Genomic DNA, 57,671 nt, shown 5'->3' on the forward strand with positions numbered 1-57,671 from the left:
ATCTGCTGGTTATTCAGTTGGGACATTTACTTCACCATACATAGAATGCTTTGAAGAGCGAATATCTTTAAATGGTCATCCTATTTCAGAAGAGCACTTAGTACAATCCGCTCAACTGATTCGTCCGCTTGTCGAGGAGCTTGCACAAACAGAGCTAGGATCACCAACTGAATTTGAAGTGATTACAGCGATTGCCTTTAACTATTTTGCTGAAATGAAGCCTGATATTGTTTTAATGGAAGTAGGATTAGGCGGAAGGCTGGATTCAACTAATGTATTGACTCCTATTGCATCGGTTATAACCTCTATTGGCCATGATCATATGCATATTTTAGGTGATACTTTAGAAAAAATTGCCTTTGAAAAGGCGGGAATTATAAAGCAGGATATACCGGTTATTTCTGGAGTGAAACAAAAGCAAGCACAAGAGATAATCAGAAAAGTGAGTAAGCAAAAAAATGCCGCACTCTTTCAAATAGAAGAGGATTACGATTACAAAAAAACAAAATGGAATGAACAAGAGCAACATTTTAAATTTCAGTCTCAATTCTTAACAGTAGATGATGCGGTCCTGCAAATGAAAGGAGAACATCAAATCCATAATGCTAGCGTAGCATTAATGGTATTAAGCCTTTTACATGACAAGCAACTTATAAAGCTAGAAAAAAGTCATTATACTGTAGGGATAAGAAAAACAAGCTGGATTGGAAGGTTTGAGGTACTTCATTCCTCGGCTCCATTCATTGTCATTGATGGAGCTCATAATGAAGAAGGCTTGTTGGCACTGAAGGAAACACTAGTAAATCAATATCCTACTAGAAAATACCGCTTCGTTTTTGCTGTAACAAAGGAGAAGGATGTGAATCGGTTACTGGCTCCTTTTAGTAGCATCGATTTGAACATTTTGTTTACAGGCTTTAACTTTTTTCGAGCCGCTGATCCAGAAGAGCTTTATAAAAAATCGGATATGACTAAAAAGTCATGGGAAGCAGATTGGCATAAAGCGATATCATCAGTAATAAAAGAATTGCATGCAGACGAAATGCTCGTCATAACGGGTTCTCTTTATTTTATATCAGATGTAAGAAAAGCATTTAAAAATGGAGAGCTTTCATTCAAAGAGAATAAACACTATATGTGAGTGGATTTCATCATTGCTCTATAAACAAATAAAACCGAACGTTTCTTATAAAATATGATTTAAACGTTTGCGAATGAACTTCATGATTGAAACGGTAGGTAGTGACTCCCAACGCAGTCTGAAGATCCACTCTGGCGAAGCTCTGCGTAGTCAGAGTTAGCTGAAGACAAGCCCTTGGGAAAGCATCTACCTAAAGTGAAAATCAAAAACCAAATCGTTCGGTTTTGATTAAAAGATATGAATGATGAAATTGATTCATGTAAAAAGAAACGAGTCCGATTCATTAATGGGACTCGTTTTTTTGCAGTACGTAGAAGGAATAATATATTAGCGTAAGCTCCTATGCTTGATTAGTTTTTGTCCGATTCTTCTTTTTCTAGCTTTCATTTATGAGAGGTATTTCATTCTGCACTTTTAATATTTAAATAGGTATTTAAGGGATGCTGTGAAAATAAGAAGATAAGTTTAGCTCCGTATAAGGTTTTCGGGAGGCTGTTTTTATAAGTGAATTTGAGCGGTCATTAACAATGTTTACATAGTGTAAGGTACCTCCGATATTGAAAGCAGTGCTCTGACTCCAGCTGCTATTAAATGTTACGTCTGAATTGATATAAGCATCACCACCAACTGTTGCCACTACATTTTCTGTAATTTGTAACCCACTGTCCGCAAATAAATGATTCGTAACAGTAAAAGAAGAATCTTGAACAGTCGTAATTCGCCCTTTAGTCAGTAAATCACCTTCAATTTGAAACATAATGTTAGAGGATAAATCAATGCTTCCTTCTGTCTGTAAATAGTTATGAACGTTTAAATGATGAGCTTGTGCAATCGTAAGCTTTCCACCGACGAACATACGATCCTCTGCCGTAATACTACTACCATGTGCAGTCAAAACGTCACCTTGAATGATAAGAGGACCTCCAGAAGTGATTTTTGCAGAGTTACCAACGTTCAATTCACCACGAACGTTTAACTGATTTTGACTATTCACTTGACCACTTTGCTTAATATATAGGGATTTCGTGTTAATATCATTAGCTTGTATTTTGGCATTTGAATTTTCTAATACGATATCATTTTCAACGAGCAAATTCCCGGGGATATCTAAACTGATTCCTGAATGTAAAAGGATAGATTGAGCTTGAATATTTTTAGTATGAATCGTACTATTACTTGATTTGATTATGAGATTTCCGTTAGCGATAACCGACTCTTCAACCAGCATCTTACTATTTGAATTTAAGGTGACATGAGTCGTAAAGAGTCTTTTTGCTGTCAAAGCTGAGTTCGAAGCGTCTAGCTGAACATCACGAGAAATGACTAAATCATTCATCACAGTAAGTTCACTTTGAGAACCGATTACTAAGGAATCAGACTCAAGATGAGTAGCTGCTATTTTTGAAGCGGCTGGTTTAAGTAATAACTGATTCGTTATTTTCATTGGACCATTTATAGTAGCTTCAGAGGCAGAGCTTAAGGTTAAGTTATTCGAATAAAGCTTTCCAGCTATTAAAAAAGAAGGGGAAGGCTTAAGGGTAATATCTTTTTCTGAATAAAGGTAATGAGCAACATTCAAAGTGGCTTGATGAGAAATATCTATAGCTGCATTGGTTAGTAAAGACCCGTTTGTTAAATGAAGAGTCGTTTCATTACCAATGATAAATTGATGGGTATTCACTTTAATAGAGCCTAGAGCTAGAGGAATATACGTTCTTTGTTTAGTAGAAAGAACGCCATTTGTTTGATTGCAGGTAATATCATTTCGAATGACTGCTTCTTCAAAGTCAGTATCCTTTGGATAAGAAAATTCACCTACTAAACAAGTGATTTCATAATCATAGTTAGGCTTGCTCCAATCATATTCATCCGGAGAATCATCTTCTGTTTCTTCCTCAAAGGGAACATTTACGGTTAAATATCTTTTATTCATTGAAATAACGTCTTGCTGTCCTTCAATTGAAAGCTGCACTAAGCTTGAATCCATTAATATTAATGAATTGGCATCCTCTAATAAGGTTTTGGCTACACCTGCTTTTGTTTGTACTAATTCTCCCGCTTGATTAATTTCGTAAAAGACGATTTCATTTCCAACTTGAACAGCTAAATGATTTTTCTCGATTTCACTTAGGTAAGAGGATTGTTCGATATGATGTTTCATTTCTGAAACGAGCGTTTGTACATTAATTCGTTCATGGGAGGATTGAATGACTAATTCTTGTGCTTTAAATTGATGTTGATAGATGTACATAGCCCCAGTAAAAATAAGAGCTAGTAAACTAATCGCTGCTAAAAGCTCAATGATAGAGAGTCCTTTCTCATTCAGATATTTCATCATATTAGCTCTCCTCCAAACGCGTAGTTTGCCAATCTATAATCTCAAGACTAGATATTTGATTACTAGATTTATAAATCTTGATTAAAGCCTCGGTTTGGCGATGGTAAAGGTTGTTTCCTTCTTTATTCTTTGCTGTACTTGTAATCTTTATAGAATCAGCAAGATAAACGCAGCTCACGTCTATTTGATAATCATTGACCTCTGCTAAAAAAGAATTTTGACAAAAGGACTCAGCTTGAGCTGGGTGCTGATAAATGAGGCTAATCATTTGTTCAATTCCTGATTCAGCCGCAAAGCTAGCCTTAATTTGCTCTGAACGAATCGAATGCCCTTTATACTCGGTTGACAAAATGTTAAATAAAAGAGCTAGAGCTAATAAAGTAACGGTTATAACAACTAATAATAATGGCAAAGCTACTCCTCTTTGATTGAAAAGGATCTTCATATTATGATTCCTCCTCCTCAACAAATAACATCGTTTTGAGAGTAATTGGATCACGAGCTAAAGGACTATTTGTTCTAGTACTCGTGACGCTAACCGTAATCTCAATAAGTGAGGGTTGTATGTTTTTCATTTCAATCGATAGCTGAAATAAGCCATCAGAAGAATGGATGATTTCATTTTTTAACTGGAAAAAGTCATCGTCTGATTTCAAGGATGAATCTCTTGCAAAACGAAGAGCCTCAAGCTCACTTTGAGCGAGCAATGTTGCGGATAGCCTTTCCTCGTTTAACTTATTAGCAGAAACACTATTACCTATTAGTCCAGCGAATACTAATGTGAAGGTAGTCAGTAATGCTAAAGAGACAATAACCTCAAGTAATGTAAATCCTTTTGAGTGATTTTTTCTGGTATGAATCATCTTATTTAGAACCTCCCATTCTGAGGGTATGAAAAAAGTAATAGTTTTTTCTTTCCAAAATTAGGACTTTATTATACAATAAACGAAAAAGAACTAGATATAAAGTCTTTATTTTATGTAAAATAATTTCTTTTTATAGGTCTTTATTTCAGAAGTTGCTCTCCTGCCTATAAATTAGAACAAGGAGGAAAGAAATGGCTCTGACGCAAAGGAAACGGCTCGGTGATTTATTAGTAGATGCTCAAAAGATTACAGAGCAGCAGCTGCAGCAGGCTCTTTCTACTAAGAAGCCAGAACAAAAGCTTGGTCATTATTTGATGAATGAAAAATGGATAACTGAGGATGAGCTTCTAGAGGTATTAGAAATTCAACTTGGGTTAAGTCGAGTTCATTTAAATCGATATCCTTTTGAGCCTCATCTATTTCGTTTAGTTTCAAAAGACTTTGCCAAAAAGCATGAATTAATCCCTCTAAAACAATCAGGAAACCAATTATTAGTGGCAATGGCCGATCCAATGGACTTCTTTGCGATCGAAGATTTACGAATGCTAACATCCTTTCAGATTGAACCGTGTTTAGCAAAACGAGAGGAAATCATAAGAGCTATTGAGCGTTTCTATCAATTAGATAGTAATGTCATAACAGAACTATCACAAGAAGCTGAGGTTCAAGGCTCTCAGGTCGAAGAAGCAGACTCTGATGAAGCGGCTCCGATGATTCAGTTAGTTAATCAAATTTTATATTCTGCCTATCAGCAACGTGCTAGCGATATTCATATAGAGCCATTTGAAACGAGGGTATATATTCGATACAGAATTGATGGGACATTAAGGACAGTTCGTACGTTTCCAAAAGCCGTACATCCTGCTTTGACGGCAAGGATTAAAATAATGGCTCAATTAAATATAACGGATTATCGTCTACCTTCTGATGGACGGACAAAATTTTCATTAGAAGGAGAAGAACTCGATTTAAGAATTTCAACGCTACCTACTATATTTGGAGAAAAGATTGTCGTTCGGTTATTAAATTCAAAACAACTTATTCTGAATCTAGCAGATTTAAATTTTTCTACTGATAACGAAAAAATTTTTCGCCAATTAATAGAAAAACCTTCTGGATTAATTTTAATAACAGGACCAACTGGCTCTGGAAAGACATCAACTTTGTATACAGCTATTCATCATTTAAACAAGGAAGAAAGTAATATTGTGACGATTGAAGATCCGGTGGAATATCAGTTAGAAGGCATTAATCAAGTTCAAGTAAATCATCAATTTGGCTTAACCTTTGCTAAAGGTCTTCGTTCGATTTTAAGACAGGATCCAAACATTATTATGATAGGGGAAATTCGTGATAAAGAAACGGCAGAAAATGCGATAAGAGCCTCATTAACTGGTCATCTCGTTTTTAGTACATTACATACAAATGATGCGATAGCTTCAATACCAAGGCTTATAGATATGGGGATGGAACCCTATTTAGTAGTATCAGCTTTAACAGGAGTGTTAACACAGAGATTAGTGAGAAGTGTGTGTACAGAGTGTAAGGTTTCTTATGAACCGACTGAAATGGAAAAGGAATTATTAAGAAAATATCAAATAGAAGCAACGACTTTATATAAAGGAGTTGGCTGTCCTGCTTGTGATGATAGTGGCTATTTTGGAAGAATCGTCATTCATGAGCTGCTACAATTAAATGCCAAATTAAGAGATATGTTAATGAATCAAGAATCATTGACTGTTCTAAAAGACGAAGCGATAAAAGAGGGGATGAATATTTTAATAAAGGATGGGTTAGAAAAAGCGGTAAAAGGTATCACAACGATTGAAGAAGTATTAAAAGTAGCATTGGAGCATTAAGAAAGATGGAGGTTGAGCATGAAGAAAAAAGCGGAATCACTATTAACGGAAGCTTTTAATCGAGGTGCGTCAGATATTCACATTACAGTAGGTATCCCTCCTATGTTTCGAATTAACGGAGAGCTTATGAATGCTAGAGAGAGTCTTGTAAAACCAGATGAAACGAAAGAGTTAGCAAAGGCATTAATTCCCTCTTATTTATGGGAGGAATTTAAGAAGAAAAAGGATATTGATTTTTCTTATGGAATTTCGAATGTCTCTAGATATCGAGTGAATGCTTATTTTCAAAGAGGTTGTGTCTGTTTGGCAATTCGGGTCATTCCCACTTCTATTCCTAGCTTAGAAGAATTAAAGATGCCAGAGATAGTAAAGGAATTAGCACAAAAGCCACATGGATTAGTATTAGTGACGGGTCCTACGGGCAGTGGTAAATCAACAACTCTCGCATCTATGATCGATTATATTAATCGTCATTATAATCGTCATATTATAACTTTAGAAGATCCGATTGAGTACTTACATAAGCACAATAAAAGCATCATTAACCAACGTGAAATCGGTTCTGATACTCATCATTTTGCTAATGGCTTAAAAAGCTGTCTTCGTCAAGATCCCGATATTATTTTAGTAGGGGAAATGCGTGATAATGAGACGATAGCTACAGCGATTACGGCAGCCGAAACAGGACATTTAGTATTAGGAACCTTACATACGACTGATGCTGCCTCGACGATTGATCGAGTGATTGATGTATTTCCACATGAACAGCAAGCACAAATTCGAATCCAGCTAGCTTCTGTACTAAACGGAGTGATTACCCAAAGGTTATTTAAACAAAAGAACTTTCAAGGAAGAGTGGCTGCTACTGAGGTTTTAATTAACAATGGAGCCATTCGAAACTTAATCCGTAACGAAAAAATCTATCAAATTCGCAGTGTCATGCAAACGAGCAAAGCTCAAGGTATGCATACGTTAGATATGTCTCTTCACCAATTAATTCAGCAAAATCAGGTGAGTAGAGAAACCGTTCTGCCATATTTAACTGAAGGAGTCGTATGATGGCTCTTTATTCATATGAAGGAAAACAAGTAGATGGAAAAAAAGTATTAGGGAAAATTCAAGCGGCTTCGGCTTTTGAAGCAAGAGATTCCTTACAAAAACGGGGAATCATCGTGCTCCAGGTCTATCCGTTAAATGAATGGCTTAATAAAGAACTGAATCTGGGTGTAAGGACGGTTAAAAATCAAGAGTTTGTATTATTTTTGAGACAATTTTCGACTTTACTAAAGGCAGGAATTCCGATTGTTAGCGCTATCCAAGTATCTGCTGAACAAACTGTTAGTAAACCACTTAAAGGAGCGTTACATCAAGTAAAAGAAGAGGTGAATAGTGGTATCTCTCTATCTGAGGCTGCCAAAAAGCATCCGACTATTTTCCCTGAGCTCTTTGTTAATATGATATTTGCTGGAGAGGTTGGTGGTAACTTAGATGAAATCGTGGATAGGCTTGCTACCAGCTATGAAAAACAGCATCGAACGAAGCAAAAAGTAATAGCTACCTTGACCTATCCATTAGTTGTAGGCTTCTTTGCCCTACTTGTTGTTACGTTTTTATTAACCTTTGTTGTGCCGATGTTTGTTAGTATGTTTGCCAATATGGATCAGGAGCTACCTTTCTTAACCATTTGGGTGATGAATGTTGGTGAGTTTATGACATCCTTCTGGTGGATTCTATTAGTAGTCGTTTTTTTAATCCTTCTATTTATTTTGTATGTGAAAGAAGATCAAAGGCTATTGTATTATACCGATTACCTGTTATTGAAAATTCCCTTTGTTGGAAAGCTTCTACAAAAAGCGGTGCTAGCTCGTATGACTAGAATGATGAGCTCATTATTTGCTAGCTCCGTCCCCATTTTAGATGCAGTAACTATTGTGGAGAGAATTATAAAAAATCAGGTGGTTAATTCTGTATTAAAAGATGCTCGTTCGCACTTAGAGAGAGGTGAATCTATGACCACTCCTATGAAAGAACATTGGGTTTTCCCTCCATTAGTAACTCAGCTCATTTCGGTAGGTGAAGCAACAGGAACTTTAGATTCTATGCTGGAGCAAGTAGCGAGCTATTACGAAGAAGAGGTAGATGCAGGAACCGAACAGCTAAAAGCCTTTATTGAACCAGTTATGATTGTAGCTATTGCATTACTTGTAGGAATAATCGTGCTAGCGATTATGATGCCGATGTTTTCCCTTTTTGAAAATATCAGTTAAAAAGAACTAGACAATAAGTCTCTATTTGTATAAAATTTCATTATATAGAAATTATTTCAATTAAAGAGAGTATTTCCTTGCTTTATAAAATTGGATGCGTTGAATGGTTATCTTTATGTGGGCACTTGGATAATCAGGAGCAAGTAGTGCAACCGGCCAAGTTTGTAAATAAATCAGCTTAGACTGAAGCATTAAAAACTTAGCTCTAATGAGGAAACCAATATTTATGAGGAGGAAGAAACATGAAGAAAATGGTAAAGCGCCTAAAGAATGAACGAGGTTTAACTTTGGTAGAACTGCTAGCCGTTGTAGTGATTTTAGGTATCATTGCAGCCATTGCTGTCCCAAGTATCGGAATGATTATCGAAAATAGTAAAAAGGATGCCGCGGTTTCGAACGCCCAACAAATCCTCAATGCAGCTCAGCTTTATAAAGCAGGAACAAGTAGCGTAGATGGGGATCTTGGACACGATCAGCTAAAAGAGTATTTAGAAGGTGATGGAATAATTAATCCGTGGGACGCTAGTACTCCAATAACGGAATATTCCGTAACCTTAAATTCTAGTGGATCAAATGAAGTAGACATTACTTTTCCGGGGAAATGTACAATTAGCGGTACTTCCCAACAATTAACAAGTAAAGGTAGAGATGCTTGTGGTAGTTAGGTGTAAAAACGAAGAAAGCCTATCTCAAGGATAGGCTTTCAATATCTAACATAGAGGGGTGAGTGAATGGTAGAGTGGATTCTTTATAGCTATATTGCTTTAGTCGGTTTGTGCTTAGGTTCTTTTTATAATGTAGTTGGATTGAGACTACCGATAGGTACGCTTTGGGACAAAGCTCGCTCGTATACTCCGTGCTGTCAAAGAAAGCTCTCCACCAAAGAGTTAATTCCTCTATTTTCCTATTTATTTTTACATGGAAAATGCCTTACATGTAAAACTCGAATATCTCCCATTTATCCCAGTATTGAATTCTTAACAGCGCTTTTATTTATATTTGCTTTTTGGAAAATTGGGTTTCAAGTACAACTGATTGAAGCTTTTTTATTGATTTCTCTTTCATTAATTTTAATCGTTTCTGATATGCGCTATATGTTGATTCCAAATAAACTTCTTTTATTTTTTACGGCTCTATTCATAGGATGGAAGCTTTTATTTGTTCCATTAGATATGTGGGGAGATTTTATATTAGGGGCTATGATAGGATTTATCGTCTTGTTGGTTGTCGCGATTGTTAGTAAAGGTGGAATGGGTGGAGGAGATATAAAATTATTTGCATTGTTAGGTTTTGTTCTTGGCTATAAGCTAGTGATTTTAACCTTTATGCTTTCTTGCTTTTTAGGAGCACTCATTGGAGGTTGTTTAATGTTAATGGGAGTTGTTAAACGAAAGCAGCCTATTCCGTTTGCTCCTTTTATAGTAGTAGCAGCCTTAGTTAGTTATTTTTATGGAAATCAAATGATTGACTGGTATTTCGCCATTAGTAACTTATAGAAAAAACAAATCGGAGTGAGAGTGATGAGTCTATTTTCTTTATCGGCAAAAAAGCGTCATTCCATCATATGGAAAGACCATGTTATTCGTTTCCTGGCAAGCAAAAGTCCTTCTCATGATCAAATTACAACGGCTAAAGAGGTTTTTTTACCTCCAGGGTTCATCCAAGATGGTCTTATTAAAAAAGAGGAGGAACTAATCGAATTCCTGATCCCGATATTCGAGGAATGGGGCTTGAAAAATGTGAATATACAAATGACGATTCCAGACAGTCAATTAATTATTCGTCAGCACCAAGTGAAAAAAGGTAAAAATAGAGAAGAAATACTCGGACAGCTTTATTTTGATTTAGGAGATTCCTTTTTGCTTCCTTGGAGTGATCCACTTTTTGATTTTCAAATCATAAAAAAAGGTGAGGTATTAGACGATATCTTAGTATTTGCCGTTCAAGAGAAGGTAGTTGAACAATATAAAAGTTTAGTAGAAAAATTATCTCTTTCTTTAAATGCCATTGATGTTCGTCCGCTTTGCTGTTATCGTCTTTTTTCTGAAAGATTATCGTTAGAAAAAAATAAAGAACAAGTATTAGTAATGGCGGATCAACAAACCTTAACATTTGCTGTATTTGAGAATAGCTTCCCGCTTTTTTATCGTTATTTGCCTTTGAATCCTATTGATAGCCAATATTTAACTGAAAATGATTCTAAGAATTCATGGAAGGAACAAATCTTTCAAGAGCTTGAAAGAGTACTCCATTTTTATCGTTATAATGTCAAGGTTGGAAAAGGTCAATTTTCACACTTGTTACTTTGTGGTGACCATTCAAATAGTAAGGAAATTCAGACGTTCATAGCAGAACAAACAGACATACCTGTTATGACCTATAGTCACTCTATCGAGGATCAAACGATGCACCATTTTTATGATTTATTTGGATTAATATTGAAAAAGAAGGTGCGTTCATGAATGAGATTAATTTGCTTCCGGAAAAACGTAAACGTGATATCACACCTTTTGTTATTTTAATCTTTCTTTGCGGCTATCTTCTTCTAATACTCGTGTTAACAAATTGGCAAAGTAAAAAGGCTGAAGCAGAATACATAGAGAATGAACAATTATTAAATGATGTGGTCTTGGAATCAGAGGACATTCACTCTTTAGATATTCAAGCATCAATTTCGATTGATCAAAACTGGGAGGTAATGACTAACTATTTTGAACAGGAGCTTCCATATTTACCTGATTTGTTAGAGGAAGTAACGAATGCTCTTCCAAAGGGGGGGAATTTCCTTGAATTGAAATGGTCATCACCAGCAGGACTCGAAATTTTCGCTAAATTCACGGAACGTTTAGATGTTATGAGCTTTCAATATCAATTGAATCAATTATCCATTACGAAAGTCGTATGGATAGAAAGCCTTGAAAGAGACAATGGCGAAGAGAATTATAAAGCGATTATAACTCTCGAGTTAATGCCTGAGCATCTTCAAAAAATGGGTGAGAGTCGATGAAAATTTATTGGTCAAAAAAAAGAATCATCTATTTACTATTTTTTTTCAGCCTCCTTGTCTTATTTCATTTTTTTGTTTATCAAACGAGCGTGTCATCTAAAAGAGAACAGGTCAAGATATTAGCCGAGCAAATTTCTGTTGAGAAAGAAGCTATTGCGGTTATATCGAAAGAATTAGAGAATATGGAAGGTGAAAAAGCTCATAATCTTCAAGAAATGGCCAATAGAATTCCGGTGCAGCCTGAGCAAGAACATTTATCGATGGAGATTAATGAGTTAATGGAGTTATTGGATGTCGACATTTCCTCCGTTGTATTGCAAAGTAATGAGCTCAATTTTAATGCGGGGTTTTCTACTGAATTAAATAGTGACAATGGAGAAAATGATGAAACTATTTCAACTAGTTTAGAGGGCCTTCAATCGTATCAGCTCGAAATGACCGTTTTTTTACCAGATTATCAAAATTTTATCGATTTAATAGAGGGAATACAGCGTTTAGAAAGAATAACTAGCATAGAGAATATTACGTTAGAATCTATTGAAAGTGCAAATGATTCTTTGAAATGCACATTACTGCTTTCAACGTATTATTATCCCGCTGCAGAGCTAGTGTATCCTCATAACACGGAACAGAATTACCCTTTTTTAGAGGGAGCTCATTCAAGTAATCCTTTTTAAGCATTGGTTAAATTTAAATGAATCCTCTTTCAAAAATAAAATTATTTTTGAATTTTTCACAAATCTAGTTCTATCAAAAGTATAAGTTTAATAGAATAGAATTATAACAATGACGTGAATGGGGTGTACTTTTCATGGCAGGTGAAGATAAGAAGAGGACCATTTCAATTAAATTAAATCAGGATAGCCAATTGGGTAACAATGGAGAAAAGAAACAGATAAAAAAGAAAGAAAATCATGACTATACTTCTATAGAAGATAGAATAGAAGTTCAACCTGTTCAATCAAAAAGGATTATATCAAGTCCTGGAATAAAAAGAGTAGATGAACCTGTGAATAGCAAAGAGCATGGAATTTATATTGTTAAAAAAGAGGAAAGTAAGTCAACCGCATTACCTGAAGAAAAAGATTCAGCTTTGCATTCTTTGAATGATAAACCTTTATCAGATATAAAGGTAGAAAAGCAAACGTTTCAAGAGGTTAACAAGAAAGAGCAAAGCCAAGATATTCAGCCACCCCTTCCAGAGAAGATTATTTCCTTTGAGCAGAGGCTGCAGGAAAGAAAGAAAAATGAAGAACCATTTTGTGATGATGGAAACAGAGAGCATGCACCAAGTCTACCTTACAAAAGAAAAAAGAAAAAAAATCGGGATATAAATAAAGTACCCTTAATGGCAATCATTGCCGTATTTTCAGCGATAATTGTTGGAATAAGCTTTGGTGTTGTTGTAAAAATGATGTTTACTGGTGATTCTCATGCTGCAATAGATGTTTCGGAGCCGGAGCTTGTCAGCTCAGAAAGCCAAGAAGTAATGGCACCAATTTCTACCGAACCGACCTGGCCGATTTTTCAACTGGAAGTTGTACAAGCTGGAGCGTTTCATTCCTTAGAGAAGGGGGATGAAATGGCTAATCAAATAACGGAAGAAGGTTTTCCAGCTGTCCTAATTCCTCACTCTGACCAATTCTTTTTATTGATTGGAAGCTCTAGTGAACGAGAAAATGCTGATACTTTAAGTGGGATTTTCTCTGAACATCATATTGATACGTATGTAAAAAGCTTTCAAGTAGGAGGGAATCATTCGTCATTATCAGAAGAGAGTCTCGGATGGTTTCAAGAGGCAGGGAAGCTTCTCCAAAAAATAGCCATACTATCTTCAACAGGATTGGTTGAGAATGTTGATTTACCTGAAACTAATTTGGAAGAGATAAAATCAAGTGCAGAAATCCTTTCAGAGAATCGTGATTCTGCATTCGAAAATTTGCCAGAAGAACAAGTAGAGCAAGCTCTTCAATTAGCTGACCAAATTCAAATGGCTTTAGTGGAATTCAGTAGCTATCAAGATAATAATGAGCACGTTCATTTATGGAATGTTCAGCAGACTCTTTTAACGATTTTAAAGCAGTATCAAGCTATTACTCTCGAGTAACAACAAATGATCAAATATTCTGATTTTAATTGTTAATTACGATTACATTTGGTATTATGAAGATAACCTTGTACAATAAGAGAAAATTCTTATTAGTGAGGTGCCCTTCATGATACCTTTTATTTTGGCCTCAAGTTCCCCTAGACGTAAACAATTATTAGAGCAAATGAGAGTCTCCTTCGAAACCTTAGTTAGCGATGTAGAAGAAGAGCTAGCACGCCCATTACCACCTGATGAATTAGTCCTTGAATTAGCCAGTCAAAAAGCAACAGCCGTTTTAAATAAAAGGCCGGATTCTATTGTTCTTGGAGCCGATACCATCGTTTCCTATGAGCAAGAAGTTTTAGGAAAGCCTCGAAATAAAAAAGAAGCTATCCAAATGCTTAAGTTGTTGTCGGGTCAGTCGCACGATGTTTTTACAGGTGTCTCTATACGATCTAAACATAAACAAATCACTTTTTTTCAAAAAACCACTGTTACTTTTTATCCACTAACTGATGATGAAATTGAGAATTACGTAAAAAGCGGAGAACCCTTTGATAAAGCGGGGTCCTATGCCATCCAAGGTCTAGGTGCTTATTTCGTCAAGGAAATAAGAGGAGATTATTTTACTATTGTTGGTCTTCCAGTTGCAAAAACGATAAGAGCATTAGCCGAATTTCAAGTTTATCCGAAACAGCATTAAATTAAATGATGGGTAGGTGTTAATAAGAGTTGAAGCATCAGCCATTCCTCATTCGAGATGTCCCCGTAAACGAACGTCCCCGAGAACGTATGCTTAAGGACGGAGTTCGAGCATTATCCAACCAAGAAGTATTAGCCATCCTTTTAAGAACCGGAACAAAAAACGAATCAGTTCTTCAGATTGCCCATCAACTGCTAAAGGCTTTTGATGGTTTAACGCTTTTGAAGGATGCAACAATAGAAGAGCTCTGTCATTTAAAAGGGATCGGAATTGCCAAAGCTGTCGAATTAAGTGCGGCCGTTGAGCTCGGAAGAAGAATTCATAACATGATGCCACAAGAGCGCTATGTGATTCGTTCTCCTGAAGATGTCTCAAATTATGTTATGGAAGATTTACGCTTTCTAAAGCAAGAGCATTTTATCGCTCTCTACCTTAATACGAAGAACCAAGTGATACACAGGCAAACCTTATTTATCGGTAGCTTAAACGCAAGCATTGTTCATCCGAGAGAAGTTTTTAAAGAGGCTTTAAAAAGATCGAGCGCTTCGATTATATGTCTTCATAACCATCCATCAGGGGATCCTACTCCAAGCAGAGAAGATATTGAAGTAACGGTTCGTCTTAGTCAAGCTGGACAGTTGTTAGGCATTGAGCTGCTAGACCACGTTATTATAGGTGATAGACAATACATTAGTTTAAAAGAACAAGGGCATATTAAATAAAGGATATCGTTGGAAGACAAGCTGGCTATGAAAAGAGTCATGATTTTCACATGTAAATACATGAAATCGTGTAAAATGATTTTTGGGGAACTTAAGGCTATTTTTTTCTAAGTTTATTCGATATAATAAAGGGTATGATTTCGGATCATTTGAAGGGAGATACATATAGATGTTTGGTGGTTTTGCTAAAGATATAGGAATTGATTTGGGGACGGCGAATACGCTTGTCTATGTAAAAGGTAAAGGAATCGTGGTGCGTGAACCATCTGTCGTGGCACTACGTACAGATACAGGATCTATAGAAGCGGTTGGAAATGATGCAAAAAATATGATTGGGCGAACACCTGGAAATATTGTAGCGGTTAGACCCATGAAAGATGGTGTCATTGCAGATTTTGATACGACGGCAACGATGCTTAAATATTTTATTCGACAAGCAGCCAAAAGCCGTTCGCTTTTTTCGCGAAGACCGAACGTAATGGTTTGTGTTCCAACAGGAATTACAGCTGTCGAAAAAAGAGCAGTAGAGGATGCAACAAAACAAGCAGGAGCTAAAGAGGCCTATACTCTTGAAGAGCCTTTTGCAGCTGCAATCGGAGCTGAGCTACCGGTTTGGGAGCCTACTGGTAGTATGGTAGTAGATATTGGTGGAGGTACAACCGAGGTCGCTATTATCTCATTAGGTGGAATTGTAACGAGTCAATCGATTCGTGTAGCTGGTGACGAAATGGATGAGGCCATCATTCAATATGTTAAAAGAAAATACAATTTGATGATTGGTGAACGAACAGCCGAAACGTTAAAGCTTGAAATTGGTTCTGCTGGTGCACCGGATGGTGTCGATGATATGGATATTCGTGGTCGAGATTTGCTAACAGGTTTACCTAAAACCATTTCAGTTACAGCAGATGAGATTGCAGGTGCATTATCGGATACGGTAACGACAATCATCGAAGCAGTTAAAAATACGTTAGAGCAATCACCCCCAGAATTAGCAGCGGACATTATGGATAGAGGTATCGTGTTAACTGGTGGTGGAGCATATTTACGAAACTTAGATCAAGTCTTGAGTGATGAAACAAATATGCCTGTTATAGTGGCAGAAAACCCATTGGATTGTGTGGCAATTGGGACAGGTAAAGCATTAGAGAATTTACATCTCTTCCGTTCAAAAGCCGGTATTACTTCACGATCTGAAAGAAAATCATAAGTAGGTGTATTTTAAATGCCCTCCTTTTTCTCCAATAAAAAGTTAATTGTACTATTAGTATGTATTATTATATTGGTGGCTTTGATCGGCTATAGCTTAAATGATAGAGAACGAATAAGTGGCCCAGAGCAATTTATGCGTGACACAGTTGGGTGGGTTCAATCTATTTTCTCAAAGCCTGCTCATGCTGTAGCGGGCTTCTTTGAGAATGCCGCTGATATAAAAAATATTTACGAAGAAAACCAAGTCTTAAAATCTAGGTTAGAGGAATATGCTAAAATCACGGTGGAACGTAATTTGCTTGAAAATGAAAACGAAACGTTAAGAAATATGATTGATTTAGAAGAAAGCTTGCATGATTACTTGCTTCGTCCAGCAGTTGTCATTCATCGTTATCCAGATAGATGGCAGGAGCATATAGGATTAAACCGTGGAGAGCAACATGATGTTTATCGCGACATGGCGGTTATTGATTCAAATGGAGGATTAATTGGTAAAGTTAAAAGAGTAGGAAAGTTTAGTTCTTATGTTCAACTATTAACGGACGATGATCCTACTAATCGAGTGTCTGCAAGAATTTTATCTGACGACCCTGAAACAGGGTTTATTGAAAGCTATGATGAAGATTTAGGTTTAATCATTATGAGAAAAATAGATATTGATGCAGAAATAGAATTAGATACAATGGTTGCAACTTCTGGTCTTGGGGATGTTTATCCAGCTGGGCTAGAAATTGGTAAAGTCGTTGGGGCAGAGCCAGATGAGTATGGCCTTACACAAAATGTATTTATAGAACCGACTGCTGATTTCTCCGCCTTAGATTATGTTTATATTGTAGAGAGAACGTCTGCTACATTAGAGCAAGGTTTATTAGAGGAGGACGACTGATGAGCAGAGCCTACCTCTCTTTACTTTTATTTGGCTTTTTTGTGATAGAGGGGACGATATTCCAATACATTACTCATTCTATTGAAAATGAGTATATGGTCGTTGCCCGTTTTGTAGTCGTCTTGCTTGTTTTTATTGGAACCTTTATGGGACGTTCTGCTAGTATTTTTTATGGTATCAGTTTCGGATTATTATACGATGTTGTTTATTCAGATTTGCTAGGAGTCTATTTATTTGGTTTTGGTTTGATTGGTTATTTGTTTTCAATGCCTTATAAAAGAATTCAGGATAGCTTAATCTACCCAATCTTACTTTCGGTTGGAGCCGTTTTATTTATAGAATTTTATCAGTATGGGCTATTTTTACTTATTGACTATACAAGTATGCCTATTAATCAATTCTTAAATGAACGATTATGGCCAACGTTAGTAGGAAATGTTTGCTTCGCCATTTTATTAATTTATCCAGCAAAAAGATTGATTACATATGTACTTCAACAATCTAAGTTAAGAGAACGATAATTAAAGGTTACATGAGCAGGAAAAAGTAGTCTGGTCGCGAGTATTTGTATCACTCCCTATTCCAAGTCCATTCTGATTTATGTGAAATAGTTGAATTTTCTCTTTTACGAGCAGGGTTTTTGTAAGGGAATGTTGAATTAAATTAGTTAAGATTATGCTATGAGTCATTTTTGTATGGATCACGGAGAAGGGGCGTGTATGTCTGAGGTGAGTGTAATGACACAAAAAAAACAACATGTCACGATAAAAGGAACAAAGGATGGTCTTATTTTTATTTTAGATGATCTTTGTGAATATACGTTTTTACGAGATGAGCTAATAGAAAAGCTATCTTCTAAGCATTACCAAAATAACGAAGGACCCGAAGTAAAAGTTAGGGTTCACGCAGGTTATCGATACTTGTCCAAAGAGCAGAGGATTGAGCTTACTGAAATCATCACCAATGATAAAAATTTGTCCATTGAGAAAATTGAATCCTATGTTATTACGTTAGAAGAAGCAGAAGAAATGAAGCAACAATCAGAACTACTAACTTTAACAAGGGTTGTGCGTTCTGGACAAGTGTTAAGAGTGAAGGGTGACTTGCTTTTAATTGGGGATGTAAATCCTGGTGGTACGATTATGGCAACGGGTAACATTTATGTTATGGGAGCTCTTAAGGGTATTGCCCATGCAGGCTTTGAAGGAAATGAAGAGGCTGTTATTACATCCTCTTATTTAGTGCCAACACAAATGCGGATTGCAGATGTAATATATGAAGCTGACAAGGTTCAATCAAATCAAGTGATGGAAGCTGCTTTTATAAATCAGGAAACAGAAGAAATAACGATACAAAAAGTACAGCAATTGATTCGTTATCGACCTCATTTGCAAAAAAATTTGCATCAAATCATTGATTGAAACTCATGTAGGATAGAAAGGGGTAATGAGCGTGGGAGAGGCAATAGTGGTAACAAGTGGTAAAGGTGGGGTAGGAAAAACAACTACTTCAGCTAACATCGGAACAGCTCTTTCGCTTGCAGGGAAAAAAGTGTGCCTGGTTGATACAGATATTGGCTTAAGAAATCTTGATGTTGTAATGGGTCTAGAAAATCGAATCATCTATGATTTAGTCGATGTCGTAGAAGGGCGCTGTAAATTACGGCAAGCGCTTATTAAGGATAAACGCTTTGATCATTTATATTTACTTCCGGCGGCTCAAACAAAGGATAAGTCCGCTGTTGAACCGGAGCAAATGAAGGTGATTGTTGATGAATTAAAGCAAGAATATGACTATATTGTCATAGATTGCCCTGCTGGAATCGAACAAGGCTTTAAGAATGCGATTGCTGGAGCAGACCAAGCCATTGTCGTGACCACACCTGAAGTTTCGGCTGTAAGAGATGCTGATCGAATTATTGGTCTATTAGAGCAACAAGAAAATATTTCTTCTCCTAGATTAGTAGTGAACAGAATTCGTGGTCATATGATGAAAAATGGAGAAATGCTTGATGTTGATGAAATTGTTTCTATTTTAGCCATTGATTTGTTAGGAATTGTTGTGGATGATGAGGATGTTATTAAATATTCTAATAAAGGCGAGCCCATTGCCTTACACAATGCGAGTAAAGCATCAATTGCTTATAGAAATATATCTCGCCGAATTTTAGGTGAGACTGTTCCATTAATGTCTCTTAACGAAGATAAAGGGATGTTTGCGAAAATAAAACAATTATTTGGTGTTAGATAATATTAAAACCCAACAGTCTTTACATACAAGTAAAGTCTCTGTTGGGTTTTTTTGAACGGACATTTGTTTTTATCATATGTATAAATTCATTAATGGTAACGGCTATTTCATGGTGAAAACGCCTTTTTTATGTTTAGGTTTATCAGAATAACTCGAATCTAAATAAGTTAGGCAATAATAAAACGATGTTTAATGAAAAAGTAAGCTGGGTATTTTAATTATAAGCCAAGTTAAGGAGTGATTAAGATGGCAAAAGTAGCCGTAGTTGTAACAGATTTATTTGAGGACTCTGAATATACTGAGCCAGTCAATGCCTTAAAAGAGGCTGGACATGAAGTTGTTAATATTGAGAATAAGGCAGGAAATGTAGTAGAAGGAAAGAGTGAGAAAGCTAAAGTAACGATTGACAAAGGAATTGATGACGTATCAGCCTCTGATTTTGATGCATTATTAATCCCAGGAGGTTTTTCTCCAGACATATTAAGAGCGGATGATCGGTTTGTTTCATTTTCTAAGAAATTTATGGATGACGATAAACCAGTAATGGCAATTTGCCATGGCCCCCAGCTCTTAATAACAGCTGAAGCGCTTAATGGTAGAGATGTAACGGGATATAAAAGCATTCATGTTGATTTAAAAAATGCAGGAGCAAAACTTCATGATGAAGAGGTTATTGTATGTGGAGGACAATTGGTAACGAGTAGAACTCCAGATGATATTCCTGCTTTTATAAAAGAGTCACTAAACGTTTTGGCAAAATGAAAAATGGATTAAACCTTTCTATTAGATCTTCTATCAAAAAGTCGAGAAGCATTTTTGCTTCTCGACTTTTTTAGAAAGATAAAATCATGAAAAATAATTTTACCTTCCAATAACCCATATATGTTTTGCTCTTTATAAAATTCGATTTTGAACGATTACATTAGCTGTTAAACATAATGTATTTCTAAAAGTAAAGGTTCGACAGAGTCACGAAACTCTCTTAAAGAGAATGGTTTATGAATATACGAGATTTGATGTTTATCAGATTGATAGGGTTTCAAGTGATTTGTGGTCATAATAATAATTCTTTTTGTTTCTGGTAGGCTCTCTAACTCATTTAAGGCTTCATGTATTGATAAATCATCGAGTTGATCACTAATCATGAAAATGTCCGTATGTAAATTTTTATAAATATCAATAAAGTGTTTTCCAGACTCAAAAAGTTGAACGTTAGCTCCCATTTTTTCTATATGATAGGTAATGAGCATGGCGTGTGCCGGCTCGCTCTCAACCAAAGCTACTGAAAACTTGCTCATGGTATTCCTCCGCTTCTTTAACAAATGAATCAATATTTATATCTTAAAGTTTGTTTTAAAACTTTTCAACCCTAATTTATTAAAGCGTTAAAATCAAACTTAGTCTATTCGTTCGTAGTCTCCATTAATTCCACCTGTTTTTTTAGCAAGAAAGGTCGGACCCATCACCATATCTTTATCGATTGCTTTACACATATCATATACCGTTAGAGCAGTAGCACTGGCTGCCGTTAAAGCTTCCATTTCAACCCCAGTTTTTCCCTCGGTTTTCACCTCTACCTGTATAATTAGATGGGCATGCTCTTCATGCTTCTCCCATTTAAAATGGATATCGACACTATTCAAGGAAAGAGGATGACACATAGGAATCCACTGTGAAGTATTTTTAGCTGCCATAATACCGGCTATTTGAGCAACAGACAATACATCTCCTTTTCCTATTTCTCTCTTTTCTATTTTTTGATAAATTTCATTTGAAACAGTCACTTTAGAATGGGCAATAGCTGTCCTAATAGTCGAGTTTTTAAGTGAAATATCGACCATTTTTGCTCGACCTTGTTCGTTAAAATGCGTAAGCTTTTTCATTTCATCACCTCTTATTTAATCATATATTACCACATTTATAGGTATCGTTTAATATGATATTATAATAGCAACCCAACTGTTCTTTTAGAAAGGGAGGAAATAATGTCCACTAAACATTTAGAAAATCGACCTTTACATTGCTCAGTTCTAACTATTTCAGATACGAGAACGACTGATAACGATTCAGGTGGAAAGCTTATTATAGATATGCTAAAACATGCTGGTCATATAATAGAGGATTATGAAATTATAAAAGACGAGAAATTATGGATTGAAGAAAAAGTTAAAAGTATCGCAACAAAGAAGGGGCTAGATGTTATTTTATTAACAGGGGGGACCGGCATAGCAAATCGTGATGTCACGATTGAAGCTGTAAAGCCTCTGTTAGATAAAGAGATCCCTGGATTTGGAGAATTGTTTCGTTATTTGAGCTTTACTGAGGATATTGGAACACCCGCCATGCTAACACGTGCTATTGCAGGAACTTATGATCATAAAGCCATTTTTGCTTTACCTGGTTCTAAGGGGGCCATAACACTTGCTTTAAAAAAATTGATTATACCGGAGCTTGCTCATGTCGTGTATGAGATACAAAAGGATATTCATAATGGTATGTGAAGGAGTGAAGTCTATTTATGATAGAGTTGAGAACACCTATTCAAGTTAAAGAGGCTGTAAAAAAAGTACTTGCTTTAAAGAAAAAAGAACAATCTGAATTTGTATTGATTTCTGATTGTGACAATCGTTATTTAGCAGAAGATATACTAGCTGACCATGATGTTCCTCCATTTACTCGATCTAAAGTAGATGGCTTTGCAGTTCGTTCTATTGATACTCAAGATGCAGCGAAAGAAATTCCTTCGAACTTTTCTGTTATAGAAGAAATAGGCGCTGGAACAGTTGCTAAGAATCACCCTCAAAAAGGAGAGGCTATCCGAATTATGACAGGAGCCCAGCTTCCTATCGGAACAGACTGCGTTGTCATGTTAGAGCATGTATTACAATATAAAAAGAAAGGCTCACATTATTTTCAGCTAGAACAAGAATTAAATCCAGGTATGAATGTTTCTTATCAAGGTGAGGATCTTCAAAAGGGTTCTTCTTTAATAAAAAAAGGAAGAAGAATTACACCAGGGATTATGTCCTTGCTTGCTACATTTGGCTACAATAAGGTAAGTGTTTATAAAAAACCTAAAATAGGGATTATCGCAACAGGCACTGAGTTATTAGAAGTAGAGCAGCCCTTACAACCAGGAAAAATTCGTAATAGTAACTCTTATATGGTTGCTTCTCAAATAAGAAAAATGGGAGCAGAGCCTATATTATTAGGACAGCTAGTGGATGATTTAGAGCTAAGCTATCAATACATACTTGAACAGCTAAAGAATATTGATTATTTAATTACAACTGGAGGAGTTTCAGTTGGAGACTATGATTTGTTGCCTGAAATCTATCAGAAATTAGGGGCGAATGTATTATTTAATAAAGTTCAGATGAGACCAGGTAGTGTAACGACGGTCGCTGAATGGAATGGAAAGGCTTTGTTCGGGTTATCGGGGAATCCATCAGCCTGTTATGTTGGATTAGAGTTCTTTGTTCGACCGCTTATATTGGAGAGCTTTTCAAATCCATATCCTCACCTTGAAAAGGTACAAGCTATTTTATTAAAGGATGAATTACAAACCAATGTATTTACTAGGTTTATAAGAGGCTTCTATCATGAAAGAGATGGAAAGTTATTCGTTCAACCTATCGGTTTAGATCAATCACATGCTATTAGCTCATTAGCCGAAGCCAATAGTTTAATTATCGTTCCTGCTAATCAAACAATGAAAAAAAATGACATAGTAGAAGTACTTCTTTTAGAAGGAAGAGGAAGCGAATGGCCATGGAGGTGACAAAGTTGAATGATAGAGACTTTCAAATAACGAAAGAGGCGATAAAAGTTGAAGAGGTCATGAACAAGGTAATGGACCGAAATGCCGGTGCAGTAAATTGCTTTATTGGAACTGTGAGAGAAATGACGAACGGAAAAAAAACATTGTATCTTGCCTATGAAGCCTATGTTCCAATGGCCGAAAAAAAGCTTGCAGAAATAGGCGAAGAAATCAACCAGCGTTGGAATGGAGCAAGAGTAGCTATTACTCATAGAATTGGTTCATTAGATATTAGTGCAATAGCAGTAGTTATTGCTGTTTCAACCCCTCATCGTCATGATGCTTTTGAGGCAAGTCGTTATGCTATAGAACGTATAAAAGAAATCGTCCCTATATGGAAAAAAGAACATTGGGAAAATGGAGAGCAGTGGATAGGCGATCAACTTGAAAAAAATTCTTATGCTGAAAAGCCCATTAAGGAAGAGGGAGAATCATGATAAATGTATTACTTTTTGCTGAGCTAAGGGAACAAGCCGGAGTTAGTAGCATTGAAATAGATGGACATGGAAAAAAGCTATCGCAAATTATAAATATTCTCAAAAAAAATTATCCAGAGCTAATCATTAACTCTGATACGATGCTGGCTGTAAATGAAGAATATGCTGATGAAGATCGGATGGTTTTTAAAGGCGATCAAGTAGCCCTAATTCCTCCGGTAAGTGGTGGGTAAAAAAGATAAATAAAAAGTTAATTTTGTCTATTGAATTTATCCGTAATGAGCCAAATTTTAAGTTTAAGGAGATTCTTAATTTAGTGAATAGAACAAGTAAATCCTTACTATTAAATATCTTTGATTCTGGTATTTTTATATTAATCTTATGGATTATTTTTGGAATGATTTCATCGATCATCAATTGGGAACAACTAGAATTAAGTGGATTTTCCTTTGCAGCTGTTGATTATAATCGTGATTTAATCATTTTTCACCCTCTCATTATGCTTATATTTCTGATAGTAGGTGCTTATATTATTCATTCTGCTAGTATAGGCTTACTTTATATAAAGAAACTAGACATGCCGAAAAGAAAGCTTTTTCTATTATTTTTAGCAATGGGATTAATTCTAATCTTAGTTAGTCTTCTTATAAAGTCGATTTATCTTCAGCTTTTAAATGGTTTTTATTTTTCATCGATTTCATCGATCATTTTAATGATATATATCTTTTTTCAATATTGGTTTCATTATCATCATTCTTTAAAGAAGGTTCTAAGAGGGAGAAAAAGCTTAACTCGCTCTTAAAGAATAAAATGTATGAAGCATGGAGTCTCCGTGACTTTGTTTTCGATCCGTTAGGTTTAAGTATTTCTGGGGCATAACCTGTATTTAAATCACTCAGATAGGGAAAATTGAAATGATGTGGAATCGATGCAAACACAAAAAAACCTCCTTCTTTTTGGGGTCAGCCCATTTGAAAGAAAGGAGGTTTTTTTTGAACGGTTAGATTCCCTATGAAAGACGAAATCTAGCGGAATATCTTCGTGCAGTGAACAGCCAGGAACCTAACATGTGTGAAGTTCTTCCCAGCCTCACGTCATTTTAATAAGTTCATCTATTCTTCCCGATATCATTAACAACCATGTAAAGACCATAAAATTTTAGTAACGATGTGATTCGTATCGCTCTTGCTTTGTTATATCTTTTAGCTTTTCAGTAATAGTAGGTGATAACATAACCTGTGATGCTTCAATATTTTCAATTAATTGATTCATACTGCTCGCTCCGGTTACGACTGAAGCTACAGTAGGGTAAGAGAGACAATAATTTAGTGCAAGCTCATTGGTTTTATGGTGCTGTTTGAGCTCATTTAATGTTACTTTGAGCTCTCTAATGTCTTCACTAGAATAGTTAAGGTAGCCATCAGTTTTAATTTTTTCTGCTAATAGCTCATATTCCTTTTCCGTTAAAATGCCTTTTCCGACAGGACCACGAGCAACCACACTTATATGATGCTCATCTAAAAAGGGAAAGATTTCTTCTGGTCGTCTATCTAGTAAACTGAATTGCATCATCACACTAACGATCGATGAACGTTTTGCGTATTCATGAATGACATTTGGACGAATGGAAGAAATGCCATATTCTCGAATGATGCCTTCTTCCTTTAACCGCTCAAAAGCTTCAATGGTTTCATCAATCGGATCATCAATGGTTCCGCCATGTAATTGATAAAGGTCAATATAGTCGGTCTGAAGACGTCGTAGACTTTCTTTTACCGCACTCATAATATGTTCTTTTGACGGATCCCATGTCCAACCTTTTTCACCCGGCGCAAACCGATTTCCTACTTTTGTTGCAAGAACAATTTGTTCTCTTTTTCCTTTTAGTGCTTTACCAATAAATTGTTCATTTAGACCTTGGTCGTATAAATCCGCCGTATCTAAATAATTAATGCCACGACTGATTGCAGCATCCAGAATCGTGAGAGCTTCTTGTTCATTAGAACCTAAAGACATACAACCTAGGCCAATACTACTTACTTTTAAATCTGATTTTCCTAAACGACGCAGTTCCATAATCATCACCTCTTAATAGTCTTTTTCTAAGGTGATTATCTCATAGAAAGCTAATGATGAAAAATATTTCACATCAATATTTTAATGAGTCAACCGCCGTTTTCCAGTTATACGGATTCTAGCTTGGTTAACTGATATCCTAATCGGTTAAAGGCATCGTCGATATTTCGGACATATTCTACATCTAATTCTTGCAGTAAATCTCTTAATGTAGATTCGTACGTTAATTTAAATGGAATTCCTGAGAAAACCACTTGTGTTCCCATTAGCTTTAATGCAGATACTAGTCGATTCAATAAATTTGAAAAAAACTGATCTGTTTTTTGTATTTCGGACAAATCGATAATGAAATGATGAATTTTATGATTCGTTGCATAAAGTAGGGTATCTTCTAGTATTCGATTGGCTCTTGTTTGGCTCACATTTCCTTGCAATGCAAGAATAGCTAAGCCTTTTGATAGGGGAATAAAAGGGACACTTAATAGTTCTAAATCTTGGTAAGCCTCATCTAATTCAATCATAAAAGATAGGATATCAGCGATATTTTTAAGGAATTCGATATCCTGTTCTGAAAAAACCTTCTCTTCCTTATCTAATACACATAAAGTACCAAATTCATGCCCATCTCTTCCATTTAAAGCCACACCTAAAAAGGCTTTTACATTTAAGACTTCATTAATCTTATTCGTTCTAGTGCTACTGTTCTCCAAAAGATTAGGAACATGAAGTAAGCTTTCTGGGCTTTCTAATACTAAACGACAATTAGACTCCTCATAATCTACGACGATATGATTACTTACTATTTCTTCCTTATGATTAAAGGAATTTATAACAGTCATCGCCTTGGCGTCTTTTTTGGCAACATAGGCAGTATTCACATTTAATTTTTCAGTAAGAAGTGCAAACAACTTATTTGAAACAGCTACTAGTGAATCATGTGTTTGATTTCCATCATTATTTATTATCATTGTTCGCTATTCTCCTTAAATTTAACACTTTTCTTTGTATCATATCACATTTTAGGAAGATGGTCGTGTAGATTGTCTGGGAAAAAATCTCTAATGGTAATTGGTCAGTTAAGGACGTTTCCAGCTATCAAGCTGCAATTGTAGTTTCCTCAATTCTTTGTTTACTCTATTTAATTCGGTTCTCATAAAGTGCATCTGAGCATGCAAATTATCGGGGATATTAGGATAATCTCTATATGGATTAGATGTATTTTCTGGCTGTCTAAAGGACGCCGAAAATAAGGATGCAGCATCTTCTGCTTCTGCGGAAGATTCTCGTTGGCTTACATCTCTTGCAATCATGACGCCGATTAAACTCATAATAGATGATAATGCACTTAAAATGGTTGAATAGTAAATTAAATCCTCAGATAGTTGGATTAAATCTTGATCGTTTGTATTTTTCCCGGAGTGATCACCCATTTTTTTCCACCACCAATTGGATATTATCAATGATTCCATTTTATGATTCTTATTGGCATCTATGCTATGTAATCATCGATCAATTGGCATAACAGTTAAGGACAAGTCATATGCTCTTAGAAAGAAACAGTTCCTTAGGAGGATAGCCATGTCGAATAAAATTAATCAGTTGAAAAGGGACGCAGAGCAAAAAAGACGTGATCGAGAAAAAGGGAAACGGAAAAAGGAGCTACACTATAGTAGTCAAGACTTACAAGAGCGTCCATGGAACGCTAATCAAAGTGATTATTTGGAGCCAAAACAAGACCCTAATAATCGTGAAGGAGTTTTTCATGATAGAAGCTTTTTTGTTCTACGCCTGTTTGCTTCTATTGGTTTATTTCTATTTATTTTAATTGCATATAATGGTCATTTTTCATCATTGGAGGGAGCTAAAAATGTGGTGGCTTCTGCTTATCAACAGGAATTTCAATTTGAAATGCTCGCGAATTGGTACGAGGACAAATTTGGTCAACCGTTAGCCCTTCTTCCTGAAAAAGAAAACAATGAAAAAGATGATGAAGATCCATCTTTTATTAGTGAGGATTATGCGGTTCCAGCCTCTGGTACTATTGCAGAGAATTTCTCTGAAAATGGACAAGGAATACTAGTTGATATTGGAACAGAAGAGGAAGCTAAGGCAATAAAAGGTGGTTTAGTTATTGAAGTTGGTGAGGATGAGGAGATTGGAAAAAGAGTTATTATACAGCATTATGATCAAACAGAATCTATTTATGGAATGCTCAATAGTATTGATGTGAACATTTATGACCATATTCAAGCTGGGGAATTAATTGGTACGATTATAAAAGAAGAAGGAAAACAAGGTCTATTCTATTTCGCCATTAAAAAAGGAGAACACTACATTGACCCAAGTGAAGTCATTTCATTTGAATGAGATTATTTCTCTCAGTCAAAAAATTAAAATGAACCCACTTTTCTGGCTTGTATTAGGTATAGGGATTTTAACGGGTTATTTTAAAGAGGTCTGTATGGTTTTCATGATTGTTTTTATACATGAAATGGGTCATGGAATCATGGCCACTTTTTTTAAGTGGAATGTAAAAAAAATTGAGTTATTACCATTCGGAGGTGTTGCAGAGGTAGAGGATGGTGGGAATAAGCCTTTTAAAGAGGAGTTTCTTATTGTTCTTGCAGGTCCGGTTCAGCATATCTGGATGATCGCTCTATCTTATCTGTTGGTTACAATGGATATTTGGTCTTACTCTATTCATGAAACGTTTGTACAGCACAATGTCATGATTTTATTATTTAATCTTCTGCCCATCCTACCATTAGACGGCGGCAAGCTGTTACAATTGTTTTGTTGCTATAAAAAGCCTTATAGAGAAGGACTGTCTTTAACGAGAAAAATCTCGTTTCTTAGCTTAATCACTTTTTTCATTTTTATTGTTACTTTCTATCCTTTTCATTTAAATGTTTGGATTGTCATCCTTTTTCTAAGTATTAATAACTATTTAGAGTGGAAACAAAAGCATTTTCGATTCATCCGCTTTTTAATGACAAGAATGAATGTATATCAAAACAGCTATCCTATTAAGGATCTTTACTTAAATGATACAATGTCTTTAAAAGAAGCGATGAGTAGCTTCGAACGTGGTGTAGTGCATCAATGTATCATATCGAATCAACTAAATAAGAAAAAGGTACTTCTTCATGAACGAATACTATTATATGAAGCATTTGAAAATAATAATTGGCAAATGAGTCTGCGGGAATTTTCGGGAAATCATCGTTTGCCTCCTATACAATCTTAGTGGATTGTGCTATGTTGTGAAGCAATAGAAAGACATAAAGGGGTTTCAATCATGAGAAAGATTTATTTTAATATGAATACACCAGAACGAAGAGCAGCAATTATGGAAAAAGATGAAGTTGTCGAAATGATGATTGAAAGACCAATTGAAAATCGTATTGTAGGAAATGTTTATCTTGGTAAGGTGACAAACGTTTTGCCTGGAATGCAGGCTGCGTTTGTGGATATTGGCCGAGAAAAAAATGGTTTTATTTATCGAGATCATCTTCTTACCTACCATTTGAGTCAAAAAGATGAGGCAGATAAATTAAAGAGTAGTGTTAGTGAATATGTCAATCAGGGTGAAACGATTTTCGTTCAAGTGATTAAGGAAGGCTTTGGTAAAAAAGGTCCGAGATTAACGAGCGTCATTTCTCTACCAGGAAGATATTTGGTTTATATGCCAAATGGCGGATACGTCGGTGTATCCAAAAAAATAGAACCAGAATCTGAAAGAGAGAGATTGAAGAAACTAGGTGCCACTTTATTAAATAAGCAAGAGGGTGTCGTGCTAAGAACGATTTGTGCAGGTGTATCTGCTGAAGTTTTGGAACAAGAACTGCAGTATTTACGAGAGATTTGGTTAGATTTATCTAGGGGCTATTCAGAAAAGAAAGCACCGTTTTTATTACATCAAGACTCTGGATTATTTGAAAAGATGATTAGAGACTTTGCTCACGAAACCATTGATGAAATTGTCATCGATCATCTGCCCGATTATTATCGACTCCAAAACATTATGAGGCCTTATCCTCATTTAAGCAAAGCTTTAAAATTATATAAAGGGAAAGAAAATATCTTTTCGCATTACGGTATAGAAAAAGAATTGGAGAAAGCATTAAAAAGACAGGTTTGGTTAAAAAATGGAGCATATCTAATGATAGACCAAACAGAGGCACTAACCGTCATCGATGTTAATACTGGAAAATATACAGGAAAGACTAATTTAGAAGATACGGTTATGAAAACAAATATAGAAGCAGCTAAGGAAATAGCGAGGCAGCTAAGACTCCGAGATATTGCCGGTATCATTATTGTTGATTTTATTGACATGAGAACAGAGGATTCAAAGCAAAAGCTTTTAAAAGTACTTAAAGAGTCATTGAGAGGCGATAGAACGAAAACCAATGTTCTTGGATTAACCGATTTAGGGCTTGTAGAAATGACTCGAAAGAAAATACGAGAAAACCTACAAAGTAGTTTATCTAAACATTGTCCTACTTGTCATGGAAAAGGAACGGTGCTTTCGGATGAAGCTCAAGCCTTCAAAATTGAGCGTCATTTATGGGAGTTAAAGGGTGGAGATCACGAAGCGGTACTTTTAGAGATGCCATCTAAAATCCAATCTATTTTGGTCGGTGAAGGCGGAGAGCACTTGAACAAGCTTGAAGAAGCACTTGGTTTTAGAATATTACTGTTTCCAAGTAAAAGAATGAAAGAAGAGCGGTTCGAAGTTCGGTTTGTTGGAAATCTGAAGGAAGCTGGTTATCATTTGGAACGGTTAAAGGAAAATCATTCTTAAAGGACAGCGACTGAATTCAAAAATAATATAGATAATAAAATAATGAAGGGTCCTTATAAAAGGTATACTTCCGTTTTCGATAAGAAGGCGGTTAAGTGTATCTTTTTTTGTAGTTAAAAATAGTTCTATATATTAGTACTTGAGTGAATTTCATGGTTGCTCTATAAGTGAATAAAACCGACCATTCATTATAAAAATGTACTGAATGTTTGCGGATTGATTTACTCTTTGATTGAAACGGAAGGTAGTGACTCCCAAAGGATCAAAGCAGTCTGAAGATCCACTCTGACGAAGCTTTACATAGTCAGAGTTAGCTGAAGGCAAGCCCTTGGGAAAGCATCTACCTAAAGTGAAAATCAAAAACCTAACCGTTCGTTTTTCATTAAAAGATAGAAATGATGAAGTGGGTTTAAGTGAATAAAACCAACCATTCATTATAAAAATGTCTTGAATGTTTGCAAAATCACTTCTTGATTGAAACGGTAGGTAGGGACTCCCAAAGGATGAGCGCCGTTTGAAGATCCACTCTGACGAAGCCTTGCGTAGTGGGAGTTAGCTGAAGACAAGCCCTTGGGAAAGCATCTATCTAAAGTGGAAATCAAAAACCTAACCGCTCGGTTTTCAATAAAAGATAGGAAAGATGAAATGGGTTCACTTAAAGAAAGAAGTTATTTTTAAAAAATATTATTTTATATTAATTACTTATTGATAATAATTGTAAATAAGGTTATAATCATACTATGATAAAAAAGGAGCTGTTAAATATGAGTAATGACAATTTAATTAGTAAAATAAATAAGCAATTAGCCGATTGGACGGTTCTTTCAACCAAATTGCATAACTATCATTGGTATGTAAAGGGAGAACAATTTTTTACGTTACATGAAAAATTCGAAGAGCTTTATAACCTTGCTGCTTCTCAAATTGATGAGCTTGCCGAACGGATTTTAGCTATAAAAGGAAAGCCAGTTGCAACTCTAACCGAATATTTAGAGCTATCTACAGTAAAAGAGAGCAATAAAAACGAAGATGCTTTCAAAATGGTTGAAAATATAGCCGATGATTTTGAGGCAATGGTTAGTGAATTAAATGTGATTATAACCTTAGCAGAAGAAGCACAAGATCAGCCAACAGCTGACATGTTTATTGCCCTAAGAGCAACGATTGAAAAGCATGTATGGATGTTACAAGCTTTTAATCAAAAATAAAAGGCCAATAAGCCTATATAGAGTAGGTTCTATAGCCTAATATCATCATTAAAAGCATTGACAGCTAATTTCTAATTGTGGTATGATATCAAATGTTAGTTATTTGGTCGCACCCAAACGACTACAACCGCACGGACTAGGTTTTAAATGAAATCCATTGGGATTTCTACCTAATGATGGCGAGTCTGAGTATATGAGGAGGTGCAGAAATGTACGCAATTATTGAAACTGGTGGTAAACAAGTTAGAGTTGAAGAAGGTCAAGAGATCTACATCGAGAAATTAGATGCTGAAGCTGGTGAAACAGTTAGCTTTGACAAAGTATTAATGATCGGTGGCGGTGATGTGAAAGTAGGAGCTCCTTTAGTAGAGGGCGCTACGGTAACGGCTAAGGTTGAAAAGCACGGTCGTCAAAAGAAAATCATCGTTTACAAAATGAAAGCTAAGAAAAATTACCGTCGTAAGCAAGGTCATCGTCAACCTTATACAAAAGTCGTTATTGAAAAAATCAACGCATAATTGACATGATTACGGTAAAAGTTAATCGCAACGATAATCAGAAAATCGTCTCATTTTCAATGAGCGGTCATGCTGAAGCTGGTCCATATGGCTATGATCTCGTTTGTGCAGGAGCCTCTGCTGTATCATTAGGTGCTGTGAATGCGATTCACTCCATTCTTCATGTTGAACTAGATGTTGATATGAAGGAAGATGGAGGCTATCTCTTTTGCTCTGTACCAAATGGCTTAGATTCAGCATTAGCTGAAAAAGTTGAGCTTCTTTTAGAAGGAATGCTGGCATCATTGGCGTCGATTGCAACAGAGTATCATGAGCATATGACCATTATAGAAAGTTAAATTTGAAGGAGGTGGAAACGATGTTAAAAATGAACCTTCAGTTTTTCGCTTCGAAAAAAGGGGTAGGTAGTACAAAGAACGGACGTGATTCACGCTCTAAGCGCCTAGGTGCTAAGCGTGCAGATGGTCAAGCTGTTACAGGCGGATCAATCTTAGTTCGTCAACGTGGTACTCGAGTTTATCCTGGTACGAACGTAGGTAAAGGTGGAGACGATACATTATTTGCAAAAGTCGACGGCGTTGTTAAGTATGAGCGTGTTGGTCGTGACCGCAAACAAGTAAGTGTATATCCAGCATAATACAAAAACTTACTCAGAGTATTCTGGGTAAGTTTTTTATTGTAAAGAAGAAGCATATGACAAAAAAAGCTAGGAGCGCATTTAGGCTCCTAGCTTTTTAATGAGTTAATTTTTAACTTCTACAAGTTTTTCTCTACTAGCTTTAGCGGCTGTAACCATATTTTCGAGGGCAGCGACCGTTTCTTTTTCACCACGTGTTTTTAAACCACAATCTGGATTAACCCAGAACAATTCTTTAGGTAGAACCTCAAGAGCTCGATTTATTACAATGGATATTTCCTCAACACTCGGAATTCTTGGACTGTGAATATCATACACACCTAGCCCAATCCCTTTATCGTAAACATTCGATTCAAATGTAGAGATTAATTCTCCAGCACTTCTAGAAGTTTCAATAGAAATAACATCAGCATCTAAATCTGAAATGGATTGAATAATAGTACGGAAATCACTATAGCACATGTGGGTGTGAATTTGTGTGGTATCCTTCACAGTAGACGTGCTAATACGGAAAGCCTCTACCGCCCAATTTAAGTAATATTCCCAATCTCTTTCTTTAAGTGGTAATCCTTCTCTTATAGCCGGCTCATCCACTTGGATCATTTCAATACCTGCTGCTTCAAGTGCTTCCACTTCTTTAATGAGCGCTTCTGCAATTTGGTTCGCTACTTCTTGACGAGAAATGTCACTTCTTTCAAAAGACCAATTTAAAATAGTAACTGGACCTGTTAACATTCCTTTGACAGGCTTTTTCGTAAGTGATTGTGCATAAACGGTTTCTGCAACGGTCATTTCCTCTTTAAAATGAACATCACCAAAGATAACAGGTGGTTTTACACAGCGAGAACCATATGATTGCACCCAGCCGTTTTTAGTGAAAACAAAGCCACCTAATTTTTCTCCAAAGAATTCAACCATATCGTTTCGTTCAAATTCACCATGAACAAGGACATCTAAATCAAGGTTTTCTTGGATGTCAATCCATTTTTTAATTTGTTCATTGACGAAAGCTTCATAATCAGCTTGGTTTAATTGACCTTTTCTCCACTGATTTCTAGCGCGACGTACCTCCTTCGTTTGAGGGAAGCTACCAATGGTAGTAGTGGGTAAAAGAGGTAAGTCGAATTTTTGTTGCTGAATCTTCTGACGCTCTGTTACGGGTGTTGTTCTTTTGGCTAGTAGCTGTTGTTCATTTTTTTGGTAAGAGGATCTCCAGGTTGATTGTGAAATCTTATCAAATATCTTTTTATTTTCATCTAATAGCTTTTGTTTTTGTTCACTATTGGCAAGAATCAGTTTTTTTATAGTAGAGAGCTCTTCTAATTTTTCATCGGCAAAAGCTAAAGCGCTTAGAACTAATGAATCTAACTCTTTTTCATGAACTAATGTAACGGGTACATGTAATAAGCTCGAAGAAGGCTGAATGAATAATCGCTCGACTGGAACAACAGCTGTAATTTGCTCAAGCTTATCATTTGTTTTTTGTAGATCTTCTTTCCAAATATTACGACCATCAATAATCCCTGCTGCAAGTATCTTATCATCTGGAAAACCAAATTCTTTTAGAAGTGATAGATTTTCTTCATATCCATGGACGAAATCAAGTCCAATAGCATCAACAGGTAAGGTAATAACCTCTTTATAATCACTTACCGCATCAAAGTAAGTTTGTAAAATGATTTTAAGAGAAGGCACAGCTGTTCTTATTTTATTATAAACCGATGTAATTAGACGGATTTCATCGCTAGATAAAGTCGTAACTAGTGAAGGTTCATCTAATTGAACCCATTTTACTCCTGCTTCTGCAAGCTCTTGAAGTAATTCAATATACACCGGTGTGAAATTATCTAAAAGTTGTGCAAATTCTTCTGGTTCATATCCCTTAGCAAGCTTTAAAAAGGTAAAAGGCCCGACAATTACTGGTTTACCTTCTATTCCTAGCTTCTCTTTAGCTTCTAAGTAGGCTTTTAATGGTTTATTTTCTGTTAGTGTTGGCTTTTTATTCTCCATTTCTGGAACGATATAATGATAGTTTGTATTGAACCATTTTGTCATCTCGCATGCTTGAGCTTCTTTGTTTCCTCTTGCCATAGCATAATACGTATCTAGCTCATCACCTGATGTTTGCTCAAATCTTTTAGGAATAAGATTAAACATAGTCGACAAATCTAAAATGTGATCATAGTACGTAAAATCATTAACCGGAATTAGGTCTAAGCCAGCATCCTGTTGTTTTTTCAAAAAGGATAATCTAAGTTCAGTTAACTGATGGTTTAGCTCATCCTTTGTTAGTTTCCCGGCCCAATAGCCTTCTAATGCTTTTTTCCATTCACGGTTCTCTCCAATTCTAGGATAACCTAGACTGCTTGTTTTTATCTCTCCCATACCAAAAACCTCCATATCATATAATAAAAAAAGGATATTTTTACCAGCGGAAGTGGGTAAAAATATCCTGTAGATCGAATTGATATTTTTAACACCTCCCCATCTTCCGTAGGTTTGACAGTGCTGTTAGATTAGGCAGGTCTCCTGGCTTTAAAGCGTCAATACTGTTAACATCTTCCCGATGGTTTTCCATCAGTGATTAAAAATAACAGCTCAGCTTCGTTCAGTGGCGGGACCGCTTCGGAATTTCACCGAATTCCCTATTAAACATAAATAAAAAATCTATTTACGTACCTAATCCCCACATTTAAAATTATATCTCACTTTAAAGGAGGATGAGAGAATTGTCAATAAGGAGATTTTATTAGGGTAAAATGTCATTATTTTAGTATTATTTATGCAGAAGGTGCATGGAATAACTCTATTCTTAATGGTAAAAAAAGGTCTTAAAATAATAAATAAAGTAATAGAATTATAAGGATAGAAATGGATGGAAATGTAATAAAGCTACTTAATTTTTAAAATCGATTAAAGGACGTTATTATCTTTAGATAATAATAAATTCAAGATCAAATTTTTATTTTAAAAGCTTTATCTAAAACAAAGCCCTATAAAAAGGAAAAAAAGATTGCATGAAAACAGAATATCCGTCATGATAAAAGCAAGGAAGGTGATAAAAAATGAGTCAATCTCGTGCCAAAAAAATAAGATTAAAAAGAGTAAGAGAAGGGTTAAGAAATCCTGAAAAAGGAAGAAGTCCATTCGCATATAATGATATGAGAACAAGAAAAACCCCTACAAAAAAAGAACGCTTATATAAAACGAAGTATAAGAATCACTACTTTTCAAAGGAAGAGGATCGTGGTTCTTTTTATATGGAACAAATTCTGAATGAATTCAGTTTTTGTGTGTGATGATTGTATCAATTAATCATTTTATTTTTCTAATCATAGCCAAATCAATTAGTTTTGGATAAAACTTTAATGAATCTTCTTCGATTATGAATGACCCAGACTTCTTCTTTTAAAAAATTCTTCTATAAAAACGATTGCTTCATTTTAGAACCTCCTTTATTACCTAGTCATTTCAAAAAGAACGTCCATATATGATTAATAACTAATAATAAGAAGTAATAGAAATCTAGATTATTCAACCTTTACACTTTTGGCAGGAATAGAAAAAGGGTCGCCTTAACATTACCTTTACATTTGCTAACAATCTTAATATTCATTTATGAAAGCTTTACAAAGAATGCATATGCTCTTAATAAAATCACTCTATACTGAAATTGTATTCGGGAGCTAGTCTCCTAGAAACTTAAAAGTATAGAAGGGGAGAACAATTCGTGAAATTTAAAAAGTATTTAGTTTTACTATTAGTATCGTTAATGGCAGTAATCTTTGCAGCATGTGGAAGTGATGCAGAAACAGGTACAGATTCAGAGGCTGAGACAGAAACAGAAGAAACGGAAACAGAAACTGGTAGTGAAACAACTGAAAACGAAGAGGACGGAACGAGCAGTGAAGAACTAGAAGGTAGTGTAGTTATTGACGGTTCAGGTACCGTTTACCCTTTAATGGCTTTATTAGCTGAAGAATATATGATTAATGAGCAAGAAGGTGTTTCAGTGGAAGTAAGTCGTGCTGGAACAGGAGCTGGTTTCCAAAGATTTTTAGCTGAAAATGGAACAGACTTTAATGATGCATCACGTGAAATTAAAGACGAAGAGCAACAATTAGCAGATGAGCTAGGAATTGAAGTAAAAGAACTTAAGGTTGCCTTAGACGGTTTAACATTTGTAATCAACCCGGAAAATGATTGGGCAACAGAATTAACAAAAGAACAATTAATTCAAATTTTCTCAGATGAAAGCATTCAAAATTGGTCTGATTTAGACCCATCTTTCCCTAATGAAGAGATTAACACTTATGGACCAAATGAAAACCACGGAACGTATGAGTTTTTCTTTGATGAAGTATTAGATGGTGCGGATTTAGTGAGCACAGTAAATTTACAGCAAGATTATTCAACACTAGTTAATTTAATCTCTGAAGATCCAAACGGAATTGCATTCTTTGGCTTCGGATACTATGTAAGCAACCAAGATAAATTAGAGCCTGTTAGCGTAGATTTTGGTGAAGGTGCTGTAACTCCTTCATTAGATACAATTGGTGAAGGTGATGCGGACTATGCAACATTTACTCGTCCAGTATTTACTTACCTTAATGTGGACCATGCAACAGAAAAGCCTGAAGTATTAGACTTTGCTATCTATGTAATGAACAATATCAATGTATTCGCTGGTGAAACTGGTTTTGCGCCAATTCCAGATGAGGAAGTTCAAGAGTTTATTGATTATTTAGAAGGACTATAAAAAAAGATGAAATGAGGGGGATTAAATTCCCCTCATTTTTAAAAGGAAACATAAGGGCAGAAAGGGGAGCCTAATCAATGAGTAAAATGTTTTCAAATCAGAAAACCGTTCAAGAAATGATTACAGAAAGTAAGCATAAGAGAAATTTTACGTCTGTTATGGAGAAAGTGATGCCAAAGCTTTTATTCGTCATCGCTGCCATTTCCATTATGACAACTCTTGGAATTATTTATACGTTATTAAGTGAAACGATTGAGTTTTTTAGAAGAGTACCTTTTCTTGATTTCTTCACGGGAACCGTATTAAGACCTTTAAGTGCGAACCCAGAGTTTGGTATTTTACCTTTAGTTACGGGAACCATATTATCTTCTATTATTGCAATGTTTGTGGCAATTCCTATAGGTCTAATGACTGCTGTGTATTTAAGTGAATATGCTTCAGAAAAAGTAAGGAAAACACTGAAGCCTATATTAGAGCTATTAGCTGGAATTCCAACAATTGTGTATGGTTTTTTCGCTTTTACGTTTGTCACTCCTATTTTAAGAGAGATTATTCCTGGTTTAGAAGCCACGAATATTTTAAGTCCTGGTATCGTTATGGGGGTTATGATTATTCCAATGGTTGCTTCTTTATCTGAGGATGCTATGAGTGCAGTTCCTAATTCGATGCGTGAAGGTGCATTGGCATTAGGTGCGACCAAGCTAGAGGTTACAGCAAAGGTAGTCATTCCTGCTGCTATTTCTGGTATTATAGCTTCTTTTGTACTTGGAATATCAAGAGCTATCGGAGAAACGATGATTGTGACAATCGCAAGTGGAAGCTCAAAGAACTTTACTTTTGATATTACGCAATCAATGCAAACAATGACAGCCTATATTGTCGAAATAACAAGTGGAGAGGCAGCTGCTGGAACGACGATTTATTATAGTTTATATGCTGTTGCAATGACATTGTTTGTATTTACATTGATTATGAATATTATAGCGAGATATATTTCCCGTCGATTTAGGGAGGAATACTAAATGAAATATTTAGATATAGAGAAAGTTCAAAACCGTATCGGAAAACGGCTTGTGACCAATAAAGTAGCTAAATCTATTTTCTTTTTAGCTTCTAGTTTTGGATTAATCGTTCTAGCGATTTTAATCTATCGAGTAATTGCAGATAGTTTAGGGTTTATTGACTGGGATTTCTTAACAGGGAAATTATCTACACGTGCAGAAAATGCAGGAATAATGGGTGCGATTTTAGGTACGGTATGGTTAATGATTATAGTAGGCCCAATCACAATGTTATTAGGTGTGGGAACGGCTATTTATTTAGAATGTTATGCTAAAAAAGGAAAGCTACAATCGTTTATACAGACGAATATCTCCAATCTTGCTGGTGTTCCTTCTATTGTTTTCGGGATTTTGGGATTAACGGTATTTGTACGAGGCTTGGATTTCGGTAATGTCGTATTAGCGGGTGGATTAACGATGTCCTTGCTTGTATTACCAATTGTAGTAGTAGCTGCACAAGAAGCGATAAGAGCTGTACCATCACATTTGAGCGAAGCATCCTATGGAATGGGAGCGACTAAATGGCAAACGATTAAAAATATTATTTTACCGTCTGCTTTACCAGGAATATTGACTGGGGCTATTCTTTCATTATCTCGAGCTATTGGAGAAACGGCGCCACTTGTTGTAATTGGTATACCTGCACTATTAATACCTTTTCCTGGAAGTATCTTTGACCGATTTACAGTCCTACCAATGCAAATTTATTATTGGACGTTAGATTCGGTTTTAGTCGCAGAGTATGCGAATTTAGCAGCCGCTACAATCGTTGTCTTACTTGTCGTATTATTCGTGATGAATTCGGTAGCAATTATCATTCGTAATAAATTCCAAAAACGTTATTAATTCGGGAGGATTAAAAATGGCTATGATGACAGATATGAAAAAACAAACCAACCTTAAAGAACAGTTAGATAAACAAGAAGTAAGTGAAAATAGCTCTAAAAAAATAGTATATGATACAAAAGGGTTAAATTTGTGGTATGGCTCTGATCATGCCTTAAAGGATATTAATCTTTCTATATATGAAAATGAAGTAACGGCCATTATTGGACCATCTGGGTGCGGGAAATCAACCTATTTAAAAACCTTGAATCGAATGGTCGAATTGATTCCTATTGTCAAAACTTCAGGAGATATTTTATTACGTAATCAAAGCATCTTTGATAAAGGGTTTCAGGTAGAAGAGCTAAGAACTAGAGTGGGAATGGTTTTCCAAAAACCAAATCCGTTTCCTAAATCTATTTATGATAACATCGCCTATGGTCCAAGAATTCACGGTATACGTAACAAAAAGATATTAGATGAAATTGTCGAAAAAAGCCTTAAAGGTGCATATATATGGGATGAAGTAAAGGACCGTTTAACTGAAAATGCCTATGGTTTATCCGGTGGACAGCAGCAAAGATTATGTATCGCACGTTGTTTAGCGATTGAACCAGACGTTATTTTAATGGATGAGCCAACTTCTGCTCTTGATCCCATTTCTACATTAAAAGTGGAAGAACTCGTTCAACAGTTAAAAGAAGACTATAGCATTGTTATTGTTACTCATAATATGCAGCAAGCGGCGAGAATTTCTGAAAAAACAGCATTCTTTTTAAATGGAATTGTAGTTGAATATGATCAAACAGACAAAATATTTTCAAATCCATCTGATAGTCGTACAGAAGATTATATTTCTGGACGCTTCGGGTAAGGGGGAGTTCACTTGGTAGGAAGAGAAGGGTTTCGTTCACAGTTAGATGAAATAAAAAATCAATTACTTCATATGGGAAGTAGTATTTCCTCTGTTTTAGAAAAGGCCAAAGCTGGATTTCGCTCAGGTAATGAAGATGTTTTACATCAACTCATCAAAGAGGATGAGAAAATTAATCAGCTTGAGCATGAGTTAAATGATTCCGTTACATTATTAATTACGAAGCAGCAGCCTGTTGCAAGTGATTTAAGACGATTAATAGTCACACTCAAAATCTCAAGTGATTTGGAAAGAGTTGGTGATTTAGCCGTCGATTTGGCAAAAGCGTCTTTAAGGCTAGATCCCAACCTATTAATCGAAATCAAAGAAAAAATGATTATCATGTTAGGATTAGCTGAACAGATGATTGCAGAATCATTAGAGGCTTATTCAGATAGCGATGTTATGGCTGCGCAAAAAATCGCAAGCTTAGATGATCATGTCGATCAAATGTACGGTGAGCTTATTCATGAATTATTCCAACTGGATACAAATGAAGTCGAAGTTCATCAAATAACCGAGCTCGCTTTTATAGGAAGATATATTGAAAGAATGGCAGACTATGCGACGAATATTACCGAATGGGTCATATATGAAGCAAATGGTCAGCACTTTGATTTAAATTAATAGAATGATTATGACTGGCATCATCTTATGTAGCGAAAATTATAAATGGTATGTAATGCTTGCATACAAAGACAACGAACAGGCCTCCTTCTTATCAAAAGAAGGGGGCCAGTTGAATTTTAAGAACCGTTATGTAATAACGTAACTTAGCAGATACAAGAGGAGACCTCAGTGGGAGTGAAAACCAAGTATCTCTTTATGCTTTATTTTAATCTTTATTCCTAACGTCTGAACCATGGCTTCGTACCCTAGATAAGATGTTTTTACTAATGATTATTTACGATAGAGCATATACATCTTAAAGACAGGAGCGCTCATTAATTTTTTTGTTCAATCCATAACTGTAGAGATACTCTATTGATAGACATTTATAGAAGGAGAGGCTATCATATGAAAAAAATCGGGATCATTGGTGTGCCGATGGACTTAGGGCAAAGCAGAAGAGGAGTTGATATGGGACCAAGTGCAATCCGTTATGCTGGACTTGTTCCACTTTTGCGAACCTTAAAATATGATGTGACAGACTTCGGAGATATTAACGTTGCAAGGACAGAGGAACCGAAACAGAGTTTAAATGGTTTAAAAGAAATTATAAATAGTAGTCATATGCTAGCAAAAAAAATTGTTCACATAAAAAAAGACGGGTATCTTCCACTTATTTTAGGAGGAGATCATAGTACGGCAATCGGAACAATTGCAGGAGTAGCAACAGAAAACAAAGAGCTAGGATTAATTTGGTATGATGCTCATGGTGATTTAAATACAAAAGAAACTTCTCCAAGTGGTAATATACATGGAATGCCCTTGGCGGTTAGTTTAGGATATGGCATAAAGGAATTAGTAGAAATTGGTGTGAAAACCAAAAAAGTCTCCCCTGATAAAATGGTGATTATTGGTGCCCGTTCATTAGATGATGGAGAAAAGCAATTAATTAAACAACTTCGAATTAAAGTATTTACTATGCATGAAATAGATAGATTGGGAATGTCTAGAGTGATGGAAGAAGCGATTCAAATCGTACAAAAAGGGACGGAGCATGTTCATTTGAGTCTCGACTTGGATGCGTTAGACCCTTTAGAAGCACCTGGAGTAGGAACTCCTGTTACTGGAGGACTTACTTACCGAGAAAGTCATTTAGCAATGGAAATGTTAGCAGAATCGAACATTATTACATCGGCTGAATTTGTAGAGGTTAACCCTATATTAGATGAGAAAAATAAAACCGCTCAAATAGCGGTAGGACTAATCGGTTCCTTATTCGGGCAAAAGTTATTATGAGTAAAGAGCTTAAATATGTTGATTTTTTGACTAAAGGTTGTATAGGTTTATTCTTTTATCTCCTTCGCTTATAATAAAACTAGAGAATTTGAAAAGATATCGAGGAGGATATAAGGATGGATACGATGTTTAGCCACTTACATGCTAGTTCATGGGCGATTATGATTTTACTTTTCTTCATTACTTATTTTTTAATAAAAGGTGGAAAAGCTAAAGCCGGAAAAATATTACATATGGTTTTGAGATTATTTTATGTGGTAATGGTGGTTTCAGGTGGATATTTACTATTTTCTATGTTTCAATATGGATTTCCAACGACTTTCTTTATTAAAGCACTATTAGCCCTTGTTTTAATTGGAATGATGGAAATGATTTTAACTAAAACAAAGAAAAATACATTGAATAAACCACTTCTTTATTGGCTTATTTTCATCATTACGGTCATAATCGTTCCATTAATTGGATTACGCGTTATTTAAAGAATTTCTAGTTGAATCAATTGCTTAATTCATATCTTATAATGAAAACGGAACGATTAAGTTTTTGATTTCCACTTTAGGTAGATGCTTTCCCAAGGGCTTGTCTTCAGCTAACTCCGACTACGCAGGGCTTCGTCAGAGTGGATCTTCAAACGGCGCTCATCCTTTGGGAGTCACTACCTATCGTTACAATCAGCGAGTGAATTTACAAACATTCAAAACATATTCTATAAGAAATGTTCAATTTCATTCACTTATAAAGCAATGATTAAATTCACTTAGTTAAATGATAATTAGGAAACGATGCTGGGACAACCGCTTAAATAGCACAAGTAGCCATTTTTGAAATGGTGTCCAATGAATTCCTACACAAATAACAAATAGGACCTTCCTTCTTTTTAAAAGAGGGAGGGTCCTATTGATTTTGAGATTCTCTATGAAATGCGTAAGCGGACAAAGACTCCAATGGGAGGAAGTGACTATTCCTAAATCCACTTTTATGAAAAAGCTGGTTCGACGCCACCCCATCGGGACATGGAATGTCTAGGGGAAGCGAATGGACGCGCCTTTAGAAAGAGTGGAGGTCTTTATTCTTGCGTATTGTTCCAAGGTTTTAATTTCTCCCTTTTAATTGGAGAAAATTGACTGATATTATAGAGTAACAAACATAGTTATCCACGTTCATTTCTATGCTAAAATAAAGGAAACGATTGAGATAGGGGTATACGGAATGCATTGGTATATTAAAGCTTTTCATGAATTATCAGTAGAAGAATTATATAATATTATGCGCTTAAGGATGGATGTTTTTATCATCGAGCAAAATTGTATTTATCAGGAGTTGGACGGAGCAGATCAGAGAGCTTACCATCTATTTTTAAAGAAAGATGAAGGTCAAATACTCGCTTATAGCCGCCTTTTTTTAAAGGGAGATTATTTCACTGAAGCTTCGATAGGACGAGTGATTGTAGAAAAAGATTCACGATCCTTTGGATACGCTAAGCAGCTATTAAATCAATCGATTGAATTTCTTGAAATAGAAAAGAATCAAACAAACATAGTGATACAGGCTCAATTATATTTACTTTCTTTTTATCAATCTTTTGGATTCGAACCGATTTCAGAGCCTTATATGCATGATGATATCGAGCATATAGACATGAAAAAAACAGCTGAAGCTTGAGAGGAGTCTGGTTATGACTAAACAAATCATTTATGGTACCTCTTTTTTAGATGTGGCTCATGTAGAAAGGTTAAATCAGGCAGTTCTCTTTCAGCAAGAACAAGAAACGAAAGTTCTTTATATACTTCCTTCCAAAGCATGGTTGACGAAAGCCTCGGAATTACAAAATAAACTAACGTATATGAACTTTGATGAATTAGCTTCATTCATTATTGAGAAAGTGAAGCATGAGGTTATTTCAATAAGTGAACATGAGCGAACTCTCTTTTTTCAGCAATTTGTTGATGAACAACTTGGTCAGTTTGACAACATTCAAATAAAAGGGCAGTCAAAAGGGCTAGCTGATACCTATGGTCAAATAAAAAGGTTAGGGATGGAATTAAATCATGTTCCCCCAGCTCTAGAGGCTCTAAAGCCCCTCTTTGAACAATATGAAGAGAGTATATTAAAAGAGAAAAATATATATGACCCTGAAAATATCATACTGTTAGCAGTTGCTCTTTTAAAACAAAACCCTTTAGAGTCACTAAAGTTAATCGTAGATGGATTTATAAGCTTTAACCCTCTTCAACTGCAAATGTTGGAGGCTTGTGCTGAAGTGGGTTTGGAAATAGATATGTATATACCAAATGATCAAACATTCACTATTGTGGAACATATGAGAAATGAATTAAGGCAAATAGGATTTATTGATTATTATCGATTTTCGGAAATGGAGGAATTTCTCCCTAAAATGGTACTTGCGCATGCTTCTACTGCAGAAGAAGAAGAGCGAGCTATTTTATTAAATATTCAAAAGTCGGACAAAGCTTATGATGATTTTTCTATTATCTGGGCCGATGAATATGCCGATGTAACGACTTTTATTGAAAGAGCAAAATCCTATGATATTCCACTTCAAATGGCTGATAAATTCAAAGTATCATCGTCTAAATTAAGCCATTTTATTCAGCTAATCTTTTTTCATAACCAGTTTGATAGTAAATGGAAATTAGCACCATTATGGGAACAGCTATTAGCCATAAGCTTTTGTAATCCATTAGATTACACAAATGAAAAAGAGAGATTTATTGAGGGAGATAACGATCATCTTATAGAATATAAAGAAATGTATGAAGTAATTGTTCAGTACCGATGGCCCAAAAAAGCTACCTTTACTGACTATTTAATTCAATTAAAACAACTGTTGGAAAAACTAAAGCTTAAGGAAAAGTGGCGGAAGCGATTAAACTCGGAAGAAGACTTAAGTATTTTGAAACAAATAGCAATAGAATATAGATGCTATCAAGTATTAGAAGAAAAGATCGACCAATATTTAGAGCAATTGAGTGAACGTGGCCTCGATTCTATTTCCATGAACCTTGATTTGTTTCAAGAATGGTTTCAGGAAACAGGGAAGCAATTAGAAATCTTTCTTGAGCGTGGTCAAAACCACGGTGTGGCCGTACATACTTGGAGGGATATTGGACTCATTAAAGGAAAAAAAATCTATGTAGTTGGTATGAATGAAGGTATCTTTCCTCGCGGACAGTCTCTTCGTGGGTATGTACAGGAGCGCGATCTGGTTGAAGTCGCATCTGAATATCGGATTCCTAACCATGAATCTCAAATCAAAACACAGGAAGCTTTTTTTCAACAATTACTGCTCTTGGCAGACGAAATCGTATTCTCCTATATTAAAGGAATGGATGAAGAATACCCAAGGTTACCATCACCACTATTAGAAGGTTTAAGTATGGTCCATATAGAGTGGAGCTTTGAAGAAAGAATGAATAATAAAGAAGTGAGCTCAGAGAGCGATCAGTTAGAGATGATTGCTTACCATTCTGGGCAGGGCTTTAAGATAGACAATCAATGGATGAATGCTGAATTCATTCATTATCAACAAAACCTTAAATACCTGGAAGCATTTGAGGAAGATATTGAAGAAAAACATCAGCTGAAAATGCAAAAAAATCATGTGGCTATCACTTCATTAGAAGCTTATGCAAGGTGTCCTTTTAAATATGTGATGGAAAGAGAGCTCGAGATTAGAGAACCTAATAAAGAATTAAAACAAATATCACCGATTGATATCGGAGATTTAATCCACGAAATCATTGAATCCATTTATACGGAGTTAAAGCTTGTAGGGAAAGAGTTTTCTTCAGTAGATGAAGAAAAAAAAGAAGAGATTAGAAGAAAGCTAGATGAAAAGTTTGAAGAATTATGGAAAGATGTTGAGGAACGAAATCAGGAAATAACCTCCCTAGAAATAAGGTTAGTCAAAAAGCTTTGGAAAAAAAGACTAATGAACTGGTGGTTTGCAGAAAGAAAGCACTTTTGGGATAATCAACGATTGCCGAAGATGAAAATTAAACAGCTAGAAGTTCCTATTAGTGAATCCTTTACTTTGCCGAGTGGGAAGAAACTGCATTTAAAAGGGAAGGTGGATCGATTAGATGAAGATGAATCAGGCTTTGTCATCTATGATTATAAAACAGGACAAGCTTCAATTGATCGTCAAGAAGTGCAATCAGGCTTAAAGCTACAGCTTCCGTTATATGCTTATATGATACAAAAACAGTTAACAAAAAGAGGTGAATCTTCTAAAATCGGCTATGGTGCTAGCTATATAAGTTTACGAGATCCTCATAAACGAGCCAGTAATGGAATTTGGCATAGCCAATTTGTCGGGAGTCAATCACCCTTCCATGTAAGTTCGCGTACAAAAAATCAAGAATCTGATTGGGCAAATGATCCATATTTAGCTCAATATCAAATACCGAAAAAGCTAGAAGAGCTTTGGCAAGGAACCTTTTCTCAGTATCCTGTGAAGCCGTTAGAGTGCTCTAATTTCTGCCCTTATAAAGCAGTATGTCGTGTAACGGAAGAACAGAAAGAAAGGGGTAAAAATAATGAATTTTAATGATGCACAGAAAAAGGCTATTTTTAATGAACAGCCCTTTATAGTTATTTCCGCAGGAGCTGGATCTGGAAAAACTAGGGTGCTAACAGAGCGAATTATTTACTTATGTGATTTGAAGAGAACCGATCCAACACATGAAATGGGAGTTTATATAGATAAAATTGTTGCTATAACCTTTACTGAAAAAGCAGCAAGGGAAATGAAGGAAAGGCTCCGACTTCGATTACTAGAGAAAATAGAATATGCTCAAAAAGAGGAAGAGAAAAAGTTTTGGATAGAGCAAAAAAATGGATTAGAAAAAATGGTCATATCCACTTTTCATAGCTTTTGTCAGCAGCTCATTACACAACATGCCATCATCTCGAAGTTACCGCCAAAGGCCAAAGTAATAGATGAGATACAAGCTAATCAAATGAAGGAAGAAATGTTAGAAGCGTTATTTAGGGAAAATCATTTTATGAAACAAGCTGAAGTTCTATTTGATTTTATGACTAAATCGCAATTATCTATGTATTTATTACAAACTCTCGATGAAATGAGAGAATCGTATGTAGGACCTTCGCAAATACAGGAACTACGTTACACAGAAATGAAGGAAATTCAAGAAAGAATAGTGAGTGATTCTATTCGAAAGAAAATAGAACATTTCTATCGTAAAGCTCGTTTGTATATAGAGCAATTTATAGATTATCAAGATTTAACACCCGCACAAGTAAAACATGTAAATAATATTCAACAAGGCTTTACAGAGCTTGATACTCAAATGAGTGATGAAGAGATTATAGAAGCCTGTGAAGGTTGGATGCCTAATAGAGGCGATAAAAAATGGGAGCAGAAAATTCCTCCTCTTTATTTTCTATATGAATTAGAATGGAAGCCATTAAAAAAATGGTGGAAAGAGGTGAAGCCTTTTGTCACTTTTTCTGAGAAGTCGAGCACTATTTTAAAATCGTTCCTTCAATTAGTTCAGGAGCTAGATGAAAGCTATAATCTTCATAAAATGTATTTAGGTGTAGTGGATTTTTCTGATCTTCAACAAAAGGCAGTTGCTCTACTTCAAAACCCATCGATTCAAAAAGAGTGTCAAAAACACTATCATCATATAATGGTGGATGAATTTCAAGATACGAACCAACTTCAACTAGAAATGCTCAAAAGAATTCGCCCCAAATATCAGTTTTTGGTTGGCGATACAAAACAATCGATTTATCGCTTTCGCGGGGCCAACGTTTCGATTATGAATCGACTTGAACAAGAAGCAAAGACTCGAAATGACGGAGATGCCATTTCTTTAAATATGAATTATCGGACAGTAGAACCTATCATCGAAGCGGTAAATGAGCTGTTTACAGAGGTTATGGAAACGAATCCAACTTACTCGTTTGAAACAGTATATACACCATTAAAAGCAGGGCGATTGTCAACAAATTCTAATGAAAAAGCTGTGGAACTGATTCAAGTGGAAGAGGAAGAAAATCAATATGAAGTCTTAGCCAAACGATTAATTTCTTTAATGCAGGACAAAGAACAAAGAGGAAGAAGCTGGAAGGATATAGCTATTTTAATTCCTACTCGAACGAAGTTACTTCAACTGGAGAGTGCTCTAAAAAATTACCAAATCCCTTACTCCGTATCTGGAGGAATTGGTTTTTTTGAAAGGCAGGAAGTGATTGATTTTATCTATTTTCTTCGTTGGTTGAATCGCCCTTTTGAAGATTTATATGTGCTGGCTTTATTAAGAGGCCCCTTAATAGGTTTAACTATAAACGATATTCTGGACATTAAGGAACAAAAGAACGAAAGAACCTTTTATGAGTTTTTATATCACTTAAAGCCTAGAGATGTTGATTTATGTGGAACAAAGGTTTTTGAGGCTGCACAGACATTGCAAAAGTGGCTTACAAATTATATACCAGCTCAAAAGGTACCAACGGTTTCTATCTTTTTAAACCGGCTATTTGAAGAGACTGGTATGAAAAAAAATCTACTTCTGCAAACGAATAGCTTGCAGAAAATCAAAAATGTTGAAAAAGTCATTCAAATGATTGAGCAGCAGCATTGTTTTTTATATGAAGAAATGATAGCTGTAATTGATGAGAGAATAAAAATAAATGATAAGGAAGGCGAAGCAGAAGTTGAAAGGTATGGTGGTGATGCACTACAAATCATGACTGTTCATGCTTCAAAAGGATTGGAATTTCCGATTGTTTGTTTACCTCAAATAGAACGAAAGCCGAGAGCTGATAAAGGTTTAATACGCTTTTCTGCCGATATGGGAATTGTCTTTTCTTTGTTAGAAGAAGAACAGGAGAAAAAACGTCTTTATGAAACACCTGGATATAGCAGAGTAAAGGAACTAGGACAGCTTGAATCTATTGAAGAAGAAAAGCGCTTATTTTATGTGGCAGCTACACGAGCGCGCGATCATTTGATAATGGTTGGTTCTAATTCATCTCAGTCAAATTCTTGGTTAGAAATGGTCGAAAAAGCCAAAGAAAAATCAACCATATCATCTTATATAAATGAAGGTAGCTTTACTTTTGAAGAAGAAGCGGTATCTTCAACGCAAAAGTATTATTCACCGCCTTCTATAGTAATGAAGAAACGAAGTTTAACTTCTGTTTCTGTTTCTGAGGTCATGTTATATATAAAGAACAAAGTCGAGTATTTTGAGAGGTATGTGTTAAAGGTTGAAGATGAGCAAAAGCGAGATTTTCTAGAGAAAGAACTCTTTGGTGAACCATTATCAGTGGCAGCAGAGCTTATGGGAACTATGGTTCATAAAGCGTGTGAGCTTATGGATCAAGGAATGCTTCCTGAAGAAGCGATTGATGAATCGATTGCCCCTAAAGCAAGGTTGATGGATGCAATCCAGAAAAAAGAAGTCCGGATTTTACTCACAAATCTTTTAAAGACCTATAATGAGCCTATGCGCAAGCAGTTAGGAAAACCTATTGAAAATGAGTGGTCCTTTACATATCCTTTGGAGGAAGCGGATGCTGAAATAATCGGAGAAGTAGATAAAATAGTGAAACGTGAGGATGGAATTCATTTAATCGACTTTAAATCCAATCAAATAAGTCATTCTGGAGCAGAGCTTATTCCATTATATAAGGAACAGCTTTTACTGTATAAATGGGCTATTGAATATCATCAAAAAGTTATACTGCAAAGTGCTTCACTATTTGTATTTAGAGATGAAAACCAACCACTTCATTCTCTCACCTTCTCGGACGAGGATCGTCATGTTTTAATAAAAGAAATTAAAGAACTAGTAAAGAGGAAAAAGAAGGCAAAAACTCGAAAAGAGTGGTTGATGTCATAGAAGTTAAGTTAGTTGATAGAGTGAATAATAAGAGGTTGTCTGCAATAATCTTATGTGAAAAGGGCAGTATGTGGAAGCAACTGCTCTTTTCACTTTTCTTTTAGTTATTAAAAACCTCCTCTTTTTGGCCGATAAAGAGAAAGAAGCTTCATTTAGGAACTGTAACCTATCATTTTATCTTTCTAGTAATAAAGTATTATATATTTTCATATTTTTATGTGAGAAAATATCTATATCATAGTAAAATATATGATAAAATAAATACAAAGTCTTAGTAGTACAGTTCGATATAGAAGTTTTTAAATGAAGGAAGACGGAGGGTTGTGTTTTGATAAATTCTGAATATCTTGATGTATTTTTAGATGAGAGTCAAGAGCATTTGCAATCATTAAATGATCATGTACTTCTATTAGAAAAGGAACCAACTAACTTATCTATTGTAGGAGAAATATTTCGTTCCGCTCACACATTAAAAGGAATGGCAGCGACGATGGGATTTGAAGATTTAGCACAACTAACTCATCATATGGAAAATGTTCTTGATTTAATAAGAAATGAAAAACTACAGGCCACAACAAATGTTTTGGATGTTGTATTTTCAGCGCTTGATGATTTAGAAGAAATCGTTATGGATATTTCAAATGGTGGAGAAGGAAAAAAAGACGTAACAGAAATGATTAGAAGATTAGAAGAAATCCTCGGAAATGACAGCACACCGATTCAATCCGTGCAAGTAAATCAAGAGGTAGCCGCTACAGCTATGGCTTTAACTGAAAATCATCTAAATGAGGATTTTGACGAATTTGAAAGAACAGTCCTATTACAATCGTTAGAACAGGATTATTCAGTATATATTTTAAAAGTGTCTTTAGATCCTGAGGTTATGCTTAAAGCTGCACGAGTTTTTATGGTATTTGAAATACTTGAACAATCAGGAGAAGTGATTAAAGCAAATCCGAGCACTGAAAAGTTGGAGGATGAGCAATTTGAATTAGATTTTCAAGTGACGATTATTTCTAAAGTAGAGTTAGAGAAATTAAGATCTCAAATATTAAAAGTATCTGAAATCTCATCCGTTCATATTGAATCTTTAACAAAGGAAGTTCTACAGCCATCTCGTGAAGAAGAGACGATTACTTTAGTAAAAAATGACAGCAAGCCTACTAAATTGGCAAAAGAGGATCAGTCCTCTTCAGAAGGAAGTAGTAAGAAGGCTTCTGAATCGAACAAAACCATTCGTGTTAATATCGAACGATTAGATAAATTAATGAACTTATTTGAAGAGCTTGTCATTGATAGAGGAAGGCTAGAACAAATCTCCAGTGAGTTAAAAAACACGGAGCTTCATGACACGGTAGAAAGAATGTCTAGAATTTCTAGCGACCTTCAGGAAATTATTTTAACGATGCGCATGATGCCAGTAGATCAAGTATTTAATCGTTTCCCAAGAATGCTTCGAAATTTAGCTAAAGAACTGAAAAAAGAAGTGAATCTTGAAATAGTAGGTGCTGAAACAGAGCTAGACCGGACGATTATTGATGAAGTCGGTGACCCATTAGTTCATCTTCTCAGAAATTCAATCGACCATGGAATCGAAACACCTCAGGAAAGATTACGCCTTGGCAAGCCAAAGGTTGGAACGATTACCTTACGTGCCTTTCATAGCGGTAATAATGTCTTTATTGAAATTGAAGATGATGGGGCAGGTATCGACCGAGATAAAGTGCTTCAAAAGGCGCTGGATAGAGGTGTCGTTACAGAAGCTGATGCTGAAAAAATGTCGGATCAACAAGTGTTTTCTCTGTTGTTCTCCTCTGGTTTCAGTACCGCTGAGCAAATAACGGATATTTCAGGTAGAGGTGTAGGGTTAGATGTTGTTCGAAACACCTTTGAATCTCTAGGAGGTAGTGTAACGGTTCATTCTACGTTAGGAAAAGGCTCTACCTTCTCTGTTCAGCTACCATTAACATTATCCATTATTGACGTCATGCTAGTCGAGGTTGGAGTAGAAAAGTATGCGATTCCGCTTTCTTCAATTGTAGAGACAGCCATTGTTGATAAAAATGAAATTTATCAGGCTCATAATCAAAAGGTAATTGATTTCCGTGGTAAGGTTGTACCTTTAGTGTTCTTAAAGGATGTCTTTGAGGTACCGAACGCCCGCGATCATGATGAATTTTATTCACTTGTCATTATCCAAAAAGGAAATAAAGTAGCCGGCCTAGTAGTGGATGCTTTAATTGGTCAGCATGATATTGTATTAAAATCAATTGGCCAATATTTATCTAATATTTTTGCGATTTCTGGTGCGACTATTCTAGGTGATGGACAAGTAGCATTAATAATTGATTCTAATGCTTTAATAAAGTCATAATATAAGGAGTTGAATTCATTGTCAGTAAGTGTTGGGTCGATCAATGATGTAAAAGTAATCATTTTTCAAATACAAAGTGAAGAATATGCGATTCCAGTTGAATTCATCCAGTCGATAGAAAGAATGCAGCCGATTACTCGAATCCCTGGTACTGAACCCTATATAAAAGGGGTTATGAATTTAAGAGGTCTAATTACTCCTATCGTGGACTTGCGAGCACGTTTTAGTTTAGAGGAAAGAGATTTCGATGATTCAACGCGTATCCTTGTTATATCCAAAGATACGATGAGCTTCGGTATGATCGTTGATGGAGCAAATGATGTATTAGATTTACCAAAGGATAAAATTGAACCTACACCAGAGGTGGTTGGTGGTGTTCAAGCTGAATATTTAGATGGTGTGATAAAAATTGGTGAACGACTATTTACTTTATTAAATTTATCAAAAATAATGGAAACGAAATGAATGAGAAAGGTGGATACAACTAATGGCTTCCATTTTAATTGTAGATGATGCGGCTTTTATGAGAATGATGATTAAAGATATACTGGTGAAAAACGGTTATACAATTGCAGGAGAGGCTGCCAATGGTGCAGAAGCAGTAGAGAAGTATAAAGAATTAGGACCAGACCTTGTTACCCTAGATATAACAATGCCTGAAATGGATGGAATTCAAGCACTAAAAGAAATTAGAGCAACTGATGGAGATGCAAAGGTAATTATGTGTTCAGCAATGGGGCAACAATCCATGGTTATTGATGCGATTCAATCTGGTGCAAAGGACTTTATTGTTAAACCTTTCCAAGCAGATCGAGTGATAGAAGCGATTCAAAAGGTGCTTTCATAATTCGTTAAAATCAAGGCTATAAAAAATGAAAAGATACCCCTAAAAAGAGCGATGTTGGTTGAAATAAATCACATCGTTTTTTTGGTGTTTAGATGATAAGAAAAAGACATATGCTTAAATGACAAAATTGATATTGCAAGCTTCTTTACTTTCATGTACGCTTTTAAAAGTAAATATGTTCCTGAGCTTGATTTTTGAGAAAATTAAATTAGGAGAGATACAAAATGAAAAAGGAATTTGCTGTGATTGGCTTAGGGAGGTTTGGTAGTAGTGTATGTAAAGAGCTTTTTCGATTAGGTCATGATGTGTTAGCCATTGACCAGGACGAAGAAAAGGTTCAGGATGTTTTAACCATTGCTACTCACACAGCGATAGCTAATGCGACTGATGAGAAAGCTTTACAATCCTTAGGTATACGTAATTTCGAATATGTTGTAGTTGCCATAGGAGATGATATTCAGTCCAGCATACTTTGCACATTACTCTTAAAAGAATTAGGAGTAAAGAAGGTTTGGGCAAAAGCTCAAAGTTATTATCATCAAAGGGTTTTGGAGAAAATTGGAGCAGACCGAGTCGTTCGGCCAGAAAGAGACATGGGGATGAGGATGGCTCATCACCTTGTATCTGAAAATATTGTGGATTATATAGAATTATCTAGTGAATACAGTATTTTAGAGTTAAAAGCAACAGATAAATTACATCAGCGATCACTGATAGATTTAGATATCCGTGCAAAGTACGGTTGTACGGTTCTAGGTATAAAAAAAATGGATGAATTAAATATATCCCCCAAACCAACGGATCATGTTGAAAAAGGAGATATACTCATCGTACTCGGTCATAATCGTGATTTAAAGAAGTTTGAAGATACTGGCATGTAAAATTACCGAAGGAACTTCTGTACATAATCAAAAGATTGGTTTCGTAAATGAATGTTTAATACTTTATTCGTCCCAGAATATCCTCTATACGTATATTGATATTGACTAAAAAGGCCATCTTTTTTAGGAATATCCACTGTAATATTAGATGATTTCATTTTTTTCTTTACATGATATAGCTCCTTACTAATCTGATCGAGTGTTCGTTTAGCCCAATCAAGGTATAAATTTTGATATTTGAGAGAGCTCTTCTCAAATATATTGTAATCTTTTTCAAGAGCTCTTCTTACTGTTATTAACAATATATATTGATGAATAATTTCCCATTCTCTCTCAGTAAGCATAATATCACCTCATTAATACGAACGTTAGTTCTTATTATAATTCAAATTTTCATTTTTACAAGTGCATCACCGTTATTTACATCAAGAGAAAGTCATTTTTAGTTTTAATAGTAACGTGAGGTGAAAAGATTGACTGAGAACCATGTTCTTCTAAATAAATGGATACAAGAAAATTCCTTATTAACTGTAAAATCGAAAAAGCAAATACGTGGGCAAAATACATTTAGAGGTCGACTTCTTTCGTATCAATCGACCAAACAAACATTGCTTTTTTATGATGACGACCTAAAGGAAGTATTTCATTTTAGCTTATCCGAAATAAAAGAGATATCTGCAAAAAAGTAAAAAAAACCTATTGTTTACATATGTAAGTGAATTTCATCATTGCTCTATAAAAGAATAAAACCGAACGACTCTTATAAAATATGTTTTAAACGTTTGCGAATTAACTTCTTGATTGAAACGGAAGGTAGTGACTCCCAAAGGATCAGCGCAGTCTGAAGATCCACTCTGACGACGCTCTGAATAGTCAGAGTTAGCTGAAGACAAGCCCTTGGGAAAGCATCTACCTAAAGTGAAAATCAAAAACCAAATCGTTCGGTTTTCATTATTAGATATGAATGATGAAATTCACTCAAGTAAGAAGCGTTTGCTGATGAAAGTAGACGCTTTATTAGGTTTTGATACTTTAGATTGAAATTTTTAAGAAAAGTTGTTACAATGAAGAAAATGATAACGCTTTCATAACCTTGGTTTAAAGGAAGCTTAAAATGGGAATATTTTTATAAAGATAAATGGAGGGATGCGAGATGAATAACCAATTTGCGATGGATAAAAATGTATTAAAACAATTACATGTTATAAATAATTTGCAAACACGCTCTGAAAGTACGGTTCAATCATTGTATGCCCAAGCCGTTTTAGAATATTCTCTTTACCATTACAAAATGGAAAGAGTAAACGAGGAAATTGAGAGGGCATTAAAAGAGTATAATCGAGAAGATTTTTTATTAGCCTCAAGCGAATATCAAAACTTATTAGAAGAACATAAAAATGGGAAAATAATATCAGAAAATGGTTATGAACTATTATTAACTTTTGATTAATAACCTCTTAAAACCCAAGAGAACATTCTATCTCTTGGGTTTTTATTTTGCCCATAATCAAGTAAAAATGAATCAATTAGTTTCAAAAGAAAATTTTAGGGTACTTAATAATTAGTTGCATGCAACCATGCATGACAAAATAATAATAGCTAATAATAAAAGCACAACATTTTATATGGAGGTGGGAATGGTATGTGGACAATTCTAATTATCGTTTTAATTTTATGGGTGTTAGGTTTTAGCTTTGAGATTGCGGGTAACTTAATCCATATCCTATTAGTTGTCGCATTAATTTTATTAATTATTCGACTGCTTCCAGGAAGAAGATAGTTTAACTATCGGTTAAATGCTGGTAAGCATTACGTAAAATAGGCTCTGTTTCTACAAAATGTTTGAACAGAACATGCAAAGCGGCTTCCTCTTGTTGAAAATGATTTTGAATGTCTTGATAAGTAGTAAAAAGAAAAGGATCAATTGATATTAATTGACGCATTCGATTAGGGTGATAATCCAAGCATAGCCCTCCTTAGAAAACTTGTTCATTGTTACTATATGTGCATATTCATATTTTGTTCAAATTGGAAGCAACATAAACATAAAACTCATTGTACATGTTGAAAAAGGAAGGAATTAGGTCATGCAAGATACTTACTGTCAGACAGAGTATGATAGGTTGCGTTCCGTTATTTTATGCGAACCCACATACATGTCTATTGAAGAAGCTATAAATGATATACAAAAGGTTTATAGTAGAGAAAACATTGATTCAAAAAAAGCTCAAGGTGAGCATCAAGAGTTATTAAAGACTCTTAGGAACCATGATATTAATGTGAAGATTATTCCAGCTCATTCTGATTTTCCCGAACAGGTTTTTACGAGAGACATTGGTTTTGTTATTGATCATACGTTATATGCAGGTAAGTTAAAAAGGGAGATTCGTCAAGGTGAGAATGAGCAATTTAAAGAATTTCTTCAATCCGAGAATATCGTTTTTCAAGAAATTAGTGACGGAACCATTGAAGGTGGAGATGTGATTATAAATGGTGATCATATTTACATCGGAAACAGTAGTCGCACGGCTAAAGATTCACTTATGCAAATACGTCGTAATCATGAAGATAAAAAAATTCATTTAATTGAATTTGATGAGAAGTATTTACATTTAGACTGTGTATTTAACCCTATATCTGACAAAGAAGCGCTCATTTTTACAGATGCCATTTCAGAAGAATCATTACTACTTTTAAAAGAACATTTTCAGTTCATTGAAGTATCAAAAGAGGAGCAATTTCAACTAGCTGTGAATGTATTATCAATAGGGAATAAGCAAATTATAGCTTTGCCTAAAAACACATTAACGAATCAACAGTTAATCGACAGAGGGTACACGATTATAGAAGTAGATTTTTCAGAGATTATTAAATCGGGAGGATCTTTTAGGTGTGTTACCATGCCGCTGTGGAGAGAAAACGAATGAATAAACAAAAATAGGAAATAGCAATGGTATGATTGCACGACTAGGAAAAAGACTTTGGGAATTGTTTCTCAAAGTCTTTTTTTAGTTTTAATGGTATATTATGGAATTTTCTTTCATTTCCGAGGAAATAAAACATAAAGAAATACAAGTAAATATCGAAAGAGAATGTTTTAGCTATACATACATAAAAATGAACAAAGAAGAGGAGGGGTACTTTATGAAAAAACAAATCAATCAATTAGAGACATTAAAAATCCGTTTGAAGCGTGGTGGTGGTAAAGAAAAAATCAAACAACAATATTTAAAAGGAAAGAGAACGGCACGTGAAAGAATTAACATCCTTCTTGATCATAAAAGTTTTACTGAATTGAATACGTTTATGACTAAAAATACAAACGTACGATCTGTTGAGAACTTAGAGGGAGATGGAGTGATTACTGG

At 35.3% G+C, this 57,671-nt stretch carries 61 protein-coding genes, 2 riboswitches and 1 other annotated feature (2 of these 64 running past the window's edge); of the genes, 50 read left to right on the top strand and 11 right to left on the bottom strand.

Features of this window, described 5'->3' with window-relative positions:
* Positions 1–1,141, top strand: partial view of a bifunctional folylpolyglutamate synthase/dihydrofolate synthase gene (locus tag AZF04_RS10030; protein WP_061948575.1) — the 3' portion only. 188 nt of this gene lie to the left of the window's left edge; the window shows 1,141 of its 1,329 coding nt (coding positions 189–1,329); the start codon falls outside the window, past its left edge; the stop codon is at positions 1,139–1,141.
* Positions 1,142–1,574: 433 nt separating this feature from the next.
* Here AZF04_RS10030 and AZF04_RS10035 read toward each other — a convergent pair whose 3' ends face one another.
* The 3 genes from AZF04_RS10035 to AZF04_RS10045 are packed head-to-tail and all read right to left on the bottom strand — an operon-like array spanning position 1,575 to position 4,342.
* Positions 1,575–3,479, bottom strand: coding sequence for a hypothetical protein (locus AZF04_RS10035; protein WP_061948576.1), 1,905 nt, complete (start codon positions 3,477–3,479; stop codon positions 1,575–1,577).
* A 1-nt stretch (position 3,480) separates the two neighbouring features.
* Positions 3,481–3,924 (bottom strand): hypothetical protein, encoded by a 444-nt coding sequence (locus AZF04_RS10040; protein WP_061948577.1) that lies wholly within the window; start codon positions 3,922–3,924, stop codon positions 3,481–3,483.
* 1 nt (position 3,925) lies between these two features.
* Entirely contained in the window at positions 3,926–4,342 is a 417-nt protein-coding gene (locus AZF04_RS10045) for a type IV pilus modification PilV family protein (RefSeq protein ID WP_061948578.1), read from the bottom strand.
* A 194-nt stretch (positions 4,343–4,536) separates the two neighbouring features.
* Between AZF04_RS10045 and AZF04_RS10050 the strand changes: the two genes are divergently transcribed.
* The 17 genes from AZF04_RS10050 (at position 4,537) to AZF04_RS10130 (ending at position 20,102) form a co-directional block, all read left to right on the top strand.
* Entirely contained in the window at positions 4,537–6,204 is a 1,668-nt protein-coding gene (locus tag AZF04_RS10050; RefSeq protein ID WP_061948579.1) for a GspE/PulE family protein, read from the top strand.
* Between the two features lie 18 nt (positions 6,205–6,222).
* Positions 6,223–7,263 carry a type IV pilus twitching motility protein PilT gene (locus AZF04_RS10055; protein ID WP_061948580.1) on the top strand — a complete coding sequence of 347 codons (1,041 nt, stop codon included), beginning with the start codon at positions 6,223–6,225 and terminating at the stop codon, positions 7,261–7,263.
* Positions 7,263–8,471, top strand: coding sequence for a type II secretion system F family protein (locus tag AZF04_RS10060; RefSeq protein WP_061948581.1), 1,209 nt, complete (start codon positions 7,263–7,265; stop codon positions 8,469–8,471). The genes AZF04_RS10055 and AZF04_RS10060 overlap by 1 nt, the downstream gene beginning before the upstream one ends.
* Before the next feature lie 83 nt (positions 8,472–8,554).
* A riboswitch (cyclic di-GMP riboswitch) is annotated at positions 8,555–8,638 on the top strand.
* Positions 8,639–8,722: 84 nt separating this feature from the next.
* Complete coding sequence (locus AZF04_RS20685; protein WP_082795300.1) at positions 8,723–9,136, top strand: type II secretion system protein; 414 nt, start codon at positions 8,723–8,725, stop codon at positions 9,134–9,136.
* Between the two features lie 66 nt (positions 9,137–9,202).
* Positions 9,203–9,967 carry a prepilin peptidase gene (locus AZF04_RS10070; protein WP_061948582.1) on the top strand — a complete coding sequence of 255 codons (765 nt, stop codon included), beginning with the start codon at positions 9,203–9,205 and terminating at the stop codon, positions 9,965–9,967.
* Between the two features lie 24 nt (positions 9,968–9,991).
* Positions 9,992–10,933 (top strand): type IV pilus biogenesis protein PilM, encoded by a 942-nt coding sequence (gene pilM / locus AZF04_RS10075; RefSeq protein ID WP_061948583.1) that lies wholly within the window; start codon positions 9,992–9,994, stop codon positions 10,931–10,933.
* Positions 10,930–11,478 carry a hypothetical protein gene (locus AZF04_RS10080; protein WP_061948584.1) on the top strand — a complete coding sequence of 183 codons (549 nt, stop codon included), beginning with the start codon at positions 10,930–10,932 and terminating at the stop codon, positions 11,476–11,478. The genes pilM and AZF04_RS10080 overlap by 4 nt, the downstream gene beginning before the upstream one ends.
* The gene (gene pilO, locus AZF04_RS10085) at positions 11,475–12,155 is read left to right on the top strand and encodes a type 4a pilus biogenesis protein PilO (RefSeq protein WP_061948585.1); all 681 of its coding nucleotides are present in this window, start codon (positions 11,475–11,477) and stop codon (positions 12,153–12,155) included. Before AZF04_RS10080 ends, pilO begins: the two co-directional genes overlap by 4 nt.
* Before the next feature lie 134 nt (positions 12,156–12,289).
* On the top strand, positions 12,290–13,585 hold the full coding sequence (locus AZF04_RS10090) for a hypothetical protein (protein WP_061948586.1): 1,296 nt from the start codon (positions 12,290–12,292) through the stop codon (positions 13,583–13,585).
* Between the two features lie 109 nt (positions 13,586–13,694).
* Positions 13,695–14,270 carry a Maf family protein gene (locus AZF04_RS10095; protein ID WP_061948587.1) on the top strand — a complete coding sequence of 192 codons (576 nt, stop codon included), beginning with the start codon at positions 13,695–13,697 and terminating at the stop codon, positions 14,268–14,270.
* 29 nt (positions 14,271–14,299) lie between these two features.
* Positions 14,300–14,992, top strand: a complete 693-nt coding sequence (gene radC / locus AZF04_RS10100) for a RadC family protein (RefSeq protein WP_268753417.1) — start codon at positions 14,300–14,302, stop codon at positions 14,990–14,992.
* A gap of 169 nt (positions 14,993–15,161) precedes the next feature.
* Positions 15,162–16,202, top strand: a complete 1,041-nt coding sequence (locus AZF04_RS10105; RefSeq protein ID WP_045480548.1) for a rod shape-determining protein — start codon at positions 15,162–15,164, stop codon at positions 16,200–16,202.
* Positions 16,203–16,217: 15 nt separating this feature from the next.
* A complete protein-coding gene (gene mreC, locus AZF04_RS10110; RefSeq protein ID WP_045480545.1) occupies positions 16,218–17,090 on the top strand; it encodes a rod shape-determining protein MreC in 873 nt (290 codons plus the stop codon).
* The gene (gene mreD / locus AZF04_RS10115; protein WP_061948588.1) at positions 17,090–17,611 is read left to right on the top strand and encodes a rod shape-determining protein MreD; all 522 of its coding nucleotides are present in this window, start codon (positions 17,090–17,092) and stop codon (positions 17,609–17,611) included. Before mreC ends, mreD begins: the two co-directional genes overlap by 1 nt.
* Positions 17,612–17,827: 216 nt before the next feature.
* Positions 17,828–18,511 carry a septum site-determining protein MinC gene (gene minC, locus AZF04_RS10120; protein WP_061948726.1) on the top strand — a complete coding sequence of 228 codons (684 nt, stop codon included), beginning with the start codon at positions 17,828–17,830 and terminating at the stop codon, positions 18,509–18,511.
* 31 nt (positions 18,512–18,542) lie between these two features.
* Entirely contained in the window at positions 18,543–19,340 is a 798-nt protein-coding gene (gene minD, locus AZF04_RS10125) for a septum site-determining protein MinD (protein ID WP_061948589.1), read from the top strand.
* A 246-nt stretch (positions 19,341–19,586) separates the two neighbouring features.
* Positions 19,587–20,102, top strand: a complete 516-nt coding sequence (locus AZF04_RS10130; RefSeq protein ID WP_061948590.1) for a type 1 glutamine amidotransferase domain-containing protein — start codon at positions 19,587–19,589, stop codon at positions 20,100–20,102.
* A 167-nt stretch (positions 20,103–20,269) separates the two neighbouring features.
* Here the strand turns inward: AZF04_RS10130 and AZF04_RS10135 are convergent, their stop codons facing one another.
* Both AZF04_RS10135 and moaC read right to left on the bottom strand, forming a co-directional pair.
* On the bottom strand, positions 20,270–20,638 hold the full coding sequence (locus tag AZF04_RS10135; RefSeq protein WP_061948591.1) for a response regulator: 369 nt from the start codon (positions 20,636–20,638) through the stop codon (positions 20,270–20,272).
* 99 nt (positions 20,639–20,737) lie between these two features.
* Positions 20,738–21,223: a cyclic pyranopterin monophosphate synthase MoaC gene (moaC, locus tag AZF04_RS10140; protein ID WP_061948592.1), complete on the bottom strand. Its 486-nt coding sequence runs from the start codon at positions 21,221–21,223 to the stop codon at positions 20,738–20,740.
* A 102-nt stretch (positions 21,224–21,325) separates the two neighbouring features.
* Here moaC and AZF04_RS10145 point away from each other — a divergent pair, with 102 nt between their 5' ends.
* The 5 genes from AZF04_RS10145 (at position 21,326) to AZF04_RS10165 (ending at position 24,399) form a co-directional block, all read left to right on the top strand.
* Positions 21,326–21,841, top strand: coding sequence for a MogA/MoaB family molybdenum cofactor biosynthesis protein (locus AZF04_RS10145; protein ID WP_061948593.1), 516 nt, complete (start codon positions 21,326–21,328; stop codon positions 21,839–21,841).
* A gap of 17 nt (positions 21,842–21,858) precedes the next feature.
* Positions 21,859–23,121 (top strand): molybdopterin molybdotransferase MoeA, encoded by a 1,263-nt coding sequence (locus AZF04_RS10150; protein WP_061948594.1) that lies wholly within the window; start codon positions 21,859–21,861, stop codon positions 23,119–23,121.
* Positions 23,112–23,597: a molybdenum cofactor biosynthesis protein MoaE gene (locus AZF04_RS10155; RefSeq protein WP_061948595.1), complete on the top strand. Its 486-nt coding sequence runs from the start codon at positions 23,112–23,114 to the stop codon at positions 23,595–23,597. Before AZF04_RS10150 ends, AZF04_RS10155 begins: the two co-directional genes overlap by 10 nt.
* Entirely contained in the window at positions 23,594–23,830 is a 237-nt protein-coding gene (gene moaD, locus AZF04_RS10160) for a molybdopterin converting factor subunit 1 (protein WP_061948596.1), read from the top strand. Before AZF04_RS10155 ends, moaD begins: the two co-directional genes overlap by 4 nt.
* 83 nt (positions 23,831–23,913) lie before the next feature.
* On the top strand, positions 23,914–24,399 hold the full coding sequence (locus AZF04_RS10165; RefSeq protein ID WP_061948597.1) for a hypothetical protein: 486 nt from the start codon (positions 23,914–23,916) through the stop codon (positions 24,397–24,399).
* A 356-nt stretch (positions 24,400–24,755) separates the two neighbouring features.
* Here AZF04_RS10165 and AZF04_RS10170 read toward each other — a convergent pair whose 3' ends face one another.
* The 3 genes from AZF04_RS10170 to AZF04_RS10180 all read right to left on the bottom strand — a co-directional run bounded on the left by AZF04_RS10170 (position 24,756) and on the right by AZF04_RS10180 (position 27,103).
* The gene (locus AZF04_RS10170) at positions 24,756–25,673 is read right to left on the bottom strand and encodes an aldo/keto reductase (protein ID WP_061948598.1); all 918 of its coding nucleotides are present in this window, start codon (positions 25,671–25,673) and stop codon (positions 24,756–24,758) included.
* 107 nt (positions 25,674–25,780) lie between these two features.
* On the bottom strand, positions 25,781–26,641 hold the full coding sequence (locus AZF04_RS10175; RefSeq protein ID WP_061948599.1) for a GAF domain-containing protein: 861 nt from the start codon (positions 26,639–26,641) through the stop codon (positions 25,781–25,783).
* A gap of 108 nt (positions 26,642–26,749) precedes the next feature.
* Entirely contained in the window at positions 26,750–27,103 is a 354-nt protein-coding gene (locus tag AZF04_RS10180; RefSeq protein WP_061948600.1) for a hypothetical protein, read from the bottom strand.
* A gap of 148 nt (positions 27,104–27,251) precedes the next feature.
* Between AZF04_RS10180 and AZF04_RS10185 the strand changes: the two genes are divergently transcribed.
* The 7 genes from AZF04_RS10185 (at position 27,252) to rpmA (ending at position 32,843) form a co-directional block, all read left to right on the top strand.
* Positions 27,252–28,040 carry a M23 family metallopeptidase gene (locus AZF04_RS10185; RefSeq protein WP_061948601.1) on the top strand — a complete coding sequence of 263 codons (789 nt, stop codon included), beginning with the start codon at positions 27,252–27,254 and terminating at the stop codon, positions 28,038–28,040.
* Positions 28,018–28,920 (top strand): M50 family metallopeptidase, encoded by a 903-nt coding sequence (locus tag AZF04_RS10190; RefSeq protein ID WP_235599970.1) that lies wholly within the window; start codon positions 28,018–28,020, stop codon positions 28,918–28,920. The genes AZF04_RS10185 and AZF04_RS10190 overlap by 23 nt, the downstream gene beginning before the upstream one ends.
* Before the next feature lie 51 nt (positions 28,921–28,971).
* Entirely contained in the window at positions 28,972–30,480 is a 1,509-nt protein-coding gene (locus AZF04_RS10195) for an Rne/Rng family ribonuclease (RefSeq protein ID WP_061948603.1), read from the top strand.
* Positions 30,481–31,244: 764 nt separating this feature from the next.
* Positions 31,245–31,688 (top strand): Dps family protein, encoded by a 444-nt coding sequence (locus AZF04_RS10200; RefSeq protein ID WP_061948604.1) that lies wholly within the window; start codon positions 31,245–31,247, stop codon positions 31,686–31,688.
* Between the two features lie 115 nt (positions 31,689–31,803).
* Positions 31,804–31,885: a sequence feature (ribosomal protein L21 leader region), on the top strand.
* A gap of 12 nt (positions 31,886–31,897) precedes the next feature.
* Positions 31,898–32,206, top strand: coding sequence for a 50S ribosomal protein L21 (gene rplU, locus AZF04_RS10205; protein WP_045480476.1), 309 nt, complete (start codon positions 31,898–31,900; stop codon positions 32,204–32,206).
* A gap of 5 nt (positions 32,207–32,211) precedes the next feature.
* Positions 32,212–32,544, top strand: a complete 333-nt coding sequence (locus AZF04_RS10210) for a ribosomal-processing cysteine protease Prp (RefSeq protein WP_061948605.1) — start codon at positions 32,212–32,214, stop codon at positions 32,542–32,544.
* A gap of 20 nt (positions 32,545–32,564) precedes the next feature.
* The gene (rpmA, locus tag AZF04_RS10215; protein WP_045480470.1) at positions 32,565–32,843 is read left to right on the top strand and encodes a 50S ribosomal protein L27; all 279 of its coding nucleotides are present in this window, start codon (positions 32,565–32,567) and stop codon (positions 32,841–32,843) included.
* 105 nt (positions 32,844–32,948) lie between these two features.
* On the opposite strand, the gene metE is transcribed toward rpmA, so the two are convergent.
* Positions 32,949–35,228: a 5-methyltetrahydropteroyltriglutamate--homocysteine S-methyltransferase gene (gene metE / locus AZF04_RS10220; RefSeq protein ID WP_061948606.1), complete on the bottom strand. Its 2,280-nt coding sequence runs from the start codon at positions 35,226–35,228 to the stop codon at positions 32,949–32,951.
* Positions 35,229–35,345: 117 nt separating this feature from the next.
* Positions 35,346–35,541: riboswitch (cobalamin riboswitch) on the bottom strand.
* 367 nt (positions 35,542–35,908) lie between these two features.
* Here metE and AZF04_RS10225 point away from each other — a divergent pair.
* The 15 genes from AZF04_RS10225 to AZF04_RS10295 all read left to right on the top strand — a co-directional run bounded on the left by AZF04_RS10225 (position 35,909) and on the right by AZF04_RS10295 (position 54,303).
* Positions 35,909–36,142, top strand: coding sequence for a hypothetical protein (locus AZF04_RS10225; protein WP_061948607.1), 234 nt, complete (start codon positions 35,909–35,911; stop codon positions 36,140–36,142).
* Positions 36,143–36,573: 431 nt separating this feature from the next.
* Positions 36,574–37,602 (top strand): PstS family phosphate ABC transporter substrate-binding protein, encoded by a 1,029-nt coding sequence (locus tag AZF04_RS10230; RefSeq protein WP_061948608.1) that lies wholly within the window; start codon positions 36,574–36,576, stop codon positions 37,600–37,602.
* A 77-nt stretch (positions 37,603–37,679) separates the two neighbouring features.
* Positions 37,680–38,624 carry a phosphate ABC transporter permease subunit PstC gene (pstC, locus tag AZF04_RS10235; RefSeq protein WP_061948609.1) on the top strand — a complete coding sequence of 315 codons (945 nt, stop codon included), beginning with the start codon at positions 37,680–37,682 and terminating at the stop codon, positions 38,622–38,624.
* On the top strand, positions 38,625–39,509 hold the full coding sequence (gene pstA, locus AZF04_RS10240; RefSeq protein WP_061948610.1) for a phosphate ABC transporter permease PstA: 885 nt from the start codon (positions 38,625–38,627) through the stop codon (positions 39,507–39,509).
* Positions 39,510–39,543: 34 nt separating this feature from the next.
* Entirely contained in the window at positions 39,544–40,362 is an 819-nt protein-coding gene (gene pstB / locus AZF04_RS10245; protein WP_412459205.1) for a phosphate ABC transporter ATP-binding protein PstB, read from the top strand.
* 12 nt (positions 40,363–40,374) lie between these two features.
* Positions 40,375–41,028, top strand: a complete 654-nt coding sequence (gene phoU / locus AZF04_RS10250) for a phosphate signaling complex protein PhoU (protein WP_082795222.1) — start codon at positions 40,375–40,377, stop codon at positions 41,026–41,028.
* 390 nt (positions 41,029–41,418) lie between these two features.
* On the top strand, positions 41,419–42,306 hold the full coding sequence (gene rocF, locus AZF04_RS10255; protein ID WP_061948611.1) for an arginase: 888 nt from the start codon (positions 41,419–41,421) through the stop codon (positions 42,304–42,306).
* Positions 42,307–42,422: 116 nt separating this feature from the next.
* On the top strand, positions 42,423–42,785 hold the full coding sequence (locus tag AZF04_RS10260) for a DUF1516 family protein (protein ID WP_045480436.1): 363 nt from the start codon (positions 42,423–42,425) through the stop codon (positions 42,783–42,785).
* A gap of 730 nt (positions 42,786–43,515) precedes the next feature.
* The gene (locus AZF04_RS10265) at positions 43,516–43,968 is read left to right on the top strand and encodes a GNAT family N-acetyltransferase (RefSeq protein ID WP_061948612.1); all 453 of its coding nucleotides are present in this window, start codon (positions 43,516–43,518) and stop codon (positions 43,966–43,968) included.
* Between the two features lie 13 nt (positions 43,969–43,981).
* Positions 43,982–46,876 carry a PD-(D/E)XK nuclease family protein gene (locus AZF04_RS10270; protein ID WP_061948613.1) on the top strand — a complete coding sequence of 965 codons (2,895 nt, stop codon included), beginning with the start codon at positions 43,982–43,984 and terminating at the stop codon, positions 46,874–46,876.
* Positions 46,866–50,201 carry a UvrD-helicase domain-containing protein gene (locus tag AZF04_RS10275; protein WP_061948614.1) on the top strand — a complete coding sequence of 1,112 codons (3,336 nt, stop codon included), beginning with the start codon at positions 46,866–46,868 and terminating at the stop codon, positions 50,199–50,201. Before AZF04_RS10270 ends, AZF04_RS10275 begins: the two co-directional genes overlap by 11 nt.
* A gap of 328 nt (positions 50,202–50,529) precedes the next feature.
* Positions 50,530–52,575, top strand: a complete 2,046-nt coding sequence (locus AZF04_RS10280) for a chemotaxis protein CheA (RefSeq protein WP_061948615.1) — start codon at positions 50,530–50,532, stop codon at positions 52,573–52,575.
* A gap of 18 nt (positions 52,576–52,593) precedes the next feature.
* Positions 52,594–53,040, top strand: a complete 447-nt coding sequence (locus AZF04_RS10285) for a chemotaxis protein CheW (protein WP_235599956.1) — start codon at positions 52,594–52,596, stop codon at positions 53,038–53,040.
* Positions 53,041–53,062: 22 nt separating this feature from the next.
* Positions 53,063–53,422 carry a response regulator gene (locus AZF04_RS10290; RefSeq protein WP_045480420.1) on the top strand — a complete coding sequence of 120 codons (360 nt, stop codon included), beginning with the start codon at positions 53,063–53,065 and terminating at the stop codon, positions 53,420–53,422.
* Between the two features lie 224 nt (positions 53,423–53,646).
* The gene (locus AZF04_RS10295) at positions 53,647–54,303 is read left to right on the top strand and encodes a potassium channel family protein (RefSeq protein ID WP_045480417.1); all 657 of its coding nucleotides are present in this window, start codon (positions 53,647–53,649) and stop codon (positions 54,301–54,303) included.
* Positions 54,304–54,305: 2 nt separating this feature from the next.
* On the opposite strand, the gene AZF04_RS10300 is transcribed toward AZF04_RS10295, so the two are convergent.
* Positions 54,306–54,647, bottom strand: a complete 342-nt coding sequence (locus tag AZF04_RS10300) for a hypothetical protein (RefSeq protein ID WP_061948616.1) — start codon at positions 54,645–54,647, stop codon at positions 54,306–54,308.
* A gap of 129 nt (positions 54,648–54,776) precedes the next feature.
* On the opposite strand from AZF04_RS10300, the gene AZF04_RS10305 reads away from it, so the two are divergent.
* The 3 genes from AZF04_RS10305 to AZF04_RS20980 all read left to right on the top strand — a co-directional run bounded on the left by AZF04_RS10305 (position 54,777) and on the right by AZF04_RS20980 (position 56,083).
* The gene (locus AZF04_RS10305; protein WP_045480412.1) at positions 54,777–54,992 is read left to right on the top strand and encodes an LSm family protein; all 216 of its coding nucleotides are present in this window, start codon (positions 54,777–54,779) and stop codon (positions 54,990–54,992) included.
* 464 nt (positions 54,993–55,456) lie between these two features.
* Complete coding sequence (locus tag AZF04_RS10310) at positions 55,457–55,753, top strand: hypothetical protein (RefSeq protein ID WP_061948617.1); 297 nt, start codon at positions 55,457–55,459, stop codon at positions 55,751–55,753.
* Positions 55,754–55,945: 192 nt separating this feature from the next.
* Positions 55,946–56,083 (top strand): lmo0937 family membrane protein, encoded by a 138-nt coding sequence (locus AZF04_RS20980; protein ID WP_144202888.1) that lies wholly within the window; start codon positions 55,946–55,948, stop codon positions 56,081–56,083.
* 1 nt (position 56,084) lies between these two features.
* Here the strand turns inward: AZF04_RS20980 and AZF04_RS10315 are convergent, their stop codons facing one another.
* A complete protein-coding gene (locus AZF04_RS10315) occupies positions 56,085–56,267 on the bottom strand; it encodes a hypothetical protein (RefSeq protein WP_061948618.1) in 183 nt (60 codons plus the stop codon).
* 123 nt (positions 56,268–56,390) lie between these two features.
* Between AZF04_RS10315 and AZF04_RS10320 the strand changes: the two genes are divergently transcribed.
* The gene (locus AZF04_RS10320) at positions 56,391–57,230 is read left to right on the top strand and encodes a dimethylarginine dimethylaminohydrolase family protein (RefSeq protein WP_061948619.1); all 840 of its coding nucleotides are present in this window, start codon (positions 56,391–56,393) and stop codon (positions 57,228–57,230) included.
* Positions 57,231–57,447: 217 nt separating this feature from the next.
* A protein-coding gene (locus tag AZF04_RS10325; RefSeq protein WP_061948620.1) for an acyl-CoA carboxylase subunit beta crosses the window boundary here: on the top strand, positions 57,448–57,671 show its 5' end (the start). It continues 1,309 nt past the right edge of the window; the window shows 224 of its 1,533 coding nt (coding positions 1–224); the start codon lies at positions 57,448–57,450; its stop codon lies beyond the right edge, outside the window.

It is taken from the genome of Alkalihalobacillus trypoxylicola, from assembly GCF_001590785.1.
GTDB lineage: Bacteria > Bacillota > Bacilli > Bacillales > Bacillaceae_D > Alkalihalobacillus > Alkalihalobacillus trypoxylicola.

Bases quoted from the DNA above. Each gene is read 5' to 3' on its own strand.
- AZF04_RS10035 (WP_061948576.1), bottom strand. From the start codon at position 3,479: ATGATGAAATATCTGAATGAGAAAGGACTCTCTATCATTGAGCTTTTA.
- AZF04_RS10040 (WP_061948577.1), bottom strand. From the start codon at position 3,924: ATGAAGATCCTTTTCAATCAAAGAGGAGTAGCTTTGCCATTATTATTA.
- AZF04_RS10045 (WP_061948578.1), bottom strand. From the start codon at position 4,342: ATGATTCATACCAGAAAAAATCACTCAAAAGGATTTACATTACTTGAG.
- AZF04_RS10050 (WP_061948579.1), top strand. From the start codon at position 4,537: ATGGCTCTGACGCAAAGGAAACGGCTCGGTGATTTATTAGTAGATGCT.
- AZF04_RS10055 (WP_061948580.1), top strand. From the start codon at position 6,223: ATGAAGAAAAAAGCGGAATCACTATTAACGGAAGCTTTTAATCGAGGT.
- AZF04_RS10060 (WP_061948581.1), top strand. From the start codon at position 7,263: ATGGCTCTTTATTCATATGAAGGAAAACAAGTAGATGGAAAAAAAGTA.
- AZF04_RS20685 (WP_082795300.1), top strand. From the start codon at position 8,723: ATGGTAAAGCGCCTAAAGAATGAACGAGGTTTAACTTTGGTAGAACTG.
- AZF04_RS10070 (WP_061948582.1), top strand. From the start codon at position 9,203: ATGGTAGAGTGGATTCTTTATAGCTATATTGCTTTAGTCGGTTTGTGC.
- pilM (WP_061948583.1), top strand. From the start codon at position 9,992: ATGAGTCTATTTTCTTTATCGGCAAAAAAGCGTCATTCCATCATATGG.
- AZF04_RS10080 (WP_061948584.1), top strand. From the start codon at position 10,930: ATGAATGAGATTAATTTGCTTCCGGAAAAACGTAAACGTGATATCACA.
- pilO (WP_061948585.1), top strand. From the start codon at position 11,475: ATGAAAATTTATTGGTCAAAAAAAAGAATCATCTATTTACTATTTTTT.
- AZF04_RS10090 (WP_061948586.1), top strand. From the start codon at position 12,290: ATGGCAGGTGAAGATAAGAAGAGGACCATTTCAATTAAATTAAATCAG.
- AZF04_RS10095 (WP_061948587.1), top strand. From the start codon at position 13,695: ATGATACCTTTTATTTTGGCCTCAAGTTCCCCTAGACGTAAACAATTA.
- AZF04_RS10105 (WP_045480548.1), top strand. From the start codon at position 15,162: ATGTTTGGTGGTTTTGCTAAAGATATAGGAATTGATTTGGGGACGGCG.
- mreC (WP_045480545.1), top strand. From the start codon at position 16,218: ATGCCCTCCTTTTTCTCCAATAAAAAGTTAATTGTACTATTAGTATGT.
- mreD (WP_061948588.1), top strand. From the start codon at position 17,090: ATGAGCAGAGCCTACCTCTCTTTACTTTTATTTGGCTTTTTTGTGATA.
- minC (WP_061948726.1), top strand. From the start codon at position 17,828: ATGACACAAAAAAAACAACATGTCACGATAAAAGGAACAAAGGATGGT.
- AZF04_RS10130 (WP_061948590.1), top strand. From the start codon at position 19,587: ATGGCAAAAGTAGCCGTAGTTGTAACAGATTTATTTGAGGACTCTGAA.
- AZF04_RS10135 (WP_061948591.1), bottom strand. From the start codon at position 20,638: ATGAGCAAGTTTTCAGTAGCTTTGGTTGAGAGCGAGCCGGCACACGCC.
- moaC (WP_061948592.1), bottom strand. From the start codon at position 21,223: ATGAAAAAGCTTACGCATTTTAACGAACAAGGTCGAGCAAAAATGGTC.
- AZF04_RS10145 (WP_061948593.1), top strand. From the start codon at position 21,326: ATGTCCACTAAACATTTAGAAAATCGACCTTTACATTGCTCAGTTCTA.
- AZF04_RS10150 (WP_061948594.1), top strand. From the start codon at position 21,859: ATGATAGAGTTGAGAACACCTATTCAAGTTAAAGAGGCTGTAAAAAAA.
- AZF04_RS10155 (WP_061948595.1), top strand. From the start codon at position 23,112: ATGGAGGTGACAAAGTTGAATGATAGAGACTTTCAAATAACGAAAGAG.
- moaD (WP_061948596.1), top strand. From the start codon at position 23,594: ATGATAAATGTATTACTTTTTGCTGAGCTAAGGGAACAAGCCGGAGTT.
- AZF04_RS10170 (WP_061948598.1), bottom strand. From the start codon at position 25,673: ATGGAACTGCGTCGTTTAGGAAAATCAGATTTAAAAGTAAGTAGTATT.
- AZF04_RS10175 (WP_061948599.1), bottom strand. From the start codon at position 26,641: ATGATAATAAATAATGATGGAAATCAAACACATGATTCACTAGTAGCT.
- AZF04_RS10180 (WP_061948600.1), bottom strand. From the start codon at position 27,103: ATGGGTGATCACTCCGGGAAAAATACAAACGATCAAGATTTAATCCAA.
- AZF04_RS10185 (WP_061948601.1), top strand. From the start codon at position 27,252: ATGTCGAATAAAATTAATCAGTTGAAAAGGGACGCAGAGCAAAAAAGA.
- AZF04_RS10195 (WP_061948603.1), top strand. From the start codon at position 28,972: ATGAGAAAGATTTATTTTAATATGAATACACCAGAACGAAGAGCAGCA.
- AZF04_RS10200 (WP_061948604.1), top strand. From the start codon at position 31,245: ATGAGTAATGACAATTTAATTAGTAAAATAAATAAGCAATTAGCCGAT.
- rplU (WP_045480476.1), top strand. From the start codon at position 31,898: ATGTACGCAATTATTGAAACTGGTGGTAAACAAGTTAGAGTTGAAGAA.
- AZF04_RS10210 (WP_061948605.1), top strand. From the start codon at position 32,212: ATGATTACGGTAAAAGTTAATCGCAACGATAATCAGAAAATCGTCTCA.
- rpmA (WP_045480470.1), top strand. From the start codon at position 32,565: ATGTTAAAAATGAACCTTCAGTTTTTCGCTTCGAAAAAAGGGGTAGGT.
- metE (WP_061948606.1), bottom strand. From the start codon at position 35,228: ATGGGAGAGATAAAAACAAGCAGTCTAGGTTATCCTAGAATTGGAGAG.
- AZF04_RS10225 (WP_061948607.1), top strand. From the start codon at position 35,909: ATGAGTCAATCTCGTGCCAAAAAAATAAGATTAAAAAGAGTAAGAGAA.
- pstC (WP_061948609.1), top strand. From the start codon at position 37,680: ATGAGTAAAATGTTTTCAAATCAGAAAACCGTTCAAGAAATGATTACA.
- pstA (WP_061948610.1), top strand. From the start codon at position 38,625: ATGAAATATTTAGATATAGAGAAAGTTCAAAACCGTATCGGAAAACGG.
- pstB (WP_412459205.1), top strand. From the start codon at position 39,544: ATGAAAAAACAAACCAACCTTAAAGAACAGTTAGATAAACAAGAAGTA.
- rocF (WP_061948611.1), top strand. From the start codon at position 41,419: ATGAAAAAAATCGGGATCATTGGTGTGCCGATGGACTTAGGGCAAAGC.
- AZF04_RS10260 (WP_045480436.1), top strand. From the start codon at position 42,423: ATGGATACGATGTTTAGCCACTTACATGCTAGTTCATGGGCGATTATG.
- AZF04_RS10265 (WP_061948612.1), top strand. From the start codon at position 43,516: ATGCATTGGTATATTAAAGCTTTTCATGAATTATCAGTAGAAGAATTA.
- AZF04_RS10270 (WP_061948613.1), top strand. From the start codon at position 43,982: ATGACTAAACAAATCATTTATGGTACCTCTTTTTTAGATGTGGCTCAT.
- AZF04_RS10275 (WP_061948614.1), top strand. From the start codon at position 46,866: ATGAATTTTAATGATGCACAGAAAAAGGCTATTTTTAATGAACAGCCC.
- AZF04_RS10290 (WP_045480420.1), top strand. From the start codon at position 53,063: ATGGCTTCCATTTTAATTGTAGATGATGCGGCTTTTATGAGAATGATG.
- AZF04_RS10295 (WP_045480417.1), top strand. From the start codon at position 53,647: ATGAAAAAGGAATTTGCTGTGATTGGCTTAGGGAGGTTTGGTAGTAGT.
- AZF04_RS10300 (WP_061948616.1), bottom strand. From the start codon at position 54,647: ATGCTTACTGAGAGAGAATGGGAAATTATTCATCAATATATATTGTTA.
- AZF04_RS10310 (WP_061948617.1), top strand. From the start codon at position 55,457: ATGAATAACCAATTTGCGATGGATAAAAATGTATTAAAACAATTACAT.
- AZF04_RS20980 (WP_144202888.1), top strand. From the start codon at position 55,946: ATGTGGACAATTCTAATTATCGTTTTAATTTTATGGGTGTTAGGTTTT.
- AZF04_RS10320 (WP_061948619.1), top strand. From the start codon at position 56,391: ATGCAAGATACTTACTGTCAGACAGAGTATGATAGGTTGCGTTCCGTT.